This window comes from Actinoplanes sp. CA-252034, from assembly GCF_050956125.1.
Classification (GTDB): Bacteria; Actinomycetota; Actinomycetes; order Mycobacteriales; family Micromonosporaceae; genus Actinoplanes.
Map to the genome: position 1 here is coordinate 8,438,049 of NZ_CP191846.1, position 57,671 is coordinate 8,495,719.

Below are 57,671 nucleotides of genomic sequence, written 5' to 3' on the forward strand. Positions count from 1 at the left end.
TCGCGACCGTCACCGCCACCTCCGGCGAAGTGACCAGACTGCAGCGCCTGGGGTTCACCGTCGAGCCCGTGGTACGCACCCTCGACTTCCCGCCCGCCGACTCGGCCTACCACAACTACGCCGAGACGGTCGCCGAGATCAACGCGGCGGTGGCCGCCTACCCGGCGATCGCCAGCAAGCGCGTGATCGGCAAGTCGTACGAGGGCCGCGACATCGTGGCCGTCAAGATCTCCGACAACGTCGGCACCGACGAGTCCGAGCCGGAGGTCCTCTACGACGCCAACCACCACGCTCGCGAGCACCTGACCGTCGAGCAGGCGCTCTACCTGCTCGGGCAGTTCACCAAGACGTACGCGACCGACACCCGGGTCAAGAACGTGGTCGACACCCGCGAGATCTGGATCATCCCGATGGTGAACCCGGACGGCGTCGAGTACGACATCGCGTCCGGCAGCTACCGGTCGTGGCGTAAGAACCGGCAGCCCAACAGCGGCTCCAGCAACGTCGGCACCGACCTGAACCGTAACTACAGCTACAACTGGGGCTGCTGCGGCGGCTCGTCCGGCAGCACGTCCTCGGCCACCTACCGTGGCCCGTCGGCGTTCTCCGCCCCGGAGACCCGGGTCATCCGGGACTTCGTGAACAGCCGGGTGGTCGGCGGCGTCCAGCAGATCAAGGCGGCGATCGACTTCCACTCGTACTCGAAGCTGGTGCTGTGGCCGTACGGGCACACCACCGCGAACACCGCGACCGGCATGAACGCCGACCAGGCCAACACGTTCGCCACCCTGGGCCGGCAGCTCGCGGCGACCAACGGCTACACCCCGCAACAGTCCAGCGACCTCTACATCACCGACGGCGACTCACTCGACTGGCTGTGGGGCGTGCACAAGATCTTCGCCTTCACCTTCGAGCTCTACCCGGGCAGCTCGGGCGGCGGCGGCTTCTACCCGCCGGCCAGCGTGATCCCGACCGAGACGGCCCGCAACCGGACGGCGGCACTGATGGTGGCCGAGGCCGCGGACTGCCCCTACAAGATCATCGGCAAGCAGGCCACGTACTGCTAGCCGGCACTCCAGATAGGCGCTCTTCCAGGCGGTGAACCTCTCACCGCACTCGGCCTGCGCGGCGCCGACGATCCGCTCCGGATCGTCGGTGGCCGCCAGGCCGAAGTGCGTCTCCGGCCACCTCACGAGATCGTCGTCGGCGAAGCGGTGGCAGGTCACCCGCCCACGATATAAGCGACACGGGATGTTTATATCCATTAACGTCAATGGCATGCTCGGTGCACCCCCAGACAGAGGAGTACCGAGATGCGCAGATGGCGAACCCTTCTGGCGATGCTGGCCGCGGTCGTCACCGCCGCCACGATGTCCCCCAACCCGGCACAGGCCGCGGCTGACGACCCGGTCGTGCCGTACGTCGTCGGAGGCAGCCGGGCCGCGCTCGGCGAGTTCCCGTTCATGGTGCGGCTCTCGATGGGATGCGGCGGCGCGCTCTACAGCCCCACCCTCGTGCTGACCGCCGCGCACTGCGTCAGCCGGACCGGCGCCAACACCTCGATCACCGCCACCTTCGGCGCCATCGACCTGCAGTCGAGCAGCCGCGTGACCCGCAAGTCGAACTACGTCTACCGGGCGCCCGGCTACAACGGCAACGGCGACGACTGGGCGTTCATCCGCCTGGCCAGCCCGGTCAGCGGCGCCAACATCGCCACCCTGCCGATCACGACGTCCACGGCGTACGACACCGGCACCTTCACCATCGCGGGCTGGGGCGCCGCCAGCGAGGGCGGCTCGCAGCAGCGCTACCTGCTGAAGGCCACCGTGCCGTTCGTCAGCGACTCCACCTGCAACTCCAGCAGCATGTACGCCGGCCAGGTGATCGCCGCCGAGGAGATCTGCGCCGGTTACACCGCCGGCGGCGTCGACACCTGCCAGGGTGACTCCGGCGGCCCGATGTTCCGCCAGGGCGCGTCCGGCTGGGTCCAGGTCGGCATCGTCAGCTGGGGCGACGGCTGCGCCCGCCCGAACAAGCCGGGCGTCTACACCCAGGTCAGCTACTTCTCCTCGGCCATCCGCTCCGCCGCCACCTCCCTCGGCGGCTGACCCTCTCCTCTGATCCTCGGGTTCTCCGGGACACCGGGCGTCCTCCACGCGGAGGGCGCCCGGTGTCTCCATTCCGGAGGCGGAGGGCGCCCGGTGCCCCCTGTCCCGGCACGGAGGACGCCCGGTGTCTCATATCCCGATGACGACCAACCCGTGGCTCGCCGGCCCGTCCCCCACCCGTCGCCTGGAGCGAGACCGCCTCGAAGAGCGCATCCTCAACCTGCTCTCCTCGCAGAACATGTGCGTCATCGCCACCACGGCCCGCGACGGCAGCCCGCACGCCACCCCGGTCCGCTACTTCCACCTCGGGTTCGAGCTCGTCTTCACCGCTCTCGGCGCCTCGCCGAAGATCCGCAACCTGCGCGCCGACCACCGCGTCTCGGCCGGTGTCTTCGCCCCGCTCGTCGGCCAGGCCAGCAGCCGCGGCGCCCAGCTCTTCGGCACGGCCCGCGTCCTCGAACCCGGCGACCCGGATTTCGGCGACTACTGGCCGGTGGTGCGCTGGCAGTCCGACCACGTCGAGCGCTCGCGCTCCCTGGACGAGCCGCCGCTGGGCACGATCGCCGTCATCACCGCGGACCGTATCGTCTACACCGAGCACTGGCTGCGCCGGGACGGCTACGCCCCACGACAGACGCTCCACCTCTGAGCTCAGGCATCCGCCAGCTGCTCGCGGACCCGCATCAGGGCGAAACCCAGGAGATTCAAACCCCTCCAGCGGTACGGGTCACCCGCGCGCGGGTCGTCGGCGGCCAGCCCGATCCCCCAGATCCGGTCGAGTGGGCTCGCCTCCACGAGAACCCGCCGCCCGGTGGTGACCAGATAATCGCGCAGCGCCGGGTCCTGCCCGAACTTGGCGAGGTTGCCGGCCACCACGATCGGGCTGCGGTGCTCGTTCCACACGGCCTGATCGAACCCGGACACCAGCCCGCCGAGCCGCTTCGCCTGATGAGGGTGCGGCGCGGCCAGGATCCGCTCGGCCGACGCGGTGTCGCCGAAGAGCACCGCCTTGCGCCACATCATGTAGTGCTCGGCCGTGGCGAAGGTCCGCCCGTCCACCTCGAACGTTCCCGGCCACCACTGACTCAGGCAGCCGGCGCCGACCGTGCCGTCCCGCTCGGGCTCGTGCTTCCAGAAATAGAGAAACTTGATCTTCTGCCCCGTCGCCCAGGCGGACGCGAGGCCTGTGACGTCGTCGAAAGGCATGTCCGGCAGTCTGCCCGCCCGGACCGTCCCGGCGCCTGTCATTTTCAGCCGTTGAAGTGCGGGTCCCGGGCCATCGCGCGGTAGGCGGCCAGCGACGACGGATCGGTGTCGAAGCGGAAGTCGTGGTCGGTGCCCTCCTGGATGTCGGTGTCGAACCAGACGACCGCGCCGACGGCCGGATTGTCCTCGACCCAGGTGTGCAGCCGTTTGATGTAACCCGCCTTGTCCCGCACCGCGGCGGTCTCGCTCAGGATGATCGGCTTGCGGTCGCCGTAGCGGCGGGTGACCGGCCCGAACAGGGTGGCCGGTGACTCGCCGTAGAAGTTGTAGCCGGAGACCCCCACCCAGTCGACGTGGTCGTCACCCGGGTAGTAGCGCTCCATCCGGTTCCAGGAGACGTCCGGCGAGGAGTTCCAGTTGGGGCTCCAGACCCAGGACACGTTGGTGGCGCCCTGCTCGGCGAAGATCCGGTGCAGGCGGCGCCACACCCGTACGTAGCCGGCCGGGTCCCGGCCGTTGCCCGCTCCGGACCAGCCGAACCAGTCGCCGTTCATCTCCCAGCCCCAGCGCAGCAGGATCGGGCGGTCCATGCCCTTGAGCTTGCGTGCCACCGAGCGGATCGTGGCGTCCGAGCCGCCGTCGAGGATCCCGGCCCACGGCGCGCCGTGCCAGGAGACCATCAGCAGGCTGTGGTCGGCGACGTCCGGCTCGGCGGTGGGCACGTAGCCGTCCCACGGGTAGAAGCGGTGGACGATCCGCTGCTCCCGGCCCAGTTGCTCACGGCGCAGGGCGAGGCTCTGACGCAGCGTCCGCCCGCCCAGCGCCAGGTAGGAGCCGAGCATGACGCCGGGTTCGGCCGACACGGACGGGGACGCGGAGACGGACGGCGAGGAGGACGGGGTCGGCGCGGTCGTGGTGAGCGCGGACCCGAGCCGCTGGGTGGCGGCCGGGCTCGGGGCGGCCGGAGGCGGCTGCGACGACGTGCCACAGCCCGCCGTGCCGGTCAGGGCCAGCAGGGTCAACAGCTGACGGCGTTTCAAGGCGGCACCCGCTTTCCGGTTCGTGACCGCAGCGATCTTGCCGCAATCGCGCCGGAACGAAGTCAGCCGAACGGCCGGTGACCAGGAAGAACATGACCGAGCACACAGCGAATAACCGGCACTTAGCCCATGTCCGTCATGGTCGGCTGAACGGTGCGAACCAGTGGGCCGAATGGGCTACCGGCTTCGGTTCTCCTCCCCCGCCACCGCCCGGCGCGTAGGTTTTCCGTTGCCGGGACGCCATGCCGGCGCCCCGGAACCTACGGGGAAGGACAGAACGATGAACCTTCGCAAGAGCTGTGCCATGGCCGCCGGAACGCTCTTTCTGGCCAGTGCCGGAATCATCGGCGTGACCGCACCGGCCGCCGCGACGCCGGCGCCCGCCACGCAGACCGTCCAGCCGAGTGACCCCTGGCCGAGCAAGGCCTTCCGCAAGGGCTACCGGGACGGCCGCAAAGACGGCTGGCGTGAGGCTCGGGACGAGTGTGATAGCCCGGCCAAGGCGATGCTGAAGATGCGCAGCTACGGCGAGTCGGAGTACATGCGTGGCTACGAGGAAGGCTGGGAGCGCGGCTACGCCGAGGGCTTCGAGGAGTTCTGCTACTGAGGTTGTCCGGGCCGGCCGGAACCCCACGGGGTTCCGGCCGGATCCCATGTCAGCCGTAGAGGGCGCCGATCTCGTCGGCGTAGCGGTCCTGGATGATGCGGCGCCGCAGCTTCAGCGTCGGCGTGAGCTCACCGGACTCGGGACTCCAGCCCCGCGCCAGCACCCGATAGGTCTTGACCTGCTCGGGACGGGACAACCGGCTGTTGGCGGCGGCCACCGCGGCGTCGATCTCGGCACGCAGCACCGGTTCGTCGGCGAGCTCGGCGACCGTCGTGGCGGGCAGGCCCCTGGAGCGGGCCCAGAGCGGTGCGATCTCCTCGTCGAGGACGATCAGGGCGGTGACGTACGGCCTCCGGTCGCCCACCGCCACCGCCTGCGCGATCAGGGGGTGCGCCCGCAGCAGGCTCTCGATCCGGGCGGGTGAGATGTTCTTCCCGCTCGAGTTGATGATCAGCTCCTTCTTGCGGTCGGTGATGGTCAGGAAGCCGTCGTCGTCGAGCACCCCGACGTCCCCGGTGGCCAGCCACCCGTCGGCGTCGGTTATCGGCTCGACGCCTCCGTCGGCGCGCAGGTAGCCGGCGCTGACCAGCGGTCCGCGCACCAGGATCTCGCCGTCGGCGGCCAGCCGGATCTCCATCCCGCCGTTGGGCCGCCCGACCGACCCGGTACGGAAGCTCTCCGGTGTGTTGATCGTGGCCGTGCCGGTGGTCTCGGTCATGCCCCACACCTCGAGCACCTCGATCCCGATGCTCGCCAGGTATCGCAGGATCGCGACCGGGATCGGCGCGGCCCCGCTGCCCGCCCACCGCATGGCGTCCAGGCCGAGCTTGGCGCGCAGCGGCTTGAGAATCCGCGCGTCGAGGGCGGCGTGCTCGGCTGCCAGCCCGGCCGGGATCGGCTGCCCGGCCTCGCGCAGCCGGTGGACCTCGGTGGCCACGGCCCGGGCGGAATCGACCGCGGCCCGCACCGGCGGGTCGGCGGCGGCCAGCTGTCCCTGCACGCCGGCGACCATCTTCTCCCAGATCCGGGGCACGCCGAAGAACGACACCGGCCGCACCGTCACCAGGCCGGCGAGCAGGCGCGTCGGGTCGGGGCAGATGGTGACGTGCCCGGCCCGGTAGACCGGGTTGTAGACGCCGAGGATCCGTTCGGCGATGTGCGCGAGCGGAAGGTACGCCAGGGAGCCGGCGTGGTCCGGGGTGTCGATCGTGTTCTGCATGACGACGCACTGGTAGAGCACGTTGTGGTGGGTGAGCACGACACCTTTCGGATCACCGGTGGTGCCGGAGGTGTAGAGGAGCGTCACGGGCTGCTCCGGGCGTACCTCCCGCCAGGTCTTCTCGAAGGCGCCCGGGTCGGCCTGGTGTGCGGCGGCGCCCCGGATGCTGACGTGCCGCAGCGAGAGGATCCGGCCGTCCGGGTCGTCGGCGGCCCGGTCGACCACGACAACCCGGCGGATCTCCGGGACCTCGTCGAGGATCGACTGCCACCGCTCCAGCGCGGCGTCGTCCTCCAGCACGACGATCCCGGCCCGCGAGTGGCGGGCCAGGTAACGCAGCTGGTCGGTGGCGAGGGTCGCGTAGACGGTGGAGGGGATCGCCCCGAGTGACGTCGCGGCCAGGTCGATCAGCCAGTGCTCGGGACGGCCGGACATCATGATCAGCAGGCGGTCGCCGGAGCCGAGGCCGAGGTCGGCCAGGCCGCGGGACAGCACGGCCACCTCGTCACGCACCTGGCGCCAGGTCAGCGTGCCGGCCGAGCCGAGCAGGCTGAGGGCGGGCAGATCGGGGAACTCGGTGGCGTTGCGGTGCAGCAGAGCGGGAATCGTGAGGTCGCGGGCCATGTCGGCGCACCGCTGCTCGAGGGCGGGATCCATGAGCTGCCTCCTGGGAGAGCCGAGGACGGACGGCTATGGCGCGACTGTAAACGCGCACTAACTTCCCGGGAAGACCTGATGCGAATCCAGCTTAACTTCTTCAGGTGTTGATCAGGCTTTGAGCACCGTCAGCATCAGGCGGATGAGGTGCCTGTCCATGCCCGAGCGCCGATCGAAGCGGACGAGCCGGCTCAGATCGGTGACCAGGTTGAGCCCGGCGTGCACCAGGACCCGGGCCTCCGGCACGGCCAGCCCGGGACGCAGCCGGCCGAGCAGGCGCACCCACTCCTCGACGTGCAGCCGCTGCATCTTGCGCAGCTCATGCCGGTCGGCCCGGGGCAGGTTGTTGTTCTCCGCGAGGTAGACCGAGACGAGGGCGCTGCGCTCGAAGGTCAACTCCACGTAGGACTCGGCCATCCGGCGCAGCGCGTCCTCGTCGCCGGTGGCGCCGGCCAGAGCGGCCGTGGTGGACTCGGTGACCCGCTCGGAGGCGCGGTAGAAGGCGGCGGCCAGGATGTCCGCCTTGCCGGGAAAGTAACGATAGACGCTTGACGCGTTGATCCCCGCGGCCCGGCCGATGTCCTCCACCCCGACCGCGTGGTATCCGTGCCGGTGAAACAGCTTGATCGACTCGGTCAGGAGGATCTCCCGCCGCGCGGTCACCCCCATCGTCGGCTCGGGCGGCGGGTACGCCGAGTCCGGCGACACCGGGGTGGCCGGCTCGTCGCGCAGCACCGCCCACGCCACCCGGCGCAGCACCGCCTCGGCCCGGCCACGCGCGATCGACGCCCGGTGCGTGCCCAGGCTGCCGAAGACACTGAGCGCGGCCCGGACCAGTGCGTACGTGTCCCGGGCGGTCAGCTCCGGCCGCACCTCGCGCAGCGGGCCGGCCAGTCGCGCCGCCAGCGTGCTCAGCCGGGCCAGGAACTCCTCACGGTGCTCCGGCTCCAGATAGCGCCACTCCCACTGATAGAGCCCGGCCACCCGGCGGTGATCGACGGCGAGCCGGGCCAGCACCGCGAGCAGGCGGTCGAGTCGCTGCTCCGGATCGCCGTCGTCGGGCAGGCCGGTGGCGGTCAGCACGGTCTCGACCAACTGGCGGGTGGCGTCCACCAGCATCGCGTACTTGTTGGGGAAATGCCGGTAGATGGCCGGGCCGCTGATGCCGACCGCCGTGGCGATCTCGTCGAGGCTCACGCCGTGGTAACCGCGCTCGCAGAACATCTCGGCCGCGGCCAGGGCCAGCTGCGACTTGCGGTTCTTGGGGCGTTTGCGAACCTCTGTCGGTGCCGGTTCGCCGGCCGCGGCGACGCTCATGCGAGACAGCCTAACGGTGATCTGTGGTTCGCCCGACCTTTGACTTCGTATCCTTGACACCTAGCGGAAACATCGGCAAAAGTTAGTCGCAATTCGCATGCAGGGGAGCTGTCGATGACGACCGAGGCCTATCTGTACGACGCCGTGCGCACACCGCGCGGCCGGGGTAAGAAGAACGGAGCCCTGCACGGGGTCAAACCCATCTCGCTGGTGGTCGGGCTGATCGACGAGCTCCGCCGCCGTCTCCCGTCGGTCGACCCGGCCGACATCGAGGACGTCGTGCTCGGCGTGGTGTCCCCGCTCGGCGACCAGGGCTCCGACATCGCCAAGACCGCGGCGCTCGCGGCGGGCCTGCCCTACCAGACGGCCGGCGTCCAGCTCAACCGCTTCTGCGGCTCGGGTCTGGAGGCGGTCAACATCGCCGCACAGAAGGTGCGCTCCGGCTGGGAGGACCTGGTCCTCGCCGGCGGCGTCGAGTCGATGTCGCGGGTGCCGATGGGATCCGACGGCGGCGCCTGGGCACTGGACCCGGAGACCGCGCTGGCCACCGACTTCATCCCGCAGGGCATCAGCGCCGACCTGATCGCCACGATGGACGGGTTCAGCCGGGAGGACGTCGACGCGTTCGCCGTCGGCTCCCAGCAGAAGGCGGCACGCGCCTGGGAGAACGGCTGGTTCGACCGCTCGGTCGTCCCGGTCCGCGACCGCAACGGCCTGCTCGTCCTCGACCGCGACGAGCACATCCGCGCCGACAGCACGGTGGAGAGCCTGGGCAGGCTGCCGGCCTCCTTCGCCACCATCGGCGACCAGGGCGGCTTCGACGCCGTGGCCCTGCAGAAATACCACTGGGTCGAGAAGATCCACCACGTGCACAGCGCGGGCAACTCGTCCGGCATCGTGGACGGCGCGGCCCTCGTCATGATCGGCTCGGAGCGGGCCGGGCAGCGCGCCGGCCTCACCCCGCGCGCCCGGATCGTGTCGGCGGCGCTCAGCGGCGCCGACCCGACGATCATGCTGACCGGCCCGGCGCCGGCCGCCCGCAAGGCGCTCGACAAGGCCGGTCTCACCGTCGACGACCTCGACCTGGTCGAGATCAACGAGGCGTTCGCAGCGGTCGTGCTGCACTTCATCGACGACCTCAAACTCGACCCGGAGAGGGTCAACGTCAACGGCGGCGCGATCGCCATGGGCCACCCGCTGGGCGCCACCGGCGCCATGATCCTCGGCACCCTCGTCGACGAGCTGGAGCGGCGCGGCGGCCGGTATGGCCTGGCCACGCTCTGCATCGGCGGCGGCATGGGCATCGCCACCATCGTCGAACGGCTCTGAGGGGAATCACGTCCATGACCGACACCATCCGCTACGACCGCGGTGACGACGGCGTCGTCGTGCTCACCCTCGACGACCCGAGCCGCGGCGCCAACACCATGAACGACGCGTATGTGGCCAGCATGGAGGCGACCGTCTCCCGGCTGGAGGCCGAGCGCGAGCAGATCACCGGCGTCATCATCACCTCGGCGAAGAGCTCGTGGTTCGCCGGCGGCGACCTGGACCAGCTCGGCTCGGTCCCGGCCGACCGCGGCCAGGACGTGTTCGACCTGTCCACCAAGGTCAAAGGTCAGCTGCGGCGGCTGGAGACCCTGGGTCGGCCGGTCGTCGCCGCGATCAACGGGTCGGCCCTGGGCGGCGGCCTGGAGCTGGCGCTGGCCACCCACCGGCGGATCGCGCTGAACAACCCGAAGACCGAGATCGGCCTGCCCGAGGTCACCCTCGGTCTGCTGCCGGCCGGGGGCGGCGTGGTCCGTACCGTCCGGTTGCTCGGCATCGCCACCGCCCTGCTGGAGGTGCTGCTCAAGGGCACCCGACACCGCCTCGCCAAGGCGAGGCAGCTGGGCCTGGTCGACGAGATCGTGGACACCCCGGAGCAGCTGATCACCGCGGCTCGTGAGTGGATCGCGGCCAACCCGGAGGCGGCCCAGCCCTGGGACACCAAGGGGTACAAGATCCCCGGCGGCACCCCGTCCACGCCGGCGCTCGCCGCGATGCTCCCGGCCTTCCCGGCCAACCTGCGCAAGCAGCTCAAGGGGGCGAACTACCCGGCGCCGCGCAACATCCTGGCCGCCGCCGTCGAGGGCGCCCAGGTCGACGTCGACACCGCGTTCGTCATCGAGACACGCTACTTCGTCGAGCTGGTCACCGGGCCGGTCGCGAAGAACATGATCAAGGCGTTCTTCTTCGATCTCAACGAGGTGGGCCGGCGCGACATCGGCGAGGTCCCGCCGATCACCAAGGTGGCCGTGCTCGGCGCCGGCATGATGGGCGCCGCCATCGCGTACGTCTCGGCCCGCTCCGGCCTGCCCGTCGTGCTGCGAGACGTGTCCCTCGACGGCGCACTGCGCGGCAAGGGCTACTCGGAGAAGCTGGTCGCCAAGGACGTCGCCCGCGGCCGGATCACCGAGGCCAAGGGGAAGGCCCTGCTCGACCTGATCACCGCCACCGACCAGATCGCCGACCTGGCCGGCGCCGACCTGGTGATCGAGGCCGTCTTCGAGGACCCCGCGCTCAAGCACAAGGTGTTCGCCGAGATCGAGGGCGTCGTCGCACCGGACGCGCTGCTCTGCTCCAACACGTCCACGCTGCCGATCACCCAACTCGCCGAGGGTGTCAGCCGCGAGGCCGACTTCATCGGCCTGCACTTCTTCTCCCCGGTCGACAAGATGCCCCTGGTCGAGGTGATCAAGGGCGAGAAGACGGGCGATCTGACGGTACGCCGTGCGCTCGACGTGGTCCGCAGACTGCGCAAGACGCCGATCGTGGTGAACGACAGCCGCGGCTTCTTCACCAGCCGGGTGATCGGCACCTTCACCAACGAGGGCATCGCGATGCTCGCCGAGGGTGTGGCGCCGGCCAGCATCGAGCAGGCCAGCAGCCAGGCCGGCTACCCGGCCCCGGTGCTGCAGCTGATGGACGAGCTGACCCTCACCCTGCCCCGCAAGATCCGTAACGAGTACCGTGCCGCGGCCGCCGCGGCCGGCCAGGATCTCGGGACCCACCCGGCTGACGAGGTGATCGACCGGATGATCGACGAGTTCGGGCGGCCCGGCCGCTCCGGCGGAGCCGGCTTCTACGAGTACACCGACGGCAGGCGCACCGGGCTGTGGCCGGGCCTCTCCGCCTTCGCCAAGCCGGACGTCACGATCCCGTTCGAGGACCTCAAGGAGCGGCTGCTCTTCATCGAGGCGATCGAGACCGTGAAATGCCTGGACGAGGGGGTGCTGCTGTCCGTGGCCGAGGCCAACATCGGCTCGATCTTCGGCATCGGCTACCCCGGCTGGACCGGCGGCGTCCTGCAGTACATCAACCAGTACGAGGGCGGTCTGCCCGGTTTCGTGGCCCGTGCCCGGGAGCTGGCCGACCGCTACGGCGACCGGTTCACCCCGCCGCCGCCGCTGGTGGCCAGGGCCGAGGCCGGGGAGACCTTCGTCTGACGCCGATCGCGTGATCCGTGTCTCGTGGCCGCCATCAGGGGCCACGAGACACGGACCTGCATGATTTCCTTCTTCCGGCAGCTTCCGGTCGGACAAGAAGCCGATGCATGATCGATGATCTCCGGACTACCGTCCACCCCGGAGGTTGATCATGAACATCGACGCGGAGTTACCCGGCGTCCCGATCGAGGAACCCTGGGCTCCCGCGGTACGGGCCCTGCTGCGACATCTGGAGAAATCGGACTTCGACGGCGCCCCACCCGTCGACGGCAACGCGACCGGCGCCGCCCTGCCCTGGCCCGAGTGGACCCGCGAGGACGACACCCTGTGGCAGGTCGCCCAGTGGCTACGCGAGTACCACGAGGCGGTCGCCGACTTCGTGCCTCCCGCCGACGCGCACTGGCGCAAAGGCGGCGCCTGGGAACCCGGCCTGATCATCGGGCACAACGACGCCGCGCCGTACAACGCGACCCGCGCCGGCCGCCGCCTCACCGGCTTCGTGGGCTGGGACTTCGCCGGCCCGGTCAGCCGCGACGCCGACCTCGCGTTCACCGCCTTCGCGTGGGTGCCGCTCACCGCCCACAGCGACGCCACGGCCGACGGCTGGACCGACCTCACCGACCGCCCCCGGCGCCTGCGGATGCTGCTCGACGCGTACGGCTGGCGAGGCACCGCCGCCGACATGATCCGCGAGGTCCGCGACCGGATCAGCGCCGCCATCCACGACATCCGCCGCCTGGCCACCGACGGCGACCACGACTGCCGCGAGCTCATCCACTCCGGTCACGACCTGCGCCTGGCCGCCGCCGTCAAGGAACTGGCCGCCTTCCCCGGCTGACGGCCCACCGGGGCTCCCACCCTGCCGACGGCAGCTGCCGGTGGGACCACCCCGAGGCACCGCGGAAGTACGGTCCACCCCTCCCCCGCCGCACCACCCACTTCCGTGGCTCCCGCGCGGGACGGCGTGGGCTGCGGTGGGGCGGCGGGGTCAGCCGTACCTCTGCAGGGTCTCGGTCTGCGCCGCCAGGCGTCGGTAGTAGGGGCTGGTGATCAGCAGCTCGCCGTGGGTGCCGGCGGCCGTGACCTCGCCGCCGTCGACGACCAGGATGCCGGTGGCGGAGCGGACGGTGGAGAAGCGGTGCGCGATGACCATGAGGGCGCACACCTCGGCGACCTCGTGCAGGGCGGTGGTGAGGGCGCGTTCGCTGTCCGGGTCGAGGTGGGCGGTCGGCTCGTCGAGCAGGATCAGGTCGGGGCGGGCGAGCAGGCAGCGGGCGATGGCGACGCGCTGGCGCTGACCGCCGGAGAGGCGGCGGCCGTGGTCACCGAGCGGGGTGTCGAGGCCGGCCGGGAGGTCGGCGGCGACCCGGGTCAGGCCGGTCATGGCCAGGACGCGGCGGATCTCACCATCGGTGACCGGGCCGGCGCCGTAGAGCAGATTGTCACGGAGCGTTCCGGCGAGCAGGGGGCTGTCCTGCTCGACCAGGCCGACCGAGGCGCGATGCCGGGCGTACGGGGTGAACCGTGCATCCCGACCGTGCAGCAGCACCGACCCGCGATCCGGCTCGTAGAACCGCTCCGCCAGCGCGAAGATCGTCGACTTGCCGGCGCCGGACGGCCCGACCAGGGCCACCTGCCCGCGGGCCGGCACCGCGAACCCGACACCGCGCAGCACCGGACGGCCGGGCCGGTAGCCGAACCAGACGTCGCGGAACTCCAGCACCGGCCGGGCCCGCCGGGCGCTGCCGCCGACCACGGCGACCGCGACCGGCCGGTCCCGTTCCACCGGCAGGGCCAGCACCTCGTTGATCCGCTGCAACGCCCCGGAGCCCTGCTGGACCGCGCTGACCGCCTGGAAGATCTCGAAGACGGGCGCGGCGAGATAGGTCATGGCGAGCGTGAACGCGACCAGATCACCGAGAGTCATCGCACCGGACGACACCCGGTCGGCGCCGAACAGCAGCACCGCCAGGAACGCGCCGCTGACCGCCAGGTCGTTGGCCGGGCCGCTGAGCGCCACCATGCCGGCCATCCGCAGGTTCGCCAAGTAGGCGCGGCCGGCCGAGGTGTCGAGGCGCTCGGCTTCGAGGGGCTCGGCCCGGCAGGCGCGGACCAGGCGGATGCCGCCGAGCGCCCGTTCCAGGTCGGCCAGGAGCGCGCCCTCGGCGTTCTGGGCGGTACGCGAGGCGATCCGCACCCGGCGCACCACGGCCAGCAGTGCCCCGAACGAGCTGCCGAACAGCACGATCACGGTGGCCAGCAGCCACGGGTCCAGCCAGCCGAGCAGGACGACGGCGGCGGCCAGCCCGACCACGCCGGCCAACCCGGTGCCGAGGCTCTGCGCGATCAACGTCTTCACCACGGTGGTGTCGCCACACGCGCGGGCGATCAGGTCACCGATGCGGCGGTCGTCGAACGCGGCGATCCGTACGCGCAGCAGATGCCCGGTCAGGGTGCGGCGCAGATCACGGATCATCGTCTCGCCGGTGTGCGCCTGCACGTACCGGGCCAGCGCGAGAGCCGACGCCTGCGCGGCGAACAGCGCGGTCAGCGCGCCGAGCACCGGCCACCGCAGATGCCCGGCGACGGCACCGTCGACCGCCTCGCGTGCCAGCAGCGGCTGGGTGAGCGCCAGCAGGGTGCCCAGGAGGCTGAGGGCGGCGGCGCCGGCGATCGGGCCGCGATAGCCGCGTGCCAGCCGGCCCAGGTCCCGCCATCCGGCCATCACGTCCCCTCTCACCAGGAGATCCGACGGTAGGCAGGCGCCCTGGAGAGCGACAACGGCCGGGACCGCGATGCCAGCGCGGCAAGAGGGCGGGCGGTCGCCCTTTCGTAGGATCCGGTCATGCGCCTGCTCGCCTCGCTGCACGAGTCCGCCGATCTGCCGGATGCGGTGGTCACCCCGTCGGGCTCGCTGTCCCGTCACGACCTACTGGAACAGGCCTCCCACCTCGCCGGCCGGATCCAGGGCGCGCCGATCGTGGCCGTGGAGGCGACACCCGACGTGTCCACTGTCGTCGCGGTGACCGGGGCGCTGCTGGCGGGCGTCCCCATCGTGCCGATCCCACCGGACGCCGGCGACCTGGAACGGCGGCACATCCTGCGGGACTCCGGCGCGGCCGTGATGATCACCAGGTCCGGCATGACCGAGTTGTCGCCCGGCCGGGATCGCGTCGACGGCGCACTCGTGCTCTACACCAGCGGCACCACCGGCGCGCCCAAGGGTGTGGTCGTCTCCGCCGAGGCCATCGCCGCCGACCTCGACGCCTTGGCGGAGGCCTGGCAGTGGACGGCCGGCGACACCCTCGTCCACGGCCTGCCGCTCTACCACGTGCACGGCCTGGTCCTCGGCGTCCTCGGCCCGCTGCGCCTGGGATGCCGGCTGATCCACACCGGGCGTCCCACCCCGCAGGCGTACGCCACGAATCCCGGCACCCTGTACTTCGGCGTACCCACCGTCTGGTCGCGGATCGCCGCCGACCCGTCCGCCGCCCGCGCCCTCACCCCGGCCCGTCTGCTCGTCTCCGGCAGCGCTCCGCTCCCGGTTCCGGTCTTCGACGCCCTGGCCACCCTGACCGGCCGGTCCCCGGTCGAGCGCTACGGCATGACCGAGACCCTGATCACGGTGAGCGCCCGCGCCGACGGGGAACGCCGCCCCGGTCACGTCGGGCTGCCCCTGCCCGGCGTCAGCACCCGCCTGGTCGACGAGTCCGGCGCGCCCCTGCCGTCGGACGGCGCGACCATCGGCCATCTGCAGGTCCGGAGCCCGACCCTGCTCGACGGCTACCTGAGCCCCGACGGGGTGCGCCCACCCGACCTCACCGACGGCTGGTTCCCGACCGGCGACGTCGCGACCGTGGCACCGGACGGCTGGCACCGGATCGTCGGCCGGGCCTCCACCGACCTGATCAAGACGGGCGGTTACCGCGTCGGCGCCGGCGAGGTGGAGGACGCCCTGCTGCTGCACCCGGCCGTCCGGGAGGCCGCCGTCGTCGGTGTCGCGCACCCCGATCTGGGCGAGCAGATCACCGCGTTCGTGGTCGCGGCCCCGGTCACACCGGCCGAGCTGATCGACTTCGTGGCCGGGCGGCTGGCCGCGCACAAACGCCCGCGGGTCGTGCACCTCGTCGGCAGCCTGCCCCGCAACGCCATGGGAAAGGTGCAGAAGAGTTTGCTCCTCGCGGATTGACTCAACCGGTGGCGGTCCCTTGCCGATCTCTCGGCTCGTGACGAGACCATCGATTCGCCCGGCCTCCGCCGTGCTCGCCGTCGCGACGCTCTGGCTGCTGGCCGCGGTCGCGGTCGGCGCCGCCGGAACGCTGTGGCCGGTCCCGCCGTGGGTGCTCTGGCCGGCCGCGATCGGCGCGACCGCCACCGCGGCGGTGTCCTGCGGGATCGCGGCGGCCACCGGGCAGCCGGTGGTCCAGGCCTTCTGGCGGCGGATCGGCCGGACGTGGGTGTGGCTCACCGTGGGTGGCGCCCTGCAACTGGGCAACCGGCTGTTCCTCGATCACTCCGAGGCGCTGAACCCGGTGGCCGGCGCCTGTTTCGCGGTCGCGGCCGGGTACGCGATGGTGGCCGTCATACGCCTGCCGCATCCCCGCCGCACGTGGCGGGCGGCCCTGGCCACCTTCCTCGACATGGCGATCGTGGCGACGGCCGCGGCCATAGTCTTCAGCCACTTCCTGTGGCATGCCGAGAACCCGGCGGTCGGCGACACGGCCACCGCCACGTTCCTGCTCATCGTGATGATCACCGGGTCGGCCGCGGTGGCCGCGGTCATCAAGGCCGGTGTCACCGGCGCCGGTCCCGCGCTGGCGCCCGCGCTGTGGACGCTCGCTCCGATCGGGCTGCTCTCCCCGGTCACCTGGATGCTCGCGCCGGTGCTGGCCCCGTGGCCGCACCTCGACCCGGCCGTCGCGTCGCTGCCGGTGTCCAGCATGATCGTCACGGTCGCCGCCTGGGTGCAGGCACGGGTCAACTCCGGCCGGACCGTCGGCCGGCGGCCCCGCGGCGCGCGGCAGTGCCGGGCGTGGCGCCGGATCAGCCTGGTGCCGTACGTCGCGGTGGCCTCGGTCGCCACGCTCCTGATCGTGGTGACCCTCCGGGAGGGCTTCCTGACGCCCGGCCTGGCCGGCGGCTCCGTGGTGCTGACCGTGCTCGTGGTGACCCGTCAGCTCACCGCCCTGCTGGACAACGCGGTGCTGCTGGACCGGCTGGAGGACCAGGCGCACCACGACGACCTGACCGGACTGCCGAACCGGCGCCTGTTCACCGCGACGCTCGCCCGCCGCGCCACGCCGACCACGGTCGCGGTCTGTGACCTGGACGGGTTCGCGGCTCTCAACGACCGGCTCGGCGACGAGACCGGGGACGCCCTGCTGCGCGCCGCGGCCGAGCGGGTCACCGCGGTCACCGGCACGGACGCGGTGGTGGCCCGGCTGCTCGGCGACGAGTTCGGCGTGCTGGCCCCGGGCGGCGACACCGGACTGGCGGAGGCGCTGGTGGACGCGTTCCGTACGCCGCTGCGGGTGGACACCCGTGACCTGCTGGTGACGGTGACCGCCGGGGTCGCGACCGGCGACGGCGACGAGGTGCCGGATCTGCTGCGCCGTGCCGAGCTGGCGTTGCAGGCTGCCAAGTACACCGGCGCCGACCGGGCCCGGGAGCACACCAGCGCCCTGGACGCCACCGCCCAGCACCACGCCGAGCTGGCCGCCGCTCTGCGCCGTGGCCTGGAGGCGGGCGAGTTCCGTCTGCTCTACCAGCCGATCGTGGAGCTGCCGAGCGGCGAGGTGACCGGCGTCGAGGCGCTGATCCGCTGGCATCCGGTGGACCAGCCGGTGATCTCGCCGGCCGAGTTCATCCCGGTAGCCGAGCACAGCGGCCTGATCATCGATCTGGGCGCGTGGATCCTCGACCAGGCCTGCGCCGACGCGGCGATCTGGCAGCGGGAGCACGGCGCCGCCGGGCCCCGGGTCAACATCAACGTGTCGGCACGGCAGCTGCTCGACCCGGACCTGCCCGGCCTGGTGGCCGCCACCCTGCACCGGCACGGGCTCGCCCCGGACCGGATCACCATCGAGATCACCGAGACCGCGGTCTTCGCCGGTGGCGCGGCCCTCGAGACGGTACGCGAGCTGCGCGAGCTCGGTGTCGGTCTGGCCCTCGACGACTTCGGGACCGGGCACAGCTCGCTGACCCTGCTGCGCACCTGCCCGGTCACCACGCTCAAGGTGGACAAGTCGTTCATCGACGATCTGAACGGCACCGCCGAGCAGGAGGCGATCGCGTCGTCGCTGAGCACGATCGCCAGCACGCTCGGGCTGCGGGCGGTCGCCGAGGGGGTGGAGACCCGCGATCAGGCCGACCGTCTGCACGCGCTCGGCTACCGCTACGCGCAGGGCTTCTACTTCGCCCGTCCGGTGCCGGCCGCCGACATCGCCGCGCTGCTCACCGCACCGGCGCTCACCCCGTGACCCTCAACACCATCGACACATCGAAGGGCTATAGTCCCGGGCCGTGCGCCCCCTTTTCGCCGCCAGCGACATGCACGGCCATCGTGCCGAGTTCCGGGCCGCCCTGCGTGACTCCGGGCTGATCGACAGCTCCGGGGACTGGTGCGGCGCCGACGCCCGTCTGTGGCTGCTCGGCGACTACTTCGACCGTGGCCCGGACGGTGTCGGGGTCGTCGACGACATCCGCCGGATCACCGGGCAGGCCGCCGCGGCGGGCGGCGAGGTGGGCGCGCTGCTCGGCAACCACGAGGCGCATCTGCTGGCCGCGCACCGGTTCGGGGTGGCGCCGGTGCCGGGCTGGGCGGCCCGTGCCGACGGCTACTGGGGCGCCTGGATGACCCTCGGCGGCCGCGAGGACGACATGCGGCGACTGACCGGGGATCATCTGGCCTGGATGCGGGCGCTGCCGGCGATGGCGCTGGTGGACGGTCACCTGCTGATGCACTGCGACAGCACGCGCTACCTGGAGTTCGGCGACACCGTGGAGACGGTCAACAAGGCGGTCGCCGGGCATCTGGCCGGGACCGATCCGCGCGAGTGGCTGACGTTCTGCTTCCTGGTGAGCGGTCGCGGCGAGCTGCATTCGCCGGAGGCCGCCGACTTCCTTCTCGCCGCCTTCGGCGGTTCGCTCATCGTCCACGGTCACAGCACGTTGATCAGCAGCTTCGGCCTCAGCCGGGCGGAGGCGAGACGACCTCTCCGGTACGGCGGAGGCCGTGTCCTGGCCATCGACGGCGGCGTGTTCGAGGGCGGCGACCTGCTCGTCACGCGCCTGATCTGATCGCACGGTGTGGACGCCCCGGACAGGGGTACGGTGCGGAAGTGATCTGTTCGTGTCCGGAGTGCGGGGCGGCCGGCGTGCCACTGATCTTCGGGTTGCCGGTGGCCGAGGCGCAGGCCGCCGCCCGCCACGGGGAGCTGGCCCTGGGTGGCTGCACGATGCCCGTGCGGCCACCGAACTGGGAATGCCCCCGCGGTCACCGGTGGCGTGACGCCGACGAGATCGGCTGGGACGAGCGGTTGCTGGCGGTGCTCGTCGCGCACGGCTATCCGGAGGACTGAGCCCCGGCGCACCACGGCGACTTCCCGGCCGGCCGCTCGTCCACGGTGGCGACCATACGGTACCGTTCTGCCGCGCCGGCTCACAGGCACCACCTTCGATGCCGGGCATGTCCGCCAATCGAAGCTGAACGGGGTACCGGGTGAAGAGACGTGTGGGTGTGGTGGCCGCTTCGGCCGTCACGCTGGTCCTCAGTGGCTGTACGTCCGACGACGCGACGTCGCAGACACCGGAGCTGGAGGGCCGGGGCACCGTGCTCACCACCGTGCAGCCGGCCCGCCAGGATCTGACCAACCAGATCAGCCTCAACGGCAAGGTGTCCATCAACCCGGTCTTCGGCATCGTTGCTCCGGGCGAGGGCGAGCTCCGGTTCACCGAGCGCCAGCCGACCACCGTGGCGGTCAGCCGGGACACCTGGGTGGCGACCGTCTGGGACGGTGACACCCCGCGCAAGGTGTACGTGCCGGAGGGCACGATCATGGCAGGCCGCCTGATGGACGACCGGAGCCCGGTGTCGAAGGGCATGCCGGTGGTGTCCGCCCGGCACGTCGGGTACGGCATCACGGCCGACATCGACAGCGCTCAGGCGTACCGGATCTCGGGCGCGGTCAAGCAGATCAAGGCACAGATCAAGAACGGTCCCGGCCCGTTCGACTGCGCTCCGGTGGGCACCATCGCGGCGCTGCCGGCCGGCACGTTCCCGGAGCCGGAGCCGGTCGCGACCACCCCGCCGAAGGTGAATCCGTCGGCCGCGCCACCGGTGGTCACCGAGACCAGGCCGCCGGCCGCCGCGCCGGAGGGCTCCGAGGCGACCGGTCTGCGGCTGGTCTGCACGGCCCCGGCCAAGGTACGGCTGATCAACGGCTCCGACGTCACCCTGGACGTGATCACCGGCCGGGCCACGGACGTCATGGTGCTGCCGGTCGAGGCGGTCGCCGGGCTCCAGGGCAAGGGCAAGGTCGACATCGTCGGCGAGGACAGGCAACGTCGGACCGTCGACGTCGAGCTGGGCATCTCGGACGGCAAGGTCGTCGAGATCAAGAAAGGCCTGACCGGCAAGGAGACCATCGCTGTCCCGGGGCCGAACCTGCCCGTCCCGGAGGCCGGCGAGGTGACCGGGTGACCGCGCTGATCCAGCTCACCGGGATCACCAAGGTCCTCAAGGGACAGGAGCAGCCCCGGACCATCCTGGATGGGGTGAGCCTCGACGTGCATCCCGGGGAGAGCCTCGCCATCGTCGGCCGCTCCGGCTCCGGCAAGAGCACCCTGCTCAGCGTGCTCGGCCTCTTCGACCGCCCGGACCAGGGCACCTATCTGCTGTCCGGGCAGGACATCAGCCGGCTGCCGGAGCGCAAGGCCGCGAAGCTGCGCAGCTCCCACTTCGGCTTCGTGTTCCAGCGGTTCTTCCTGCTCAAGCACCTGACCGCCGCGCAGAACGTGGCGATGGCGCTGGTCAACGGCCAGGGCTGGCTGCCCCGCCGGCAGCGCAGGGCCAGGGTGATGCAGGCGCTCGACCAGGTCGGCATCGCCCATCTGGCGAAGAACCGTCCGGCCCGGATGTCCGGCGGCGAGCAGCAGCGGGTCGCGATCGCCCGTGCCCTGGTCCGCGAGCCGCGGATCCTGCTGGCCGACGAGCCGACCGGCGCCCTCGACACCGAGACCGGCGCGCTGGTGATCGACGCCCTGCAATCGGTGACGGCCCGCGGCTGCGCGCTGATCCTGGTCACCCACGACCGCGACCACGCCGCCCGGATGGGCCGCATCCTGCACCTCGACGCCGGGGTCCTGACCGAGCAGCTGGTCACCCGATGATGCGGCTCTCCGGGCGGGCCCGGTCGGCGCTGGTCATCGGGCTGCAGGGCATCCGGTCGCGCAAGACCCGGACCCTGCTGTCGATGGTCAGCCTCTTCCTCGGCGTGCTCGCCGTCGTGGTGGTGCAGGCCGGCGCCAGCATCGCGGAACGGGCGCTTCTCGCCGACATGGAGCTGTTCGAGGGCCTGGACGGCACCGTCGTGATGGACATCGGTGGCACGTCGCCGCAGCTGAGCACGGTGGTCACCACCACGGTCGCGGGCCGGGCCGACGCGGTGGCGATGACCGGCATGCAGGCGATCATCGGCGAGCCCGGGGTCCGGCCGGTGAACGAGGGCGGCGTGCCGCTGGACGGCTCGTGGGGCGACCCCGGACCCCCGATGACCTGCGACGAGACGGGCTGCCGGGAGTTGCCGGCCACCGAGACCGCGCCGAAGGGCCAGGCCATCGAGGTACGGCTGACCGCGCTCACCGGCGACGTCCGGCAGTACCGGCCGTACCGTCCGCAGTCGGGCGAGTGGCTCGACTTCACCACGATGCCGTCGCTGGCCCCACGCCTGGTGCTGAACAAGGCGGCGGCGTACGGCTTCGAGCAGTACCGGGTGCCCGCCGAGATGCGGGTGCCGGGCGCGGCGGCGAACATGACCCCGCACTTCGTCGGTGTGGTCGACGACGGCGATCAGCAGCCGCGTGCCTACGCCCGACTGGACGAGCTGAGCCACTGGGTGCCGGCCGCCCGGCTGATCGACCCGAACATGAGCGAGGTGCGGGTGCTGATGACCGCGGGCACCCCGGTCGAGCAGGTGTTGTCGGCGAAGTTGAAGGCGATCGGTGTGGAGCCGATCGTGCGTACCGTGAACTCCCGCGAGGACCAGGAGAAGGAGTTGGCCCTGATGCGGCTGGTCTTCCTGGCGATGGCCGGTCTCGTGCTGCTGATCGGCGTGGCCGGGATCCTGAACGTCGGCCTGGCCACGGTCGGTGAGCGGGTCGAGGAGTTCGCGCTGCGCCGGGCGGTCGGCACGCCGCGGGGTCTGCTGGCCGGGATCGTGCTGGCCGAGACCCTGATCACCGGCCTGCTCACCGCGGCCCTGGCGATCGGGGTGAGCGTGCTCGGGATGAAGGCGCTGGTGACGTTGGCCGGCGACTCGCAGCCGTTCCTGCAGGGCATGGAGTTCCCCTGGGACGCCGGCGTGGCCGGGGTGCTCGCCGGTCTGATCGCGGGGGTGCTCGGCGGGTTCGTCCCGGCCGTCCGCGCGGCCGGCATCCCGATCGCCACGGTGATGCGGGCCTGAGATCCCGGCGTCGGCGGATGCCCCCGATGCCGCCGATCACCTGAAAAATCAGCACTTAGCATTAGCCAAACAGTGAAGGCCGACAATTCAATAAGCGGGGTAGAACGACGAGAACGGCGTTGTTATCGTCAACATCCGTTCCGGGAATCGATCATCTTGATTCACCAACCCGACGGGGGCCCCGCCATGCACAGACGTTCTTTCGTGACCCTGTCCGCGGCGGGCCTGGGCTCGCTGCTGGCGGGCTGCGGCAAGGACGAGGAGCCGGGCGGCGTCGACCTGCGAAACCCACCGAAGGGCCCGATCGTCCTCGGTTTCTCGCAGGTCGGCGCCGAGGGCGGCTGGCGCCGGGCGAACACCGCCTCGATCAAGAAGGCGGCCGTGCGCAACCGCATCGACCTGAGCTTCAAGGACGCCGGGGGCGATCCGAAGAAGCAGATCGCCGACGTCCACTCGTTCATCGACGCGCGGGTCAACGTGATCGCGTTCGCCCCGGTGGTGGAGACCGGCTGGGGCGAGGTGCTGCGACGGGCCCGGGACGCCGGCATCCCGGTGGTGCTGACCGACCGCCTGATCGACGAGCCGGACACCTCGCTCTGGGCCAGCTCGATCGGCGCCGAGTTCGCCTCCGAGGGCAACCTGGCGGCCATCTACCTGGAGAACGACTACGCCGGCACGACCGGGACGGTCGACGTCGTGGAGATCCTCGGCGCGACCGGGGCGACCCCGACGAAACTGCGGGCCCAGGGTTTCGCCGCCACCGCCGCCAAGACCGGCCGCCTCAACATCGTCGACCAGGCGACCGGCGACTGGACCAAGGACGGCGGGCGGGCCGCCATGCGCAAGCTCCTGGACCGCAACAAGCGGATCGACGCCGTCTTCGCCCAGAACGACGACATGGGATTGGGCGCTGTGATCGCTCTCGAAGCGGCCGGAATGAAACCGGGAACAGAGCCGAAAATCGTCACCGTCGACGGCACGAAAGCGGCCCTTCAGGGACTCGCCGACGGCAAACTCACCTATGTCATCGAATGCAGCCCGGAAATCGGCGAGCCCCTCATGTCGGTGGTCGTCGACCTGTTCCACGGCGGGCGGGTGCCGAGACGGATCGAGTCCGAGAAGGCGGTCTTCGACGCGGAGAGCGCCGGCGAGGCCCTGCTCGACCGCACCTATTGAGGCCGGCAGGGCTCGCCACGACGACGGATCAGTCGCCGACAGCCTTGAACAGCGCCGCGACCTCGGCCGCCGACAGGTGACGGAAGCCGCCCGGCCGCAGGTCACCCAGACGGATCGGGCCCACCGCGGTACGGATCAGCCGGGTCACCGGGTGCCCGACGGCGTCCATCATCCGCCGCACGATGTGCTTGCGGCCCTCGTGCAGGACGATCTCCACCTGCGCGGTCTTGCCGATCGCGTCGACCAGGCGGAACGAGTCGACCTTGGCCGGGCCGTCCTCGAGCTCGATGCCCTTCTGCAGGGCGCGGCCGACGGTGCGCGGCAGCGGGCCGACCACCTCGGCCAGATACGTCTTGTTGATCTCGTACGACGGGTGCATCAGCTTGTGCGCCAGCCCGCCGTCGTTGGTGAACAGCAGCAGCCCCTCGGACTCGGCGTCGAGCCGGCCCACGTGGAACAGCCGCTGCTCGAAGTTGGCGCCGAGGAAGTCGGCCAGCTCGGTGCGGCCCTTCTCGTCGTCGAGGCTGGAGACGACGCCGCGCGGCTTGTTGAGCGCCACGTAGACGAGCTTGGTGTTGGTGATCACCCGCTGGCCGTCGACGTGGATCTCCGCGGTGGCGGGGTCGACCTTGTCGCCGAGTTTGGCGACCCGGCCGTTGACGGTGACGCGCCGCCGGAAGATCAGGTCTTCGCAGGCGCGCCGGGATCCAACACCGGCCGCAGCCAGGACTTTCTGGAGGCGTTCGGCGGTGTCAGCCTGAGGCATCGAGCACTTCTTCCACATCGTCGGGCAGGAACGGAGCGAGCGGCGGCAGCTGGTCGACCGAGTTGAGGCCCAGCTTCTCGAGGAACAACGGCGTCGTCCGGTACAGGTATGCCCCGGTTTCCGGCTCGGTGCCGACCTCCTCGATCAGGCCGCGAGTGACCAGCGTACGCATGACCCCGTCACAGTTCACACCGCGGATGGCCGAGATGCGGGATCTGGTCACCGGCTGCTTGTAGGCGACCACGGCGAGTGTCTCCAGGGCGGCCTGGGTGAGCCGCACGGACTGGCCGTCCAGCACGAACCGCTCGACGTACGCCGCGTACTCCGGACGGGTGTAGAGCCGCCAGCCGCCGGCCACCCGCCGCAGGTCGATGCCGTGCCCGGCCGCCGTGTAGCGCGCCGACACGTTCTCCAGCGTCCGCGCGATCCGCTCCACCGGCTGCTCCAGGACCTGCGCCAACTGCAACTCGCCTACCGGCTCGTCGACGACCAGCATGATCGATTCGAGCGCGGCGGCCAGCTCGGCGTCGTCCATCTCCACCACGACGGGGGTACGGGCCACGCTCTCGGCAACCGCGGGAACGTCGTCCCGGGGCCGCCGGGGCTGTGCCGGCACCGTCGCCACCGCCACCGGCCTGGGCTCCGGCTCCGTTCGTGTGATCTCCGGCTCGGCCTCGGGTTCGATCTCCGCGACCGGCTCCGCGTCGGGTTCCGGCTCGGGCTCGGGTTCGGGTTCGGCGTCGATCTCGGCGATCGGCTCGGGCTCGGCGTCGATCTCCGCGACCGGCTCGGGCTCGGCGTCGATCTCCGCGACCGGCTCGGGCTCGGCGTCGATCTCCGCGACCGGCTCAGGCTCGGGCTCGATCCCCGGCTCGGGCTCGGTGCCGGCCTCGGCCTCCATGGCCTCCGCCTGGTATTCGCGGTCCGGCTCCCGGTGCCGTTCCCACGGCGGCACCCACGCCGCCGCCTGGGCCGCAAGCGACTCCGCACGCTCCTCGCTGCTCATGATGTCTCCTCCACGGCCGCCGGGGCCTCGTCGTCACCCGTGCCAAGATCGCCATCCGGGGCGTCCGAGTCAAGCCGCGCGGCCGTGGGATCGTCCGAACCGGTATCGCCCTCTGCCGGTTTGCTGCCCTCGTAGTCGTCGACGTGCAGCTCGACGTCGCCGTCGCCACCGATCCACCGGACGGTCAGCTCGTCCAGCGAGACCGGCTGCTCGAAGTCGATCAGCCCTTCCCGGTAGAGCTCCAGCAGCGCCAGGAACCGGGCCACCACCTCGAGCGTGTTGTCACAGTCGGCGACGAGCAGGCCGAACGTGGCCACCCCGGCACGGCGCAGCCGGTCACGCAGCAGATTGGCATGCTCGCGGACACTGACCCGCACCTGGTGGATGTGGGCGATCGACACCTGCGGCGGCCCCGGTCTGGGCAGGAAGCTCTTCAGCGCCAACTTCAGCAGGCGTTGCGGCCCGATACCCAGCACCAGTTCGGGGAGCGCGTCCGCGTACCTCTGCTCGAGGGTGACCATCCGCGGCCAGCGACGCGCCCCGGTGGCCTCGAGCTCCGCGATGTGCGCGGCGGCCTCTTTGAAGGCCTTGTACTGCAGGAGCCGGGCGAAGAGCAGGTCGCGCGCCTCCAGCAGCGCCAGGTCCTCCTCGTCCTCGACCTCGGCGGCGGGCAGCAGCCGGGCCGCCTTGAGGTCCAGCAGGGTCGCTGCGACCAGCAGGAACTCACTGGTCTCGCCGAGGTCCCAGTCGTCGCCCATCGCGCGGATGTAGGTGATGAAGTCATCGGTCACCTGGTGCAGCGCGATCTCGGTGACATCCAGCTTGTGCTTGCCGATCAACTGCAGGAGCAGATCGAACGGGCCGGTGAAGTTGTCCAGCCGGACGGTGAATCCGCTGGTCTCCATCTCCACACCGGCGGGCGCGACGGCCGCGACGGCATCGCCGGAGTCCGGGGGCGGCAGCACGGGCTCTTCAAGCACGTGCCGACCGTAGACCATGCCTGTGACTAGTTCCTCCGGGTGCACGCTCTTCCAACGTCACAATCCCCGCGGGGTTGCTCCGCAGGGGGGTTACCGGCCGGTTACATTTCCTCGCGATCCCGGTTACGCTGCGGCGATGCGGTCACTGATCTCACCCCGGCTGCTTCTTCGCGAGTGGGAGGAGAAGGACGTCGACTTCCTTCTCGACATGTACTCGCGATGGGAGGTGGCACGGTTCCTCGGCTCGGCGCCACGGGTGCTCGCCGGGCACGACGACGCGGTTGCGACGCTCGCCCGCTGGCGATCGCGGCAGGACGACGTGCACACGATCTGGGCGATCCAGGACCGCGCGACCGGTCACCTGCTGGGGACCGCGCTGCTGGTCCCGCTCCTCGCCTCGGGCGAGACGCTGCAACCCTGCGACGAGTCCGAGATCGGCTGGCATCTGCATCCCAACGCCTGGGGCAAGGGGTACGCCACGGAGGCGGCCAACGCGGTGATGGCCTACGCGGCCCGTTCCGGAATCGATCCGGTGCTCGCCGTGACATGGCCGGAGAACACGGCCTCACAAGCGGTGTGCCGGCGACTCGGAATGCGTCACCTGGGCCAGACCGACAAGTACTACAACATGACCAGCGAACTGTTCACGAACGCGTCGTGAAACGGGCCGCCGAGCCGAAACGCGCGGCGGCCCGGCAGATCACTTCTTCTTGTCCTTCTTGGACTTCTTCTCGGCCTTGGCGGGGGCCTCGACAGCCACCGGCGCCTCGACGACGGGCTCGGCCACGACAGCCTTCTTGGCCTTCTTGACCTTCTCGGCCTTGGCGGGGGCCTCGACGACCGCCGGCGCCTCGACGACCTTCTTGGCCTTCTTGACCTTCTCGGCCTTCACCGGCTCAACCGGCGCAGCCTCGACCTTTTCCGCCTTCTTGGCCTTTTCCTTGGTCTTCGCCACGTCGGCCTCCTTTCGCAGATGTACCTCACGCGGGCCCAGCCGGCGCGCGCGTGTGCACGCGACTATAGACATCCCCGCGAAATCTTGGGTTCGTGAGACCGAAGTGAGATGTTCACCATTCCGTTTTCTGGCTGATCATGCTCAGCCTTCTACACATCGGGAAAGCCGGGAGTCGCACGCAATTGCGACTCCCGGTGACACACGTCGTCGCGCCGCCGCTGTGGACGGCGGCCCGGCACGGTCAGTCCTCGCGGCTGAACAGAACGGCGCAGTCGATCGCGCGGCGCCAGCGGGCGTACTCGCGCTCACGCCGGCCGGAGTCCAGTGTGGGCCGCCACCGGCCGGCGGAGTGCCGGTTGGCGCGCAGGTCCCGCAGGTCCGACCAGTAGCCGACGGCCAGCCCCGCCGCGTAGGCGGCGCCCAGCGACACCGTCTCGGCGACCATCGGGCGGACCACCGGCACCTGCAGGAAGTCGGCGACGATCTGCATCAGCAGGTTGTCGGCGGTCATCCCGCCGTCCACGTTGAGGGTGGTCAGCGCGAGCCCGGAGTCGGCGTTCATGGCGTCGACGACGTCGCGGGTCTGCCAGCCGGTCGCCTCCAGCACGGCCCGGGCCAGGTGACCCTTCGTGATGTACGAGGTGAGCCCGACGATCACGCCGCGGGCCTCGCTGTGCCAGTACGGCGCGTACAGACCGGAGAAGGCCGGCACGATGTAGCAGCCGCCGTTGTCGGCCACCGTGCCGGCCAGCGTCTCGATCTCGGAGGCGGTGCCGATGAGCCCGAGGCCGTCGCGCATCCACTGCACCAGCGACCCGGCGATCGCGATGGAGCCCTCCAGTGCGAAGACCGGCTTCTCGTCACCGATCCGGTAGCCGACCGTGGTGATCAGGCCGTGGCTGGAGCGGACGGGGGTGGTGCCGGTGTTCATGAGCAGGAACCCGCCGGTGCCGTAGGTGCACTTGGCCTCGCCCGGGTCGAAGCAGGTCTGCCCGAACAGTGCGGCCTGCTGGTCGCCGATGGCGGCGGCGATCGGCACTCCGGGCAGCACCGCCTCGGCGGTCCCGTAGACCTCCGCCGACGACCGGATCTCCGGCAGCATCGCCCGTGGGATCGCGAACAGCTCCAGCAGCTCCGGATCCCAGTCCAGAGATTCGAGGCTCATGAGCATGGTGCGGCTGGCGTTGGTGACGTCGGTGATGTGCAGGCCACCGGTGAGGTTCCAGATCAGCCAGCTGTCCATCGTCCCGAACAGCACCTCACCACGCTCGGCACGGCCCCTCAGACCGGGGATCTCGGCGAGCAGCCACTGGACCTTGGTGGCTGAGAAGTAGGTGGCCGGCGGCAGACCGGTCCGGCTGCTCACGAGCTCGGCGTCGAGCGTCGGGATCAGATAGTCGGTACGGGTGTCCTGCCACACGATCGCCGGAGCCACGGGCGCCCCGGTGACCCGGTCCCACAGCACCACGGTCTCACGCTGGTTCGCGATCCCGATCGCCGCCACCTCCGACGGATCGACGTCGGCCAGCGCCTTCCTGATCAGCCGTTGCAGGTCGCGCCAGATCCGGGCCGCGTCGTGCTCCACCCAGCCCGGCCGCGGATAGGACTGCGGATGCTCGGCCCGCACCGCCGACACCACGGTCGCCCGCCGGTCGAAAAGGATGCACCGCGTCGACGTCGTCCCCTGATCCACCGCCAGCACGTAGCTCATGACGCGCTCACGTCCCGCTCACGTCTCGGGAGATCGACCGGGCGGCCGCCACGACGTGCTCGACCAGTGCCGGGCGCGCCTGCCGCCGGGTGTCGGTGAGCCGTTCCACCGGCCCGGCGATCCCGACCGCGCCGACCACGAGACCGCCGGACGTGCGGACCGGCGCGGCGATCCCGGCCAGTCCGGGCCGCCACTCCTCCACCGACAGACCCCAGCCGCGGGCGCGGGTCTCGGCCAGCGTCCGGGCGAGATCGTGGCGGTCGGTCACGGTTCTTCGGGTGTACGGGTCGAGCCCACCCGCCACCGCCGAGGCCTCAGCGGCCGCCGAGTAGGCGAGCAGCACCTTGCCGAGCGCCGTGGCGTGCGGTGGGAGCCGGACCCCGGTGTCCAGCGACTGTGCCGAGTCGTCCGGCCGGAAGACGTGGTGCACCACGAGGACCCTGGCGTCGTCGAGCACTCCCAGTCGTACCTCCTCGCCGCTGCGCGAGGCCAGTGCGTCGGCCCAGTTGAGCGCCCGCCCGCGCAGCTCGTTGGCGTCGATGCCGGCCGAGCCGAGGTCGAGCAGGCCGCGGCCGAGCCGGTAGCGGGCGGTCCGGGCGTCCTGTTCCACGAAGCCGACGTGCTCCAGGGTCCGCAGGATGCTGTGCGCGGTGGATTTGGGCAGGTCGAGCGCGTCCGCGATCTCCTTGACGCGTAGCCGGCCGGGCCCGGCCGCGAGCAGGCGCAACACGGCCGACGACCGCTCGATCGACTGGATCAGACCGGGCACGTGCGACATTGTCGCACGCACCTCGTTGTGGCACTCCCGATCGCTCCATACCGTCGCCCCGACAGCCGGTGTGGCTCGGACGGGATTCGACAGGGAGGTCCAGTGGCGCGGTACGTCGGCGCGATCGATCAGGGCACCACCAGCACGCGGTTCATGATCTTCGACCGGGCCGGTCGCGAGATCGGCCGCCACCAGCTGGAACACCGGCAGATCCAGCCGCGGTCGGGCTGGGTGGAGCACGAACCCGCGGAGATCTGGGAGAACACCCTCAAGACCATCGCGGTGACGCTCGCCGACACCGGGCTCACCCCGGCCGACCTGGCCGCCGTCGGCATCACGAACCAGCGTGAGACCGTGGTGCTGTGGGACCGGGTCACCGGGGCGCCCGTGGCTCCGGCGATCGTGTGGCAGGACACCCGTACCGACTATCTGATCCCGACGCTCGACGCCGAGCTCGTGAGCAGCCGGACCGGTCTGCCGCCGGCCACCTACTTCTCAGCCACCAAGGTCCAGTGGCTGCTCGCCGAGATCCCCGGTCTGAGGGGCCGTGCCGAGCGTGGTGAGGTGCTGTTCGGGACGATGGACAGCTGGCTGATCTGGAACCTCACCGGTGGCCTGCACATCACCGACGTCACCAACGCCAGCCGCACCATGCTCATGAGCCTCGAATCTCTGGACTGGGATCCGGAGCTGCTGGAGCTGTTCGCGATCCCACGGGCGATGCTGCCGGAGATCCGGTCGTCGGCGGAGGTCTACGGGACCGCCGAGGCGGTGCTGCCCGGAGTGCCGATCGCCGCCGCCATCGGCGACCAGCAGGCCGCACTGTTCGGGCAGACCTGCTTCGACCCGGGCGAGGCCAAATGCACCTACGGCACCGGCGGGTTCCTGCTCATGAACACCGGCACCACCCCCGTCCGCTCCAGCCACGGCCTGATCACCACGGTCGGCTACCGCTTCGGTGACGAGAAGCCGGTCTTCGCACTGGAGGGCTCGATCGCCGCGTGCGGCGCCGCCATCCAGTGGCTGCGCGACCAGCTCGGCGTCCTGGAGACCGCCGAGGACAGCGAGACCCTGGCCGGGCAGGTCGACGACAGCGCCGGCGTCTGCTTCGTACCGGCGTTCTCCGGACTGTTCGCCCCCTACTGGCGGCCGGACGCCCGCGCCGCCATCGTCGGCCTCTCCCGCTTCCACACCGCCGCCCACATCACCCGGGCCGCCCTCGAAGCCATCTGCCACCAGACCCGCGACGTCGTCGAGGCGATGGCCCAGGACTCCGGGACCGCCCTTGACTGCCTCCAGGTCGACGGGGGTGTCACCGCCAACGCGCTCTGCATGCAGCTGCAGGCCGACATCCTCGGCGTGCCGGTCAGCCGGCCGGCCGTCGCCGAGACCACCGCGCTCGGCGCCGCCTACGCGGCCGGGCTGGCGGTCGGCTTCTGGGACTCCCTGGACGACCTGCGCGCCAACCGGCACGAGGACCGGCGCTGGCAGCCGTCCTGGTCGGCGGCCCGGCGCACCGAAGGCATCACCCGCTGGCGAGCGGCCATCGACCGCACCCTCGACTGGGTCAGCGTCGGCTGACCTTTTTTCCGGAAGGACCAGTATGAAAACCGGAGTGATCTCGCCCCAGGCCCGCACCAGGGCCCTCGAAGCCATGTCGTCCGGCCCCGAGCTGGACGTGCTCGTCGTGGGCGCCGGCGTGGTCGGCGCGGGGTCGGCCCTCGACGCCGCCACCCGCGGCCTCTCCGTCGGTCTGCTCGAAGCACGCGACTTCGCCAGCGGCACCTCCAGCCGGTCCAGCAAGCTCATCCACGGCGGCCTGCGCTACCTGGAGATGCTCGACTTCAGCCTGGTCCGGGAGGCGCTGCGCGAACGTGGGCTGCTGATCCAGAGACTGGCGCCGCACCTGGTCCGGCCCGTGCCGTTCCTCTACCCGTTGCAGAAGCGCGCGTGGGAGCGCCTGTACGTCGGCGCGGGCGTGGCCCTCTACGACATCCTCGCCCTCTCCGGCGGGGGTGCGGGCGTGCCCGTACACCGGCACCTGAGCCGGGTCGAGGCGCTCAAGGCGTTCCCGTCGCTGCGCCCGGAGAGCCTGGTCGGCGCGATCCGCTACTACGACGCGCAGGTCGACGACGCCCGGCACACCATGTTCCTGGTCCGCACCGCGGTCGCGAACGGCGCGCACGTCGCCTCCCGGACCGAGGTCATCGGGTTCCTGCGCGAGGGCCGCCGGGTCGTCGGCGTCACCGCCCGCGACCTGGAGACCGGCGCCGAGCTCGAGATCCGCGCCCGCACGGTGATCAACGCGACGGGGGTGTGGACCGGCGACAGCCAGGCCCTGCTGACCGGCGAGCGCGGCGAATTCAAGATCACCGCGAGCAAGGGGATCCACCTGGTCGTGCCGCGGGACCGGATCGCCGGCCGCACGGGCATGATCCTGCGTACGGCCACCAGCGTCCTGTTCGTGATCCCCTGGGACCAGCACTGGATCATCGGAACCACCGACACGGCGTGGGACCTCGACAAATCCGATCCGGCCGCGTCCGGCAAGGATGTCGACTACCTGCTCGACGAGGTCAACAAGGCTCTGGCCGTGCCGCTGACCCGCGACGACGTGCAGGGTGTCTACGCCGGACTGCGCCCGCTGCTGTCGGCCGAGGCGGCCAGCACCGCGAAGCTGTCCCGCGAGCACGCCGTCGGCAACCCGGTCCCCGGCATGATCGTGGTGGCCGGGGGCAAGTACACGACGTACCGGGTGATGGCCAAGGACGCCGTCGACGCGGCCGTCCGCGAACTGTCCGCCCGCGTGCCGGTGTCCTGCACCGACCAGGTCCCGCTGCTCGGCGCCGACGGCTACCGCGCCGCCTGGAACCGCCGCGCCGCCCTGGCCCGCGAGTCCGGTCTGACCGTCACGGCCGTCGAGCACCTGCTGCGCCGGTACGGCACGCTGGTCGACGAGGTGCTGTCGCTGATCGAGGCCGACCCGTCCCTCGGCCTGCCCCTGGACGGCGCCCCCGGGCACCTGCGCGCCGAGATCCTGTACGCGGCCAGCCACGAGGGCGCCCGGCACCTCGACGACGTGCTGTCCCGGCGTACCAGAATCGCTTTCGAGACCCCCGACCGCGGGGTCGCCGCGGCCCGCGCGGCGGCCGCCCTGATCGCCCCGGTCCTGGGCTGGTCCGCTGCCGACACCACCCGGGAGGCGGAAGCCTACGAGTCCCGGGTGATCGCCGAGCTGGCCGCCCAGCAGCAGCCCGACGACGCCACCGCCGACGCCGCCCTCCGCCGGACCGCCCTGGCCACCGCCGCCTGACCGCACGGTCTGCTCCGGCGTGCGAGAGGGCACGCTGGAGCACCGGGGCGGCCGTGGTCACCACGTCGCCGACCGCAGCCATGGAGGCCAGCGGGGCCCGTCAGTGGGCTTCCCGCCGCCGGAGAGCCGCCCGACATGCCGTCAACCTCGATCGGCCCGGGAGTGGGTCTCGCTTCCGGCGGGGCCGCGTGGCGGCGGAAGCGGGCGGCAGGCCGGGACCGGGGGCGGGCGGCCGTGGTGGGCCGAGGTGCCGACGGCGAAGGCGATGGTGGCGACCACCGTGACGGCGCCGCACAGCAGGAGGGTCCCGGTGTAGCCGAGCAGCGACACCGCGCCTCCGCCGACGATGCCGGCCAGGACCATGCCGGCGGTGGTGGCGTTGGCGAACAGGGTGGTGGCCCGGCCGGTGGCGGGGGCCATCGCGTCCTGGAACCAGCGGATGCCGGCGGCACCGACGACCGCTATCGCGATGCCGCGGACCACCTGGCCGGCCGCCAGCAGGATCAGGTCGTCGGCGAGGACGGTGAGGGCGAAGAAGAACACGAAACCGCCCATCCCGGTGAGGATGATCAGGCGCTGGCTGATGTGGGCGGGCATCGCGGCGAGCAGCAGGGCGGCCAGGACCTCGACGGCGGCGCAGACGCTGAACAGGACGCCCACGGCCGAGTCGTCCTGGGCCAGTTCGCCGGTGACGAAGAGCGGCATGACCACCGATGCGGCGAACATCGCGGTGAAGAAGAGGGTGATGCCCACGGTCGGCAGGATGGTGGTGCTCCTCGGCTGGCGCGAGCCGGTCCGGTCGTCCGGGGGCGGCTGCGGGTGGGGCGGGCCGGGACGGGGCACGGCGGTCAGCACCCAGACGGCGGCCACGACGAGGACCACGGCGGCCGAACGCAGGATGGCGGGAAAGCCGGCCACGGCCCGGACCGCGGCGCCGATCAGCGGGCCGGCCGCCCAGGCCAGCGACCACACCGAACGCAGCAGGGTCACCGATCGGCCGGCCGTCGAGCCGGCGCCCGGGAGGTGCCGGCCCAGGGCGAAGAGCTGAGGGAAGGCCGCGGCAAGCGCGCCGAGCAGGGTGACGGCGAGCAGGATGAACAGCGGGTACGACCGGATCGCCGGCATCAGCCACAGGGCGGCGCCGCCACACAGCATCGAGACGGCCGCGTACCAGCGGGAGGGCTGCCGGTCGAACCCGTGTCCGGCGAGCCACGCGATCATGATGCCGGCTGCGCCGTGCACGGACACGAAGACGCCGGTCTCCAGTGGGGTGAGACCGGCGTCCTCGGTCACGAACAGGACGAAATAGGAGCCGACCATCGAGTCGGCCACGCCGAGCAGCAGCACAGCGACAGCCAGTGACATCGACATCGCTCAAACTTTAACCGCGGTGGCCGAGAAAAACAGCAGGGCGACCCGCCGTGAGGCACGGAAACCGCGGCTACGGCGCCGGTTCAGGCCCAGATTCGCAGGAAGAGGACGCCCAGGACGTCGATGATCCTCAGCAGGATCGGATAGCCGGTGGGGAAGAACGCGCACACCAGCAGGACCAGCGCGCCGATGTTCTTGTCCTCGAACCACAGCCGCAGCCAGGCCATGCTCGGGCCCGGTTTACGCAACGCGAACCACAGGATGCCGAAGCCGTCCAGCGGCGGGATCGGGATGAGCGCCAGCAGGCCGAGCGTGAGCAACCCGACGCCCAGCGACAGCACCACCTGGCCGGCCATCGGCACCGGCTGGAAACCGCGCAGGATCTCGCCCGGCATCAGGGCCAGCGCCGCGGAGGGGTAGAACAGCGCGAACCCGGCGATGATCAGCTCACCGGCGAGGATGCAGGCGACCGGCCCGGCGGCGAAGACCGCGGCGGCCCGGCCCCGGCCACGCCAGTTGGGCACCTCGTCGACCGTCAACTGCCGGCCCCAGCCCATGCCGCCGATCGCGGCCGACACCGCGCCGAACGGGTCGATGTCGCGCCGGAGGCTGAAACGCGCCGGTGGGCGGCCGTCACCGAGCCCGACGACACGGGCCGTGAACCTCATGGCGACGGCACGCAGCGCCAGGCCGATCAGGAAGGCGACGACCAGGGCGACGAACGCCACCGGTTCGCCGAGAGCGAAGAGCACGGTGCGGGACCTAGCCTCGATCTGCCTGGGCGGCGATGACCTCGCGAGCGAGTTGACGGTAGTTGCGCGCGCCGGACGACGCAGGGTCCAGCGTAGTGATCGGGGCTCCCGCCACGGTCGACTCGGGGAACTTCACCGTCTTCGTGATGACCGTCTGGTACACCTTGTCGCCGAACGCCTCGACCACACGCTGCAGCACCTGGCGGCAATGCGTGGTCCGGGAGTCGTACATCGTGGCGAGGATGCCCTCGAGCTCCAGATCGAAGTTGAGCCGCTCGCGCACCTTGTCGATGGTGTCGAGGAGCAGCGCCACCCCGCGGAGGGAGAAGAACTCACACTCCAGGGGGATGAGCACGCCGTGCGCGATGGTCAGCGCGTTGATCGCCAGCAGGCCCAGCGAGGGCTGGCAGTCGATCAGGATGAAGTCGTACTCCTTACGCACCGAGCGCAGCGCCCGGGCCAGCGCCATCTCGCGCGCGACCTCGTTGACCAGCTGGATCTCGGCGGCCGACAGGTCGATGTTGGCAGGCAGCAGGTGCAGACCGGCCACGTCGGACTTGATGATGACGTCCTCGGTGGCGACGTCGTCCTGCATGAGCAGGTTGTAGACGCTCAGGTCGAGATTGTGCGGGTTGACTCCGAGGCCCACCGAGCAGGCGCCCTGCGGGTCGAAGTCGACGAGGAGGACCTTGCGCCCATACTCCGCCAGCGCCGCGCCCAGGTTGATGGTGGTCGTCGTCTTTCCGACACCACCCTTCTGGTTCGCCAGGGCGATGATGCGGGCCGGGCCGTGCCGGTCCTTCGGCATCGGCTCGGGGATGGGCCGGCGCATGGTGTAGGCGGTGGGGTCGGCGGGGCCCAGATCGGCGCCCAGGTCCAGCGAGTTCTGTTGCTCACGGAGAGCCGAGGTCCAGGCCTCTGCGCGCTGGCCGTTACCTGACATGTTCCTCGCCCCCCTTCGACTCGCAGCCGGAGCCGATGCCCGACTGTACGCCACCCGCCCCTCCTCGAAAGGGTTCAGCCGTTCGGCGTGTCGCGCCTACGCATCCATAGCCTCTAACGAGCCCGCGGGTGTGCGGTCGCGTACACCTCCCGGAGGCGTTCGACGGTCACCAGGGTATACACCTGCGTCGTGGTGACCGAGGCGTGTCCCAGCAGTTCCTGCACCACCCGGACGTCGGCCCCGCCGTCGAGCAGATGCGTCGCGTAGGAGTGACGCAACGTGTGCGGGCTCACCGCGTACGGCCCGTCCACCGGCAGGCCCACCGCGAGGGCGCAGCGGTGCAGGACCGTCCACGCGCTCTGCCTCGACAGCCGGCCCCCGCGAGCGTTCAGGAACACCGCGGGCGTGCCCCGGCCCGACTCGGCCAGCGAGGGTCTCGCCCGTACCAGATAGGCCTGCAACGAAGCCCGCGCGTAACCGCCGACCGGGACCAGCCGCGTGCGCCCGCCCTTGCCCCGCAGGATGACCGCGGGATCGGTCTCCAGCTCCAGGTCGTCGATGTCGGCGCCGACCGCCTCGGAGATCCGCGCCCCGGTGCCGTAGAGGAACTCCAGCAGCGCCCGGTCACGCAGGCCGAGAGGCGAGTCCGGGTCCGGGACCGCGAGCAGCCGGCCGATCTGGTCCACGTCCAGGGCCTTGGGCAGGCGTTTCGGCGGGGCGGGTGGCCGTACCTCCGCGGCGGGGTCGTGGGCCGCCAGCCGCTCGCGGACCGCGAACCGGTGCAGCCCGCGGACCGCGGAGATGGCCCGCGCCGCCGACGCCGACGCCAGGCCCTCCTCGCGCAGCCGGGCCAGATGACCGGCGACGTGCGCCGGCCGCACACCGGCGAGATCCTCGACACCCTCCGCGGTCAGCCCTTCGGCGTAGCGCTCCAGGTCCCGCCGGTAGGACGCGAGCGTGTTGCGCGACAGCCCGCGCTCCACGGTCAGGTGGTCCAGATAGCTCCTGATCGCCCGGTCGAGAGTCAGCGGAGCACCTCCGTCAGGGGTATCGAGGGCATCCCGTGCGCCTCCGCGACCGGCCCGTAGACCACGTTGCCGTCGAAGGTGTTGAGGCCCGCGGCGAGCGCGGGATCGGCGCGCAGGGCGCCGCGCCAGCCGCGGTTCGCCAACTCCAGAGCGTACGGCAGAGTGACGTTCGTGAGCGCGTAGGTGCTGGTGTGCGGCACCGCCCCGGGCATGTTGGCGACGCAGTAGAACATCGACTCGTGCACCCGGTAGGTCGGGTCGTCGTGGGTGGTCGGCCGCGAGTCCTCGAAGCAGCCGCCCTGGTCGATCGAGATGTCCACCAGCACACTGCCCGGCTTCATCCGCGACACCAGCTCGTTGGAGATCAACTTCGGCGCCTTCGCGCCCGGCACCAGCACCGCACCCACCACCAGGTCCGCGTCGAGGACGGCCTTCTCGATCTCGTACGCGTTCGACGCGATGGTCTGGATGTGCCCGCGGTAGTCGGCGTCCACCGCCCGCAGCCGGGCCACGTTCTTGTCCAGCAGCAGCACCTCGGCCTGCATGCCGAGGGCGATCGCGGCGGCGTTCAGCCCGGACACGCCCGCCCCGATCACGACGGCCTTCGCCGCATACACCCCGGGCACACCGCCCATCAGCACGCCGCGCCCACCGCCCTGCCGCATCAGGTGGTAGGCGCCGACCTGCGGAGCGAGCCGGCCGGCCACCTCGGACATCGGGGCGAGCAGCGGCAGCGAGCGGTCCGGCAGCTCGACCGTCTCGTACGCCACCCCGGTCACCCGGCGCTCCACCAGCGCGTCCGTGCACTCCTTCGACGCCGCCAGGTGCAGGTAGGTGAAGAGCACCTGCTCCGGGCGCATCCGGTGGTACTCCTCCGGCACCGGCTCCTTGACCTTGAGGATCAGGTCGCCGAAGCCCCACGTCTCGTCGGCGTCCGGCAGGATCACCGCGCCGGCCGCCCGGAAGTCGGCGTCGCTGATCGAGGAGCCCGCCCCGGCTCCGGACTGGACGGCCACCTCGTGACCGTTACGGACGAGCTCGTAGACGCCCGCCGGGGTGATGGCCACCCGGAACTCGTTGTTCTTGACCTCGGTGGGAATACCGACCCTCATCTGCCGGAGATTACCCCTGAGCTGCTGATCCATCCGGATTCGTGCACCGGTATCCCCCGGTCGGCGGTCCGGGCTGTACGGTTCCACCCGATGAGCGGCTTTCCCTGGCTTCTGGTGGACCAGAACACCGACGACGGTGAACTCGTGATCGCCGCCTGCTCCGACATCGACGGTCTGTTCGCCGAGGTCCCCGAGCCGCCGGTGGAGCAGTACCGGCTACTCGGCTGCGAGCCGGCCGGACGGCTGGCCGCGGCATGTGACGGCGCCGGCCCGGACTGGCTGGGCAACGTCGGCCTCGACGCCATCCACCCGCCGCAGTCCAAGCACCCCGCGCACTGCTGGCACTGCGCCGAGGAACTGCTCGACATCACGGTCCTCGACGCGCGCCCGTCCGCCCTCGACCGCGGGCTGCTCGACGTGACGCTGGAGGGCCGGCTGCGCGTCGAGGAGCTGGCCCGGTTCGCCCGCGGCGCCGACAAGGCCCCGGACGCCGACGGATATCTGCTGGTCGGGGTCACCGGCACCGGCGAGGAGGACTTCGGGCTGTGCCGGGAGGTCTCCGGCGTGTTCCGGCCCCGCCCCACGCCGGCGCCGCGCGGGGCCACCCTGATCGGCTGCCGCCCCGAGCCTCCGCTGCAGCGCGCCCTCGACGCGCTGAGCCGCGGCGCGGCCCCGCGACGGCGCTGGATCCAGGGTTCGATCTTCAGCGTCGACCGGGACGGCACGGCTGTCGGCATGGTCGGCGCCGGCCTGGGGGCCGAGGTCGCGGAGGTCCGGCCGTCGCGCCTCGGAGACGGCCTGGTCGACGTCACACTGCAGCCCACCTACGGCGACGCGATCGGCGGTCCCCGCCCGGCCGGGGCACGCACCGTCTGGCAGCGCTGGCGAGCCGGCCGCCCGGACGTGCACGGTGAATGGGCCGAGTACGACGCCGACCTGCGCCACGAGTGGGCCGGGGTGGCTCTCGCGCACCACGAGCAGCGCCCGGACCGGCCGGCCGGCACCCGCTATCACCTGGCCGGCCGCCACATCACCGACGTCGAGGGGTTCTTCTGCGCCATCGGTGAGGCGATCAACGGCCCGGGCGGCTACTTCGGGTGGAACCTGGGCGCCCTGCACGACTGCGCCAACGGCGGCTGGGGCGCGGCGCCCGGGTTCTCGCTGATCTGGCACGACTCCGAGGTCGCCCGTACGCATCTGGTGCCCGGCTACGACCGGCGCTGGTGGACACCGGCCGTGACGATGGACGACCTGCTCGGCTACCTGGCCGACTCCGGGGTCGACGTCGAGCTCCGCTGACCGTTCCCGCCCGGGCGTTCAGTCCGAAGGAACCGACGCCGGCCGCAAGGCCGCCGCGGAGATCGTCGAGCAATCCCCAGCCTGCCGATCTCGATGGGCGCCTCCTCGCCGCTGAGCTGGGCATTCGCCGGCTCCTGGACATCGGGACCGGGCTGCATACCTCACCTGACCTGCACGAGGTGGTGCAGGGCGTGGACCCGGCGTCACGGATGGTCTACGTCGGCGACGACCCGATCGTCCGAGTGCACGCCCGCGCCCTGCTCGCCTCGTCCCGTGCCGGCTCGGCCACCCATCCGGACGCCGACCCGCGTGACACCGACGCCTCGCCGGCCTCCCCGGAGGTCGCCGCACTCGACTGCGGCCGTCCGATTGCGATCAGTCTGGTGGCGATCCTGCGGTTCACCATCGACGAGGTCGAGGCGTACCGGATCATCGCTGCCCTCCGGGAGCACCTCGCCGCCGGCAGCGCCCTGGCCATCCCGGCCGTGACCGCCCACAACGAGCAGGCCGTCCGCGGCGCGAAGGCGCACACGGCCCGCGGCATCCCGGGGTGGCCGTCAAACGCTGACGTCGCGTTTGCTGACGGTGAGACGGTGCGGCTCGGTGTCGGTCTCCTCGATCCCGAAGGAGATCACGCGCCGCGGGTGGATCCGGATGATCGCCTCCGGGCCGTCGACGGCCTCGCCATGGCCTCGGATCTCCAGGCAGCGGACCCGCCACGGGTCGGTGGACGGCAGGTCGTCGACGACGAAGGCGACCCGGCCGTTGGCGGCCACGTTCCGGAACTTGCGGCTGGCCGCCATGGTGAAGCCACGGATGTCGATCGTCGCGGTCTCCGGGTTCCAGGCGAACCCGACCGGACTCACCTGAAGTGTCCCGTCGGGCTGCACGGTGGCCAGCCGCCCGAGGTGCTGCCCGGCCAGGTACTCCAACTCCGCTGCGGTGAAGGTCATCGGGTCACACTGCAACCTGCATCAAGGTTGAGGTCAAGAGCGGCCGGTCAGCCGACGAAGACGCAGACGATGTGGCCGTCGGGGTCGGCGTAGGCGCGCAGTGGCTCCTCCGGATCGTCGGAGCGGTCGAAGCGCAGGGTGGCGCCGAGGGCCAGGATCCGGTCGTGCTGCCGGTTCAGCTCGTCGAGTGAGCTCACCGACGTGTCCAGGTGCATCTGCTGGGGGATCTCGTCGCTCGGCCAGCTCGTCGGGCGTACGCCCGTGGTCTGCTGGAAGGACAGATGGAGATCGCCGTCGCGCGACCGCAGCTGCAACCACTCGCGGCCGCGCGGATCGTCCGAACCCGCCGGAGGTGGCTCGTCGCCCTCCCGATAGTCCAGGTCGAGCAGCTGCCGGTAGAACTCGGCGAGACGGCGGGCGTCGGTGGTGTCGAGCACGAGGGCCCGCAGCTTCGGCACGGTCATGCGCGTGACGTACCCGCCTAGAGTGTGTTGATGCGTGTTCTCGTGGTCGCGGCGCCACTGATCGGGCACGTCTTCCCGATGGTCCCGCTGGCCCGGGCGCTGCGCGAGGCGGGCCACGAGGTGCTGTTCGCGACCGCGGGCGACGGACTGCGGGTCACCGGTTTCGAGGTGCGCGACGTCGCTCCGGGGTTCCGGTTCGCGCCGGTGGCGGCGTGGACCATGCTGCGGCATCCGCTGCTGATCCGCCACGAGCTCGCCGGGACTGCGAGGCCGCGGGTCGTGGGCCACCTGTTCGGGGCGATCAACGACCGGATGCTCGACCGGTTCGAGCGGACGGCCCGGCAGTGGCGGCCGGACCGGATCGTCTACGAACCGCTGGCCGCTGCCGGCGCCGTGGTCGCCGCCCGGCTGGGTGTGCCGGGCATCCTGCAGGAGACCTCCCTGTTCGACGGGCCGGCGCTGCTCGCCGCCACCCGGATGCGGGGCCGTCCGCAGATGGCCGCACCGGCCGCGGTGATCCGGATCGCTCCGGCCAGCGTCGCCCGGCGCGGCACCCATCTGCCGATGCGGTTCGTGCCGTACGCGGGTGATCGCCGGCTGCCGGACTGGCTGGCCGAACCACCACGCCGCCCGCGCATCCTCGTCAGCCGCAGCACGGTCCCGGCGCCCGGCCCGGACCGGATGATGTCCCGGGTCGCCGCGGCCGCCGAGCACGTCGACGCCGACATCGTGCTGATCCGGCCGAATGTCCGCCGGCTGCCGCCACACGTGCGGGCCACCGATGAGGCACCGATCCCGGCGGCGCTCGCCGCCGGCGCGGCGATCGTCCATCACGGTGGCGCCGGGACCACGCTCAGCGCCCTGCAGGCCGGCGCCCCACAACTGATCGTGCGGGGCGCCGGGGACCGCCGGCACAACGCGGAGCTGGTCGCGGCCCGCGGCGCGGGGCTGGCCGTCGACGAGCGGGACATCACCCCGACGCTGCTGACCCGGCTGGTCACCGATCCCGTCGTGGCGTCGGCGGCGGTCGAGGTGAGCGCCGAGATCGCCGCGATGCCACCGCCGGAGCACCTGGTCGAGGCGATCCGGCAGGCCGGTTGAGACCTCCGGCCGACCGGTGGAGACCGCCAGCCCGCCCGGGGAGACCCCGGCGGCCCGGTCGAGGCCGCCGGTGGGTGGGTCGAGGCGATCCAGCGGGCCGGTTGCGACCGCGGGCCGGTCTTCAATGTGGTCGCGGCCGTGGGTCAGACGGGTAGTGCCACGTTGCGGGGTGTCCGCTCGATCCAGCGGATCACCGGCCCACAGGCCACCCCGCACAGCACGAAGACCCCGGCGATGACCCACCAGCCCCAGCCGCCGGTCTGGATGGCGAGGATGGTGAACCCGGCCGGCCCGATCATCTTGCCGAGGCCGCCGACCGACTTGCCGAGACCGGTGTAGGCGCCGCGCTGGCCGGCCGGCGGCACCTCGGTGTTGAGATACCACTGCGCCGAGGACAGCCACAGCTCGGTGCCGGTGAGCATGGCGACCGCGGCGGCCAGCACCGCGACGGTCACCCATCCGTGGGTCTGCCCGCTGAGCGCCACGACCGGGCAGGCGACAGCGGCGGCGATCGCCGACCAGCGCAGCAGACGGGTCGCGCCGTGCAGGGTGTCGGCGCCACGAGCGGCCCGCACCTGCAGCAGCACCGCCATCACGGTGTTGAGCGCGACGAGCGCCCCGAGCACCGGTTTCGGCGCGTCGGTCATGGTGATCGCCCACAGCGGCAGGACCTCGGCCCAGACGGTGCTGTGCAACCAGAGGACACCGATCAGCACGGCCGACGCAGTGTACGGATGGTCGCGCAGCACTCCCCAGGGGCTGGGCCGGGGCCCCTCGTCGTGGACGGGCCGGTCGACGGCCGGCATCCGGGCGACGAAGATCGCGTTGATCGCGATGCCCCCGGCCGCCGCGAACACCAGGATGAGCAGACCCGGCCGGCTGTCGAGGGCGAGCGCGGCGGCGCCGAGGCCGGAGCCGATGGTGAAGCCGACGTTGAGGTAGGCACGTGTGAACGCCATCACCCGGACCCGTCCCTCGCGGGGCACGGCGGCCGCCGTGTAGACGACCCGGCCCGCGTTGGCGAACGCCTCGGCTGCCGTCTGCGCGCAGATCACCAGCAGGAACAGCGTGAATCCGTCGGCCAGTGGATAGGCCGCGAACGCCGCCGCCTCGGCTGTCGCCCCGATCACCCAGGCCCGCTGCCCGCCGATCCGGTCGGCGAGGTGCCCGAACGGCATGGATCCGATGAGGCCGACGAACCCGGCGGCGGAGAGCCCGATGCCGATCTGCACCGGTGTCAGTCCGACATAGAGGCTGAAGAAGACGACGCTGCCGGTGAGAAAGGCGCCGTTGCCGATGGCGTAGACGAGGGACTGGACCGCGAGGGTGCGCGGCAGTCCGGGTGGTGGCAGGATTTTTCTGATTGTTCCCCGTGGATGTCTCATCGTCGTACATAAGATCATTTGAAGCTGTCAGAGAGGCGCCGGGAGCGGATCGGCCGGGTCCGGTGGGGCAGGCCGGGCAACGGTCGAGGAGCGCGGCCACCGCCGGCCGTCATCTGATGTCGGCGGGTGCGGCGGGTCGCAGCGCCGCCATCGCGAGATCGACGATCCCATCCGCATACTCCTCGGTGAGTGGCCCGGTGCGCATCATCCAGCGGTGATACATCGGCCCGATCAGCAGCTCGACGGCCTGGTCGAGGTCGACCTCGGCGCGCACCTGGCCGGCGGTGCGGGCGGATCGCAGCCGGTCCTTGACGGTGTCGAGTTGTGGTCGCAGCAGCCGGTCACGCATGCGGTCGGCGAAGTCGTCGCTGGACAGCGTCTCGATGGTGAGGGCGCGGGTGGTGGCCGACAGCCGGTGGTCGGCGAGCTCGGCGACGATCGCCCGGATGACGGGCCGCAGGTCGGCCTCGAGATCGCCGGTGTCGGGGAGCGCGGGTGGCCCGGCGGAACCACTGTGCTCGACAAGGGCGTCGAGGACGACCGGACCACGACCGCCCCACCAGCGGTAGATGGTCTGCTTGCCGACGCCGGCGCGAGCGGCGATGCCCTCGACGGTCAGGTCGGCATAGCCCTTCTCCTGGAGAAGGCCCATGGCGGCCCGCAGGATCGCGGATCGGGAGCGTTCGCTACGTCGTGAAGCGTCGGGCATGGCGCGACACTACACCACAACGAGACGCAACGTCTCGTCTTGACAAGCACTCCCGGAAACGAGACGCTACGTCTCGTCTTGTTGAACGACCTGTTGAGCGACCTGGAGGTCACCGTGCCGCATATCGCCATGGTCAGCATCCCGTTCCCCGGCCATGTCAACCCGAGCATCGAGGTCATCCGCGAGCTCGTCGCCCGCGGGCATCGGGTCACCTATGCCAACGACCCGTCGTACGCGGAGATCGTCGAGGCGGCGGGCGCCGAGTTCCGGCCCTACCGATCCACCCTCGTCGACGGCAACGACGGGTCCGACGGTGACGCGATCGACCAGCTCACCCTCTTCCTCGACGACGCGATCGCGATGCTGCCGCAGCTGCGGGAGGCCTATCAGGACGATCGCCCCGACCTGTTCCTCTACGACATCGCGGGCGCCCCGGCCCGGCTGCTCGCCGAGCAGTGGGGCATCCCCTCGATGCAGCTCTCCCCCACCTTCGTCGCGTGGGAGGGCTACGAGCAGGAGATGGCCCCGATGGTCGAGGCGATGCGGGCCGACCCGCGTGGGGCCGCCTATTACCACCGGTTCGAGCAGTGGCTGACCGACAACGGGTCCAGCGTCACCGACAGCATGGCCTTCCAGGGCCGGCCGGAGCGGTCCCTGGTGCTGATCCCCCGGGCCATGCAGCCGCACGCCGACCGGGTCGACGAGAAGGTCTACTCCTTCGCCGGCCCGATCTTCGGCGACCGCACCGACCAGGGCACCTGGGTCCGGCCCGCCGACGCGCGTGACGTGCTGCTCGTCTCCCTGGGCTCGGCGTTCACCGAGCATCCCGAGTTCTACCGGCGCTGCGTCGAGGCGTTCGGCGACCTTCCCGGCTGGCACGTCGTGCTGCAGATCGGCCGGCACGTCGACCCGGCCGTGCTCGGCGAGCTGCCCGGCAACATCGAGGTGCACTCCTGGGTGCCACAGCTGGAGGTCCTGCGCCAGGCCTCGGCCTTCCTCACCCACGCCGGCATGGGAGGCAGCGTCGAGGGCCTCTACTGCGGCACCCCGATGCTGGTCGCGCCGCAGGCGGTGGACCAGTTCGGCAACGCTGACCGCCTGGTCGAGCTGGGCGTGGCCCGTCGGATCGACACCACGGTCAGCGCCGAGCAGCTGCGGGAGACGTTCGAGGATCTGATCAACGACCCGGAGGTGCGCCGGGCGAGCGCCGCCATCAGCCGGGAGCTCCGTGACGGCAGCGGCGCGGAGTACGCCGCGACGCTCATCGAGAACGCCGCGGCGTGACGGTCACACGGCCGGGAGGATGGTCCAGCCGGTGTCCCGGGCACGCGCCGCCGCCAGGACACCGGCGACCGCGGCGGCGTTGGTGATCTCACCACGGAAGACCATGGCGACGCACTCGTCCAGGTCGACGCGGCGCACCTCCAGGTCGGCCTCCTCGGCGGTCCGCTCGTGCCGGTCCGCGTCGGCCACCTCGGCCAGGTCGCGGGCGAGGAACACCCGGACCGTCTCGTCGGCGAAGCCGGGTGAGGTGTGCAGGTCGATCAGCGGCTCCATCCGGCCCGCCGTGAGATCGACCTCCTCGGCGAGCTCGCGGGCCGCGGTGAGCGCCTCGTCCTCGCCGGCCACGTCGCGCAGCCCGGCCGGCAGCTCCCACAGGTGCCGGCCGACCGGGTGCCGGTATTGCTTGATCAGCACCACCCGGTCCTGCTCGTCCAGGGCGACCACGACGACGGCGCCGCGGTTCTCCACCACGTCGCGCGCCGCGGTGCTGCCGTCGGACATGGTCACCTCGTCGGTGTAAACCGAGAAGATCGCACCGTGGTAACGCTCGGCCCGGGACACCGTCTGGTGGGCGAAACCCATGTCAGGAGGCCTCGGTCACATCGATCTCGACCGGCAGCTCGTCCGCCGACGCATAGGTGATCGCCGCCTTGACGAGGCCGTCGAAGAGCGGGTGCGGCCGGGTCGGGCGGCTCTTCAGCTCCGGGTGCGCCTGGGTGGCCACGAAGTACGGGTGGACCTCCCGGTCCAGCTCGATGAACTCGACCAGCCGCCCGTCCGGGGAGGTACCGGAGAACACCAGGCCGGACTGCGACAGCTTGTCACGGAAGTCGTTGTTCACCTCGTAGCGGTGCCGGTGACGCTCGGAGATCGCCGTCGCGCCGTACACCTCGGCGACGATCGAGCCCTCCCTGAGTTTCGCCGGGTAGGCGCCGAGCCGCATGGTGCCGCCCAGGTCGCCCTTGCCCGCCACGATGTCCTCCTGGTCGGCCATCGTCGAGATCACCGGATAGGTGGCCTTCTCGTCGAACTCGACCGAGTTCGCGCCGGCCAGCCCGGCCAGGTTGCGGGCGGCGTCGATGGTCATGCACTGCAGACCGAGACACAGGCCCAGGATCGGGATCCTGTTCTCCCGGGCGTACCGCGAAGTGTTGACCTTGCCCTCGATGCCGCGGACGCCGAAGCCACCCGGTATGACGATGCCGTCGACGCCCTTCAGCGCGGCCGCGGCGCCCGCCGGGGTCACGCAGTCGTCGCTCGGCACCCACCGGAGCTTGATCTTCACGGTGTTGCCGAACCCGGCGGCCCGGATCGCCTCGCTCACCGACAGGTACGCGTCGGGCAGGTCCACGTACTTGCCGACCAGCGCGATCGTGATCGTCCGCTTCGGGTGGTGCACCCGCTCCAGCAGATCGTTCCAGGTCTTCCAGTTGACGTCACGGAAGGACAGCCCGAGACGGCGCACCACGTAGGCGTCGAGGCCCTCGTCGTGCAGCACCTTCGGGATGTCGTAGATGCTCGGCGCGTCCGGGCAGGCGATGACGGCCTCGACGTCGACGTCGCAGTAGAGCGCCAGCTTGTGCTTCATCTTCTCCGGGATCTCCCGGTCACTGCGGCAGATCAGGGCGTCCGGCTGGATACCGATGTTGCGCAGCGCGGCCACCGAGTGCTGGGTGGGCTTGGTCTTCAGCTCACCGGACGGCGCCAGGTAGGGCACCAGCGACACGTGCAGGTAGAAGACGTGATCGCGGCCGACCTCGTGGCGGACCTGACGGATCGCCTCCAGGAACGGCAGCGACTCCATGTCGCCGACCGTGCCGCCGACCTCGGTGATCACCACGTCCGGGACGTTGCCGTTCTCGTCCGGGTCGGCCATCGCGAAGATCCGCGACTTGATCTCGTTGGTGATGTGCGGGATGACCTGCACGGTGTCACCCAGGTACTCACCGCGCCGCTCCCGGGCGATGACCGCCGAGTAGACCTGGCCGGTCGTCACGTTCGCCTTGCCGGACAGGTCACGGTCGAGGAAGCGCTCGTAGTGCCCGACGTCGAGGTCGGTCTCCGCCCCGTCCTCGGTGACGAAGACCTCACCGTGCTGGAACGGGTTCATCGTCCCCGGGTCGACGTTCAGATACGGGTCGAGCTTCTGCATCACGACGCGGAGGCCGCGAGCGGTGAGCAGATTGCCGAGACTGGAGGCGGTGAGGCCCTTACCCAGCGAGGAGGCGACGCCCCCGGTGACGAAGATGTGCCGCGTGTCGCGCACTGTTGAGGCCAAGGCCCGCTCCCGTGGTCGCCGTTTCATCGGTTCTTGCGGCCGGGGCAGGACCCCATCCACGGGAGTTCACCGTAACACTGTTTGCCAGGACCTCCACGTTCGGGCTGGTGGGCGTGCGTGTCATGACACGGTTACCGGACCTTCGTCGGATTTACGCAGTAACGGCCCGCCCGGACCGTCCGTCTCGCCCGGCGGAGGCGTCCGGTCCGCGGCGTGCAGCAGCACCCGCAGCGCCGTCAGGACCGCCACCGGCACCGCCGCCGCCGCGGCTGCGCCGGCCGACCCGAGAGCCGTGCCACCCAGCACCCCGGCGACCACTGTCGCCACCGCGGTCCCGGCCACACCCGCCCGGACCGCCGGATGCAGGCCATAGACGCGGTTCAGCCCGCCCCACGGGGAGAACTGGCAGAACGCCAGCATCGCCGCGCCCAGCAGGGCCAGCAGGGTGAGTGGGCTGTCCACCAGCGCCTGCCCGTTCGCGGCGGCGGCCCGCTGCATCGCCGGACCGGCCGTGCCGTCGCCCAGCGAGGTCAGGAACCTGCCCAGCGTGCCCTGTTCCAGCGGCGCCCGGCGCAGATCGAGGACCGCGAACGTGATCGTCACCACCACCCCGGTCAGCGCCGCCCACGCGAACCGCGGGAACGTCAGCCAGCCACCGGTGCTGATCGCCGCCGCCACGCACGCGCCGGCGGTGACCGCGATCGCGCCGACCGGGTCCGAGCCCAGGTGCCCGCTGCCGACCATCACCACGCCGAGCCCGCCGAAGGTCACCATCACCAGCGGCCGCCAGCGCCGGGTCACCCACTGCGCCAGCGAACCGGCCAGCAGGAACAGCCCGGCCACGAACACGCCCAGGCCGACGCCGCCGAGCCCGGCGTAGCGGACGCCGTGCACCGCCGAGTAACCGGCCACCCCGTTGAGCTGCAGCCGCGCCCCGGTCGCCAGATCCACCGCCACCACCAGCACGCCGATCGCGGCGGCCGCGGCCATCGGCCACAGCGTCCGCGGATAGCGCGGCGCGAGCCGGATCAGCAGGGTGCCCAGGATCATCAGCGCGGCCGTCGCCGACCCGAACATCCACGCCGGGTGGGCGCTGCTCCACCACGGGACCACGTCGGCCAGCAGTGCGGCCGGGATCGCCAGCCCACCGGCCAGCAGCGCCGCCTCGGCCAGGTCGACCAGGCGGCGCGGCGGCAGCGGCGGGCCCAGCGGACCGGCGTGCCGGCGGGCCCGGACCAGCACCGGGATCACCGCCACGAACAGGACCGCCTGCAGGATCGCCAGCACCGTGAAGAAGATCTCGGCGACCCCCCGCTGGGCGATGGCCCGGCGGTCGGCGTCCTGCGGTCCCTGCATGGCCTGCGCCGGGTCGGCGGTGCGGCCCGGCGCGATCGACGCGGGGTACCCGGCGAACAGCTTCTGCGGGACCGGCTCGCCGAGCGCGGCCAGCACGGTCGGGGCCAGGTCGACGAGCTGCAGGTAGCCTTCCCGGCCGGTGCCCGCCGAGGTGAGCCAGCCGCCCTCCCACCCGGGCCCCTCGGCGATCGCCACGTGCAGGCGGGAGGCGGCCTCGGTGTCGGCGAGCCCGGCGATCAGCATCAGCGAGCGCGGGGGGCGGGCGGCGAGGACCCGGGCGAGGGTACGGTCGGCGGCCTCCACCGCCGCCCGGCGCGCCACCCCGTCCCCGGCGATCGTGCCGAGGTCGACGATGCTCAGGACACACTCGCCGAGCACGGTGGCCGGGTCGGCCGGAAGCTCCGGGACGTAGCGGTCGACGCGTCCGAACGGGCGGGCCGCCGCGATCGCCGCGCCCGGGCCGACGGCGACCGTGCAGCGCAACGACTCGGCCAGGGCGCCGGGCGTCGCGCCGTACGGCAGCCGGTCCTGATTGGTGCGGACCACCGTGGGCTGCTCGGGCACGTTGGCGCCGATCCCGTCCGGGCGGTCCAGGCGTGGCTCGACTGCCGGGCAGCGGCCCGTGACGGCCCGGGTGTCCCAGGCCGCGTAGTTGCCGGCGCCCAGGGTCAGCCAGCCGTCGGACGGGCAGGTCACCGAGTGCGCCGACCGTACCGACAGCCAGCCCAGCGAGCCTTGCGACGCCTCCCGCCAGAGCGCCGGGGTCCGCTGCGGGTCGAGGTCCTCCCAGCGCAGCCCGGCCGCGGCCGCGATCACCACGTAGTCGGCGTCGCCACCGTGCTGCGGCTCGGCCGGCCGGATCGCGAGCACGGCCAGGCTGGCCGCCGCGACCAGCGCCACCATCAGGTAGGGCACCCAGGCGGCGACGAGCGGGCGGCGCGGGGTGCCGGGCGGCCGCACCCGTCGCAGCCGGTCCAGCAGCGTCCGCCGCGTCTCCGTCCTGGCCACCGCGGCGAGCACGCTCCTCCCCTCACCCGGGACGGACGCCACCGCCTCGGACTTCACCGGAGCAGGCGTCACCTCACCCAACGCGATCGAAGCCGACGACGCCGAGTCCGGCTCCATCGAAGCCGACGACGCCGGATCCGGCTCGACCGAAGCGGAGGCCGCCGGGTCCCGCTCCATCGAAGCGGGCAGCGCCGGGTCCGGCCCGGTGGAAGCCGACGACGCCGGATCCGGCTCGACCGGCGGGGAATCCGACAAGTCCGGTTTAGTAGGAAGCTGGTCTGTGGCTTCCGGCCGTTCTGGCTCCGGTCTGCCCGGCTCCGGTCGCACGGTCACCGGTGGACCGCCGCGACCTCTGCGTAGGCCGACCGCACGTCAGCGACCACGTCGGCCTCGGTCGGCCAGGTGGCGGCCTGCCGGGGCCCGCGGGCGGCGTAGTCGGCACGCAGCGCCGGATCTCCCAGCAACCGGCGGACCGCCTCGTCCAGCGCGTCCAGATCGTTCGGCGGGATCTGCACCGCGGCGTCCCCGACCAGGCCGGGCAGCCCGCCGACGGCGGTCGTGACCAGCGGCACCCCGGCGTGTAGCGCCTCCTGCGCGAACAGCTGCCGCGCCTCCCAGTCACTGGTGATCACCGCGAGGTCGGCGCCGAGCAGCAGGTCGGGCACGTCGGTACGGTGACCGAGCAGGTGCACCGGCGCATGCTGCATCGACGCCCGCTGCGCCAGCGGCATGTAGCTGGGCCCGGAGCCGGCGATCACGATGACCGGGGCGGGCCGCAGCTCACGCCACCGGGCCGCGGCGTCGATCAGCAGGTCGTGGTGTTTCTGCGGGTGCAGCCGCCCGACCGACAGGATCAGCGGGGTGTCGCCGCGCAACCCGAACTCGGCACGCACCGCCGACCGGGTCCGCTTGGGCGCCGCCAGCTGGGGCGTCGCGACCGGGCCCAGCCGGGCCTTGCGCGCGCCGAGCGCCAGCGCCCGCTGCACCAGGTCGTCGGAGGCGCCGAGGGTCAGCATCGCGTTGCGGGCGACGATCCGCTCCAGCAGCGCGCCCGCCTGGCCTTTGAGACCGCGCGCGAGAATCGCGTTGTGCCAGGTGACGACCAGGGGCACACCGGTCCGCGCGACCGAGGCGACGAAGGCGGCCCGCAGCCCGTGCGCGTGGATCACCTCGGCGTCACGCCCGGCGATCGCCCGCCGCAGTTGCCGGATCGCGCCGGAGTCCTGCGGGCCGGGGTCGGCCGGGATCTCCACCGGGGTGAAGTCGATGCCACTCGCCGAGAACCCGAAGTGCTGGTTCACCGCGGACGGCCCGCACACCAGCACCTTGCAGCCGCCGGCGACCAGCCCGCGGGCCAGGGAGGCGACGTGCTGGCCGATCCCACCGGTACTGGACGCCACCACGAGCACGACCGAGCCGCGCCACTCCCCGTCGCTGCTCACGACCCGTTGACCCCTCACTCTTCTCCGGCCAGCCGTCCCCGGCAGCCGCCGAACCACTTCACGCGGCCCCGAGTCACCTGCGGAGACGCCTCACGACCGCGCCGATCGGCGGACCGAGGTCACGCCGGTCCAGCACGAAGGCGACCGCGAGGAACACCGCGGCGACCGCCACACCGCCCAGCATGCCTTCAACGAGGCTGCCCAGCACGCCCGGGGTCGGCCAGACGGACGACCTCAGACCGGTCACCACGCCCCATCCGGCGAGCCCGGCCACGGCGGCCGCGGTCACCGCGGCGCCCAGGGCACGGCTCAGGCCGGCCAGCGCGCCCGGGCCGGCATGCCGCCGCACCGCGACGACCAGCAGGAGCCCGGTCACCGTCATGCCGACGGCATTGGCCAGGCCGAGCCCGAGGACCTCACCACCCGGATCCGGTACGGTCGTGACGACGATCACGGCCACGGCGGCGGTGAGCCATCCCACGGCGGAGGCGACCGCGGCCGCGACCGTGGCCCCGCGCGCGTAGAGAGCCCGGGACAGTAGCGCGAACAGCGCGTAGCCGAGCAGGCCGGGCGCGAACCCGACCACGCCCGGAACCGCGCCCGGCACGTTCATCAGCTCGGTCATCGGGATCGCCAGCCCGGCCAGGGCCGCCGTGCCGAGACCGGCGAGCAGCACCACCGAGCGGGCGGTCCCGGAGAGCGCGGCGGCATACCCCGGCTCGTCGCCGCCCGACGCCGCGGCCGACAACCGTGGGTAGACCGCCGTGGCGAGTGGCACCGCCAGCACCGCCCACGGCAGCAGGAAGAGGGTCTGCGCGCCGCTGTACGGCGCCATCTGCCGCGCCGCCAGCACCACGATCAGGGCGGCCACCACCTGCTGGGCGCCGACGGTGACCGCACCGGCCCAGCCGAGCCGCACCGCCTGCCGGCCCTCGTCACCGGGGAACCGCCACGACGGCCGCAACCGGAGTCCGAGCCGGGCCACCGGGACGACCAGGCAGAGGCTGAGCGCCACGACGCCGAGGGTGGTGCCCACCGACAGGGTCAGCTCGCCGGCCCGGCTCAACCCGGCGAAGTCCGTCCCGGCGCCGTCGATCCCGGCATACGTCAGGTACGCGGTCATCACGGTCACGCTGGAGAGCAGCGGCGCGATCACCGGCCAGGCGAACCGGTGATGTGCCTGGAGCACACCGGTCAGCACGATCCCGACCCCGTACAGCGGCAGTTGCGGGGCGAAGATCCGCAGCATCCTCGCCGCGACCTCCCGGTGCTCGGCCGGGACGCCGTCGAACAGGCCGGTGACCGGGCCGGCGAACAGGAACACCAGCACGGCCAGCGGAACGGTCAGCGCCAGCACCCAGGAGAGCAGCGCGGACGCCACCCGGTCGACCCGCTCCCGGTCACCGGCCGCCACCGCCCCGGCCAGCAGCGGCACCACCAGACTGGCCAGCGCGCCACCGGCGGCCAGCTCGAAGACGATGTTCGGGATGAGGTTGGTGGCCAGGTACACGTCGGCGAGCCCGTCGTCGCCGACCGTGTAGAAGAACACCGTGGTCCGGCCGAACCCGGCCAGCCTGGCCAGGATCGTGAGGACCGAGATCAGCGCGGCGGCTCCGGCGAGCTTGCCCGCCGTACCCCTGGAGGGTTTTGAAGAAGCGGTGGAGGGGGTCACGCGTGAGGTGGCCGGCGGCCGAGGTCGTCGAGGGCGCGCAGCCACGGGGTGTCCTTGATGACCTTGGTGAAGCTGACCTTCTCGCTGGCCGCGGTCAGCGCGGCCAGCCCGGCCAGCGCCACCGCCCGCCCGGCCGTCCCGCTGCGGGCCACGAACGCCACCCCGAGCAGGGCTCCGAGAGCGTTCGCCCCGGCATCGCCGAGCATGATGTCCTCGCCCAGGTCGTCGGGGAGCAGGGCGGCGCCCGCACCGAGGGCGCCGGCGGTCATCGACGCGTTGCGGCCGACCGCGAGCGGCGCCCCGAGGATCGCGCCGGCCTTGAGCGCGCGACCGGGACGCAGGTCGAGCAGGTTGATCAGATTGGCCGTGCCGGCGATCACCCCGGCGCCGAGCAGCAGGTCGGCGCCGCGGCCGAACCGGGAGCCGCGGCTGCTGCCGATCAGCGCGGACGCCGCGAGGCCCGCCGCGCCCACCCCGACGATCTTGACGAGGCCGCTGGTGACGAACCCCTCGCGCAGCGCGCCCAGATGGCCGGCGAAGCCCTTGGCCGATTTCTGCTCGGGCCGGTTGCCTGCGACGTCGTCGTAGAAGCCGACCGCGCCGCTCACCGCTCCGGCCACCACCGCCGCGGCGCCGAGACGGCCGGTGGCCGCGCCCGAGGCGGCGCCGACGGTGGCGCCGATCGCGAGGGCCGGACCACCGGCGAGCGTCACCGTCCGGCCCCGGAAGTTCGTCCGGTCCAGCTCACGGGCCTGCGGATCGCGGCGGACCCAGCCGAGCACGCTGCGTGCGACGAGAGCGCCGAGGGCGGTGGAACGGAGGTAGGCCATGGCCGGAAAGTCTAGACCGGACCGGCTAGGGGGCGGCCGAAGGCACGATCGAGGTGGCGCCGGCGGCAAGGCCGTACTGGCCGACCTTGTTCTGCGTCACCCGCTCGACGGTGACCAGGGCGGTGGTGACCTGACCCTGCACGGTGCTGACATTGTCCACGGTGGAGATCCGGGTCAGCAGGGTCGGGTCGTTGCGGATGCCGGAGACCAGGTTGCCGTCGCCCGCGTTGTCACCGGCGACGACGAGCATCCGGGGGACCCGGCTGAGCTCGCCGGCCATGGTCAGCGCGAACCGGCTCTTCTTCTCCGCGTCCTTGTCGGTCGCGGGCACTCCGGCGACCAGGACGATCGCCTCGGCGCCGCCGGTCGCGCCCTCCTCGGCGGTGAGGTATCCCGGCTGGGTGAAGGCGGACAGCACCGCGGTCACGTCCTCCGCCGTGGGCGTGGACACGGGTGGGGAGGTGGACGTGGACGGCGTGCCCTGCAGCAGCGCGAGGGCGAGCAGCGCGCTGGCCGTCTCGACGCCGTCGCTGTTACGCGGCAGCCCGGTCACCGAGATGCTCGGCTGGGACAGCTCGTCGACGAGGAACAGCAGGTCGTTGACCGTGCCCGGGTCGAAGAACTTGTCCTCCATCCGCACCCGCGCGGTGATCGTCGCCCCGGCCACGGTGAGCATCTTGACGACGCCCTCGGTGTGGTCCTCGGTGCCGGGCAGCGCCACCACGGCGATCTTGCGGCCGGACAGCTTGCCGCTGAGCAGCCCCGGCGCGATCTGGCTCGCGAACTCCTGGCTGCGGTTGACCGACTCGTTGAGCTGGTTGACCTGCTCCCGGCGGACGTTGTTGTCCTTGTTGAGCGCCTCCAGGTTGTTACGGAGGTTCTCCGAGACCGGGCCGTTGAGCGCGGCGGTGCCGACCACCAGGCCGATCGCCAGCGCGAGGAAGACCGCGGTGAGCGACACCACGTGGTACCGGAAGTTGATCACAACGCCCTCAGAAAAGGTTGCCTAGCTGGAAGAGCAGATTGTCCCACCACTCGGACACGACGGAGAGGTACGCCTTCCCCACCGTGGAGACCGCCACCGCCGACGCCATCGCCGCGATCGCGGACAGCACCAGCAGCAGCACCGCCGACCCGGAGATGTTCTGCCGGTAGAGCCGGCTCACACCTTTCGCGTCGACCAGCTTGCCGCCGACCTTGAGCCGGGTCAGGAACGTCGACGCCATGCCGCCGCGGCCCTTGTCGAGGAACTCGACGAGGTTGGCATGGGTGCCGACGGCCACGATCAGGGACGCGCCCTTCTCGTCGGCGAGCAGCATCGCCAGGTCCTCACTGGTGGCCGCGGCCGGGAAGGTCAGCGCGTCGACGCCCAGATTCTCCACCCGCTTGAGCCCGGGAGCCCGGCCGTCGGGATAGGCGTGCACCACGATCTCCGCGCCGCAGCGCAGCACGTCGTCGGTGACCGAGTCCATGTCGCCGATGATCATGTCGGGGGTGTAGCCGTTCTCCACCAGCGCGTCGGCACCGCCGTCGACACCGATCAGGACCGGCTTGTACTCCCGGATGTACGGCCGGAGAACCTCCAGGTCCTCCTTGTAGTCGTAGCCGCGCACCACGATCAGCACGTGCCGCCCGCCGATCCGGGTCTGCACGTCCGGCACACCGACACCGTCGAGCAGGAGGTCACGTTCCTGCTTCAGATAGTCCATCGTGTTCGCGGCGAACGCCTCGAGCTGCACCGACAGACCCTCGCGGGCGTCGGCCATCGCCTTGGCGACCGACTCCGCGTCCTGCCGGACACCGGTGGCGACCGGCTCGCCGTCGAGCAGCACCACGCCGCCCTCGATACTGACGGTCTGGCCCTCGCGCAGGCCCGCGAACACGTCCTCGCCGAGCTCGTCGACCAGGATCACCCCGCCCTGGATCAGCACCTCGGGACCCAGGTTGGGATAGCGCCCGGAGATCGACGGCTTCGCGTTGAGCACCGCCATCACCCCGGACGCGACCAGCGAGTCGGCGGCGACCCGGTCCAGGTCGACGTGGTCGATCACGGCGATCTCGCCGGGCCGCAGGCGGCCGGTCAGACGCTTGGTGCGCCGGTCCAGCCGGGCGACGCCGGAGACCGGCCCGGGGTCGGCGCTCCTGGTCCGGCGGAGGGTGGGAATGGGAAGTCGCATCCCGGCCATCCTGACATGCCCCCGCACCCGGGGGCCCCACGACATGCGCCAGCTCACTGGTGAGGCTCATTCAGGACGGCGGAGACCACGCCGCGGGGGTACATCCCGGGCGAAACTGAGGGTGAGTCCTGAACATTGCTCATCTATGCGGTGCGTTTCTCCCGTGCGGCCACGGAGAGCAGCTCCTCGGCATGCGCGATGCCGAGGTCGGAATCGGGCAGACCCGCCAGCATCCGGGACAACTCCCTGGCTCGCTCGGTCTCTTCCACGATGCGCACGCCACTCGTGGTGATCGCTCCACCGGTGTCCTTCGCGACCACCAGGTGACGATCGGCGAACGCGGCGACCTGCGGCAGGTGCGTCACGACCAACACCTGATGCGTACGGGCGAGGCGCGCCAGCCGCCGCCCGATCTCCACCGCCGCCGTCCCGCCGACACCCGAGTCCACCTCGTCGAACACCAGGGTCGGCGGCCCACCGGCCCCGGCGAAGACCACCTCGATGGCCAGCATCACCCGGGACAGCTCACCACCGGAGGCGCCCTTCTGCAGGGGCAGCGCCGGCGCCCCGGGGTGGGCGTGCAGCCGCAGCTCCACCTCGTCGGCCCCGTCCGGCCCGGCAGCCAGGGTCTCCCCGTCGACCGTCACAGCCGGCTCGTCCCGCGACGGCGCCCGGGTGAGGACCGCCACCTCGACCCGCGAGTGCGGCATCGCCAGCCCGGCAAGCTCCACGCTGACCGCCTCGGAGAACCGCCCGGCCGCCTCCCGACGAGCCGCGGTCAGCCGCCCCGCCAGCTCGCCGACGGTCGCCTCGAGGCGCTGCCGCTCCTTGTCGAGTTCCTCGAGCAGCTCGTCGGAGGAGTCGAGCTGGCTCAGCTTGGCCCGTGCGTTCTCCGCCCAGGCGATCACACCGTCGACGTCGTCGGCATATTTGCGGGTCAGGGCACGCAGCGCCGCCCGCCGCTCGTAGATCGCCTCCAGCCGGGCCGGGTCGGCGTCGAGCGAGCTCAGGTAGGCCGACAGCTCCGAGGCCACGTCACCGACCAGGGTGGCGGCCTCCTCGAGCCGGGCGGCCAGGTCACCGAGCGACGAGTCGACCGCCGACTGGCCCTCCAGGGTGCGCCGGGCCAGGCCGAGCAGCTGGGTCGCGTCGGGGGTGTCGTCGGCCGCCTCCACGCCGCCGGCCAGCGCCTGCGACGCCAGGATGGCCGCGACCCGCAGGCCCTCGGCGTGCTCCAGCCGCTGCACCTCGTTACGCAGATCATCGTCCTCGCCGGGCTGCGGATCGACCCGGGTGATCTCGTCGAGGCCGAGCTTGAGCAGGTCGGCCTCCTGCGAGCGCTGCCGCGCGTTGCGCCGCCGGTCGGCCAGGTCCTCGACCACGGCCCGCCACCGGCCGAACGCCTCCTTGTAGGAGTCGATCAGCTTCTCGTGCGGCGGCCCGGCGAACCGGTCGAGCGCCGAGCGCTGCTCCGACGGGCGCAGCAGACGCAGCTGGTCGGACTGGC

General features: G+C 71.7%; 49 protein-coding genes and 2 pseudogenes (2 of these 51 cut by a window edge). 22 read left to right on the forward strand and 29 right to left on the reverse strand.

From position 1 onward, the window contains the following. From ACQPZW_RS38220 to ACQPZW_RS38230, 3 genes and pseudogenes are all read left to right on the forward strand, one after another. Positions 1-1,064 (forward strand): annotated as a pseudogene (locus tag ACQPZW_RS38220) (M14 family metallopeptidase) (its annotated part extends 202 nt beyond the left edge of the window); the annotation flags it as partial. Positions 1,065-1,313: 249 nt separating this feature from the next. Then, on the forward strand, positions 1,314-2,108 hold the full coding sequence (locus ACQPZW_RS38225) for a S1 family peptidase (protein WP_433790893.1): 795 nt from the start codon (positions 1,314-1,316) through the stop codon (positions 2,106-2,108). A gap of 133 nt (positions 2,109-2,241) precedes the next feature. Beyond that, positions 2,242-2,757, forward strand: coding sequence for a pyridoxamine 5'-phosphate oxidase family protein (locus ACQPZW_RS38230; protein WP_433797737.1), 516 nt, complete (start codon positions 2,242-2,244; stop codon positions 2,755-2,757). Positions 2,758-2,759: 2 nt separating this feature from the next. Here ACQPZW_RS38230 and ACQPZW_RS38235 read toward each other — a convergent pair whose 3' ends face one another. Then, a complete protein-coding gene (locus ACQPZW_RS38235) occupies positions 2,760-3,314 on the reverse strand; it encodes an NADAR family protein (protein WP_433790894.1) in 555 nt (184 codons plus the stop codon). Between the two features lie 44 nt (positions 3,315-3,358). Next, positions 3,359-4,354 carry a glycoside hydrolase family 26 protein gene (locus tag ACQPZW_RS38240; protein WP_433790895.1) on the reverse strand — a complete coding sequence of 332 codons (996 nt, stop codon included), beginning with the start codon at positions 4,352-4,354 and terminating at the stop codon, positions 3,359-3,361. Positions 4,355-4,634: 280 nt separating this feature from the next. On the opposite strand from ACQPZW_RS38240, the gene ACQPZW_RS38245 reads away from it, so the two are divergent. Next, positions 4,635-4,961, forward strand: coding sequence for a hypothetical protein (locus ACQPZW_RS38245; protein WP_433790896.1), 327 nt, complete (start codon positions 4,635-4,637; stop codon positions 4,959-4,961). A 49-nt stretch (positions 4,962-5,010) separates the two neighbouring features. Here the strand turns inward: ACQPZW_RS38245 and ACQPZW_RS38250 are convergent, their stop codons facing one another. After that, positions 5,011-6,837, reverse strand: coding sequence for an AMP-dependent synthetase/ligase (locus ACQPZW_RS38250; protein ID WP_433790897.1), 1,827 nt, complete (start codon positions 6,835-6,837; stop codon positions 5,011-5,013). A 111-nt stretch (positions 6,838-6,948) separates the two neighbouring features. After that, a complete protein-coding gene (locus tag ACQPZW_RS38255) occupies positions 6,949-8,154 on the reverse strand; it encodes a TetR/AcrR family transcriptional regulator (RefSeq protein ID WP_433790898.1) in 1,206 nt (401 codons plus the stop codon). 114 nt (positions 8,155-8,268) lie between these two features. Between ACQPZW_RS38255 and ACQPZW_RS38260 the strand changes: the two genes are divergently transcribed. From ACQPZW_RS38260 to ACQPZW_RS38270, 3 genes are all read left to right on the forward strand, one after another. Continuing rightward, positions 8,269-9,483 carry an acetyl-CoA C-acetyltransferase gene (locus tag ACQPZW_RS38260; RefSeq protein ID WP_433790899.1) on the forward strand — a complete coding sequence of 405 codons (1,215 nt, stop codon included), beginning with the start codon at positions 8,269-8,271 and terminating at the stop codon, positions 9,481-9,483. A gap of 14 nt (positions 9,484-9,497) precedes the next feature. Then, positions 9,498-11,642: a 3-hydroxyacyl-CoA dehydrogenase NAD-binding domain-containing protein gene (locus tag ACQPZW_RS38265; protein ID WP_433790900.1), complete on the forward strand. Its 2,145-nt coding sequence runs from the start codon at positions 9,498-9,500 to the stop codon at positions 11,640-11,642. A gap of 151 nt (positions 11,643-11,793) precedes the next feature. Further along, positions 11,794-12,480 (forward strand): aminoglycoside phosphotransferase family protein, encoded by a 687-nt coding sequence (locus ACQPZW_RS38270; RefSeq protein ID WP_433790901.1) that lies wholly within the window; start codon positions 11,794-11,796, stop codon positions 12,478-12,480. Between the two features lie 150 nt (positions 12,481-12,630). Here ACQPZW_RS38270 and ACQPZW_RS38275 read toward each other — a convergent pair whose 3' ends face one another. Continuing rightward, on the reverse strand, positions 12,631-14,382 hold the full coding sequence (locus tag ACQPZW_RS38275; protein ID WP_433790902.1) for an ABC transporter ATP-binding protein: 1,752 nt from the start codon (positions 14,380-14,382) through the stop codon (positions 12,631-12,633). A 105-nt stretch (positions 14,383-14,487) separates the two neighbouring features. Between ACQPZW_RS38275 and ACQPZW_RS38280 the strand changes: the two genes are divergently transcribed. From ACQPZW_RS38280 to ACQPZW_RS38315, 8 genes are all read left to right on the forward strand, one after another. Continuing rightward, positions 14,488-15,831: an AMP-binding protein gene (locus ACQPZW_RS38280; protein WP_433790903.1), complete on the forward strand. Its 1,344-nt coding sequence runs from the start codon at positions 14,488-14,490 to the stop codon at positions 15,829-15,831. A 37-nt stretch (positions 15,832-15,868) separates the two neighbouring features. Further along, complete coding sequence (locus tag ACQPZW_RS38285) at positions 15,869-18,121, forward strand: putative bifunctional diguanylate cyclase/phosphodiesterase (protein ID WP_433790904.1); 2,253 nt, start codon at positions 15,869-15,871, stop codon at positions 18,119-18,121. Positions 18,122-18,164: 43 nt separating this feature from the next. Beyond that, positions 18,165-18,941, forward strand: coding sequence for a metallophosphoesterase (locus ACQPZW_RS38290; RefSeq protein WP_433790905.1), 777 nt, complete (start codon positions 18,165-18,167; stop codon positions 18,939-18,941). A 41-nt stretch (positions 18,942-18,982) separates the two neighbouring features. Continuing rightward, complete coding sequence (locus tag ACQPZW_RS38295; protein WP_433790906.1) at positions 18,983-19,222, forward strand: hypothetical protein; 240 nt, start codon at positions 18,983-18,985, stop codon at positions 19,220-19,222. A gap of 140 nt (positions 19,223-19,362) precedes the next feature. Beyond that, positions 19,363-20,343 (forward strand): efflux RND transporter periplasmic adaptor subunit, encoded by a 981-nt coding sequence (locus ACQPZW_RS38300; RefSeq protein WP_433790907.1) that lies wholly within the window; start codon positions 19,363-19,365, stop codon positions 20,341-20,343. Then, positions 20,340-21,032 carry an ABC transporter ATP-binding protein gene (locus ACQPZW_RS38305; protein WP_433790908.1) on the forward strand — a complete coding sequence of 231 codons (693 nt, stop codon included), beginning with the start codon at positions 20,340-20,342 and terminating at the stop codon, positions 21,030-21,032. Before ACQPZW_RS38300 ends, ACQPZW_RS38305 begins: the two co-directional genes overlap by 4 nt. Beyond that, positions 21,029-22,324 (forward strand): ABC transporter permease, encoded by a 1,296-nt coding sequence (locus tag ACQPZW_RS38310; protein ID WP_433790909.1) that lies wholly within the window; start codon positions 21,029-21,031, stop codon positions 22,322-22,324. Before ACQPZW_RS38305 ends, ACQPZW_RS38310 begins: the two co-directional genes overlap by 4 nt. Positions 22,325-22,510: 186 nt before the next feature. Further along, entirely contained in the window at positions 22,511-23,500 is a 990-nt protein-coding gene (locus tag ACQPZW_RS38315; protein WP_433790910.1) for an ABC transporter substrate-binding protein, read from the forward strand. Positions 23,501-23,528: 28 nt separating this feature from the next. On the opposite strand, the gene ACQPZW_RS38320 is transcribed toward ACQPZW_RS38315, so the two are convergent. The 3 genes from ACQPZW_RS38320 to ACQPZW_RS38330 are packed head-to-tail and all read right to left on the reverse strand — an operon-like array spanning position 23,529 to position 26,270. Continuing rightward, positions 23,529-24,284, reverse strand: a complete 756-nt coding sequence (locus ACQPZW_RS38320) for a pseudouridine synthase (RefSeq protein WP_433790911.1) — start codon at positions 24,282-24,284, stop codon at positions 23,529-23,531. Then, positions 24,253-25,272 (reverse strand): SMC-Scp complex subunit ScpB, encoded by a 1,020-nt coding sequence (scpB, locus tag ACQPZW_RS38325; protein WP_433790912.1) that lies wholly within the window; start codon positions 25,270-25,272, stop codon positions 24,253-24,255. The genes ACQPZW_RS38320 and scpB overlap by 32 nt, the downstream gene beginning before the upstream one ends. Further along, complete coding sequence (locus tag ACQPZW_RS38330; RefSeq protein WP_433790913.1) at positions 25,269-26,270, reverse strand: segregation and condensation protein A; 1,002 nt, start codon at positions 26,268-26,270, stop codon at positions 25,269-25,271. Before ACQPZW_RS38330 ends, scpB begins: the two co-directional genes overlap by 4 nt. Positions 26,271-26,388: 118 nt before the next feature. Between ACQPZW_RS38330 and ACQPZW_RS38335 the strand changes: the two genes are divergently transcribed. Next, a complete protein-coding gene (locus ACQPZW_RS38335) occupies positions 26,389-26,913 on the forward strand; it encodes a GNAT family N-acetyltransferase (protein WP_433790914.1) in 525 nt (174 codons plus the stop codon). 39 nt (positions 26,914-26,952) lie between these two features. On the opposite strand, the gene ACQPZW_RS38340 is transcribed toward ACQPZW_RS38335, so the two are convergent. From ACQPZW_RS38340 to ACQPZW_RS38350, 3 genes are all read right to left on the reverse strand, one after another. Beyond that, positions 26,953-27,207: a hypothetical protein gene (locus ACQPZW_RS38340; protein WP_433790915.1), complete on the reverse strand. Its 255-nt coding sequence runs from the start codon at positions 27,205-27,207 to the stop codon at positions 26,953-26,955. A 241-nt stretch (positions 27,208-27,448) separates the two neighbouring features. Next, positions 27,449-28,918 (reverse strand): glycerol kinase GlpK, encoded by a 1,470-nt coding sequence (gene glpK / locus ACQPZW_RS38345; RefSeq protein ID WP_433790917.1) that lies wholly within the window; start codon positions 28,916-28,918, stop codon positions 27,449-27,451. Positions 28,919-28,925: 7 nt separating this feature from the next. Next, positions 28,926-29,687 carry an IclR family transcriptional regulator gene (locus tag ACQPZW_RS38350; RefSeq protein WP_433790918.1) on the reverse strand — a complete coding sequence of 254 codons (762 nt, stop codon included), beginning with the start codon at positions 29,685-29,687 and terminating at the stop codon, positions 28,926-28,928. Positions 29,688-29,789: 102 nt separating this feature from the next. On the opposite strand from ACQPZW_RS38350, the gene glpK (ACQPZW_RS38355) reads away from it, so the two are divergent. Both glpK (ACQPZW_RS38355) and ACQPZW_RS38360 read left to right on the forward strand, forming a co-directional pair. Beyond that, positions 29,790-31,268 (forward strand): glycerol kinase GlpK, encoded by a 1,479-nt coding sequence (gene glpK, locus ACQPZW_RS38355; protein WP_433790919.1) that lies wholly within the window; start codon positions 29,790-29,792, stop codon positions 31,266-31,268. 22 nt (positions 31,269-31,290) lie between these two features. After that, the gene (locus ACQPZW_RS38360; RefSeq protein ID WP_433790920.1) at positions 31,291-33,000 is read left to right on the forward strand and encodes a glycerol-3-phosphate dehydrogenase/oxidase; all 1,710 of its coding nucleotides are present in this window, start codon (positions 31,291-31,293) and stop codon (positions 32,998-33,000) included. A gap of 141 nt (positions 33,001-33,141) precedes the next feature. Here ACQPZW_RS38360 and ACQPZW_RS38365 read toward each other — a convergent pair whose 3' ends face one another. From ACQPZW_RS38365 to ald, 5 genes are all read right to left on the reverse strand, one after another. Next, positions 33,142-34,371 carry an MFS transporter gene (locus ACQPZW_RS38365; RefSeq protein ID WP_433790921.1) on the reverse strand — a complete coding sequence of 410 codons (1,230 nt, stop codon included), beginning with the start codon at positions 34,369-34,371 and terminating at the stop codon, positions 33,142-33,144. An 83-nt stretch (positions 34,372-34,454) separates the two neighbouring features. Beyond that, positions 34,455-35,123, reverse strand: coding sequence for a hypothetical protein (locus ACQPZW_RS38370; RefSeq protein WP_433790922.1), 669 nt, complete (start codon positions 35,121-35,123; stop codon positions 34,455-34,457). Positions 35,124-35,133: 10 nt separating this feature from the next. Further along, positions 35,134-36,066, reverse strand: coding sequence for a ParA family protein (locus ACQPZW_RS38375; RefSeq protein ID WP_109602751.1), 933 nt, complete (start codon positions 36,064-36,066; stop codon positions 35,134-35,136). A 113-nt stretch (positions 36,067-36,179) separates the two neighbouring features. Continuing rightward, positions 36,180-37,094 (reverse strand): site-specific tyrosine recombinase XerD, encoded by a 915-nt coding sequence (locus ACQPZW_RS38380; RefSeq protein ID WP_433797738.1) that lies wholly within the window; start codon positions 37,092-37,094, stop codon positions 36,180-36,182. Beyond that, on the reverse strand, positions 37,091-38,206 hold the full coding sequence (gene ald, locus ACQPZW_RS38385; RefSeq protein ID WP_433790923.1) for an alanine dehydrogenase: 1,116 nt from the start codon (positions 38,204-38,206) through the stop codon (positions 37,091-37,093). The genes ACQPZW_RS38380 and ald overlap by 4 nt, the downstream gene beginning before the upstream one ends. Before the next feature lie 90 nt (positions 38,207-38,296). Here ald and ACQPZW_RS38390 point away from each other — a divergent pair, with 90 nt between their 5' ends. Together ACQPZW_RS38390 and ACQPZW_RS38395 are read left to right on the forward strand one after the other, a co-directional pair. Next, positions 38,297-39,505: a barstar family protein gene (locus tag ACQPZW_RS38390; RefSeq protein WP_433790924.1), complete on the forward strand. Its 1,209-nt coding sequence runs from the start codon at positions 38,297-38,299 to the stop codon at positions 39,503-39,505. Next, a pseudogene (locus ACQPZW_RS38395) lies at positions 39,430-39,969 on the forward strand (SAM-dependent methyltransferase); the annotation flags it as partial. The gene ACQPZW_RS38390 and the pseudogene ACQPZW_RS38395, both read left to right, overlap by 76 nt. A 93-nt stretch (positions 39,970-40,062) precedes the next feature. On the opposite strand, the gene ACQPZW_RS38400 reads toward ACQPZW_RS38395, so the two are convergent. Beyond that, a complete protein-coding gene (locus ACQPZW_RS38400) occupies positions 40,063-40,458 on the reverse strand; it encodes a PPOX class F420-dependent oxidoreductase (RefSeq protein WP_433790925.1) in 396 nt (131 codons plus the stop codon). A gap of 47 nt (positions 40,459-40,505) precedes the next feature. After that, positions 40,506-40,922 carry a VOC family protein gene (locus tag ACQPZW_RS38405; protein WP_433790926.1) on the reverse strand — a complete coding sequence of 139 codons (417 nt, stop codon included), beginning with the start codon at positions 40,920-40,922 and terminating at the stop codon, positions 40,506-40,508. A gap of 30 nt (positions 40,923-40,952) precedes the next feature. On the opposite strand from ACQPZW_RS38405, the gene ACQPZW_RS38410 reads away from it, so the two are divergent. Next, a complete protein-coding gene (locus ACQPZW_RS38410) occupies positions 40,953-42,023 on the forward strand; it encodes a nucleotide disphospho-sugar-binding domain-containing protein (RefSeq protein WP_433790927.1) in 1,071 nt (356 codons plus the stop codon). Between the two features lie 143 nt (positions 42,024-42,166). Here ACQPZW_RS38410 and ACQPZW_RS38415 read toward each other — a convergent pair whose 3' ends face one another. Further along, complete coding sequence (locus ACQPZW_RS38415) at positions 42,167-43,408, reverse strand: MFS transporter (protein ID WP_433790928.1); 1,242 nt, start codon at positions 43,406-43,408, stop codon at positions 42,167-42,169. Between the two features lie 109 nt (positions 43,409-43,517). Next, complete coding sequence (locus ACQPZW_RS38420) at positions 43,518-44,117, reverse strand: TetR/AcrR family transcriptional regulator (protein ID WP_433790929.1); 600 nt, start codon at positions 44,115-44,117, stop codon at positions 43,518-43,520. Between the two features lie 39 nt (positions 44,118-44,156). On the opposite strand from ACQPZW_RS38420, the gene ACQPZW_RS38425 reads away from it, so the two are divergent. Next, positions 44,157-45,401 (forward strand): macrolide family glycosyltransferase, encoded by a 1,245-nt coding sequence (locus ACQPZW_RS38425; protein WP_433790930.1) that lies wholly within the window; start codon positions 44,157-44,159, stop codon positions 45,399-45,401. Between the two features lie 3 nt (positions 45,402-45,404). On the opposite strand, the gene ACQPZW_RS38430 is transcribed toward ACQPZW_RS38425, so the two are convergent. The 9 genes from ACQPZW_RS38430 to recN form a co-directional block, all read right to left on the reverse strand. Beyond that, positions 45,405-45,983: an NUDIX domain-containing protein gene (locus ACQPZW_RS38430; protein WP_433790931.1), complete on the reverse strand. Its 579-nt coding sequence runs from the start codon at positions 45,981-45,983 to the stop codon at positions 45,405-45,407. A gap of 1 nt (position 45,984) precedes the next feature. Beyond that, complete coding sequence (locus ACQPZW_RS38435) at positions 45,985-47,706, reverse strand: CTP synthase (RefSeq protein ID WP_433790932.1); 1,722 nt, start codon at positions 47,704-47,706, stop codon at positions 45,985-45,987. Positions 47,707-47,799: 93 nt separating this feature from the next. Further along, the gene (locus ACQPZW_RS38440) at positions 47,800-50,298 is read right to left on the reverse strand and encodes a hypothetical protein (protein WP_433790933.1); all 2,499 of its coding nucleotides are present in this window, start codon (positions 50,296-50,298) and stop codon (positions 47,800-47,802) included. Between the two features lie 74 nt (positions 50,299-50,372). Further along, entirely contained in the window at positions 50,373-51,485 is a 1,113-nt protein-coding gene (locus ACQPZW_RS38445) for a glycosyltransferase family 4 protein (protein WP_433790934.1), read from the reverse strand. Between the two features lie 73 nt (positions 51,486-51,558). Beyond that, positions 51,559-53,157 carry a murein biosynthesis integral membrane protein MurJ gene (gene murJ / locus ACQPZW_RS38450; RefSeq protein ID WP_433790935.1) on the reverse strand — a complete coding sequence of 533 codons (1,599 nt, stop codon included), beginning with the start codon at positions 53,155-53,157 and terminating at the stop codon, positions 51,559-51,561. After that, the gene (locus ACQPZW_RS38455) at positions 53,154-53,987 is read right to left on the reverse strand and encodes a hypothetical protein (protein WP_433790936.1); all 834 of its coding nucleotides are present in this window, start codon (positions 53,985-53,987) and stop codon (positions 53,154-53,156) included. Before ACQPZW_RS38455 ends, murJ begins: the two co-directional genes overlap by 4 nt. A gap of 25 nt (positions 53,988-54,012) precedes the next feature. Next, the gene (locus ACQPZW_RS38460) at positions 54,013-54,972 is read right to left on the reverse strand and encodes a copper transporter (protein ID WP_433790937.1); all 960 of its coding nucleotides are present in this window, start codon (positions 54,970-54,972) and stop codon (positions 54,013-54,015) included. A gap of 7 nt (positions 54,973-54,979) precedes the next feature. Further along, positions 54,980-56,173 (reverse strand): putative cytokinetic ring protein SteA, encoded by a 1,194-nt coding sequence (steA, locus tag ACQPZW_RS38465; RefSeq protein WP_433790938.1) that lies wholly within the window; start codon positions 56,171-56,173, stop codon positions 54,980-54,982. Between the two features lie 134 nt (positions 56,174-56,307). Continuing rightward, positions 56,308-57,671 carry the 3' portion of a DNA repair protein RecN gene (gene recN, locus ACQPZW_RS38470; protein ID WP_433790939.1) on the reverse strand. It continues 397 nt past the right edge of the window, so 1,364 of the gene's 1,761 nt are visible here — the last part of the coding sequence; the start codon falls outside the window, past its right edge; the stop codon is at positions 56,308-56,310.

What these genes read in the sequence shown, in the direction of transcription:
- ACQPZW_RS38225 (WP_433790893.1), top strand. Translation starts at nt 1,314, where the DNA reads ATGCGCAGATGGCGAACCCTTCTGGCGATGCTGGCCGCGGTCGTCACC.
- ACQPZW_RS38235 (WP_433790894.1), bottom strand. Translation starts at nt 3,314, where the DNA reads ATGCCTTTCGACGACGTCACAGGCCTCGCGTCCGCCTGGGCGACGGGG.
- ACQPZW_RS38245 (WP_433790896.1), top strand. Translation starts at nt 4,635, where the DNA reads ATGAACCTTCGCAAGAGCTGTGCCATGGCCGCCGGAACGCTCTTTCTG.
- ACQPZW_RS38250 (WP_433790897.1), bottom strand. Translation starts at nt 6,837, where the DNA reads ATGGATCCCGCCCTCGAGCAGCGGTGCGCCGACATGGCCCGCGACCTC.
- ACQPZW_RS38255 (WP_433790898.1), bottom strand. Translation starts at nt 8,154, where the DNA reads ATGAGCGTCGCCGCGGCCGGCGAACCGGCACCGACAGAGGTTCGCAAA.
- ACQPZW_RS38260 (WP_433790899.1), top strand. Translation starts at nt 8,269, where the DNA reads ATGACGACCGAGGCCTATCTGTACGACGCCGTGCGCACACCGCGCGGC.
- ACQPZW_RS38265 (WP_433790900.1), top strand. Translation starts at nt 9,498, where the DNA reads ATGACCGACACCATCCGCTACGACCGCGGTGACGACGGCGTCGTCGTG.
- ACQPZW_RS38270 (WP_433790901.1), top strand. Translation starts at nt 11,794, where the DNA reads ATGAACATCGACGCGGAGTTACCCGGCGTCCCGATCGAGGAACCCTGG.
- ACQPZW_RS38280 (WP_433790903.1), top strand. Translation starts at nt 14,488, where the DNA reads ATGCGCCTGCTCGCCTCGCTGCACGAGTCCGCCGATCTGCCGGATGCG.
- ACQPZW_RS38310 (WP_433790909.1), top strand. Translation starts at nt 21,029, where the DNA reads ATGATGCGGCTCTCCGGGCGGGCCCGGTCGGCGCTGGTCATCGGGCTG.
- ACQPZW_RS38315 (WP_433790910.1), top strand. Translation starts at nt 22,511, where the DNA reads ATGCACAGACGTTCTTTCGTGACCCTGTCCGCGGCGGGCCTGGGCTCG.
- ACQPZW_RS38320 (WP_433790911.1), bottom strand. Translation starts at nt 24,284, where the DNA reads ATGTGGAAGAAGTGCTCGATGCCTCAGGCTGACACCGCCGAACGCCTC.
- scpB (WP_433790912.1), bottom strand. Translation starts at nt 25,272, where the DNA reads ATGAGCAGCGAGGAGCGTGCGGAGTCGCTTGCGGCCCAGGCGGCGGCG.
- ACQPZW_RS38330 (WP_433790913.1), bottom strand. Translation starts at nt 26,270, where the DNA reads ATGGTCTACGGTCGGCACGTGCTTGAAGAGCCCGTGCTGCCGCCCCCG.
- ACQPZW_RS38335 (WP_433790914.1), top strand. Translation starts at nt 26,389, where the DNA reads ATGCGGTCACTGATCTCACCCCGGCTGCTTCTTCGCGAGTGGGAGGAG.
- glpK (WP_433790917.1), bottom strand. Translation starts at nt 28,918, where the DNA reads ATGAGCTACGTGCTGGCGGTGGATCAGGGGACGACGTCGACGCGGTGC.
- ACQPZW_RS38360 (WP_433790920.1), top strand. Translation starts at nt 31,291, where the DNA reads ATGAAAACCGGAGTGATCTCGCCCCAGGCCCGCACCAGGGCCCTCGAA.
- ACQPZW_RS38365 (WP_433790921.1), bottom strand. Translation starts at nt 34,371, where the DNA reads ATGTCGATGTCACTGGCTGTCGCTGTGCTGCTGCTCGGCGTGGCCGAC.
- ACQPZW_RS38375 (WP_109602751.1), bottom strand. Translation starts at nt 36,066, where the DNA reads ATGTCAGGTAACGGCCAGCGCGCAGAGGCCTGGACCTCGGCTCTCCGT.
- ald (WP_433790923.1), bottom strand. Translation starts at nt 38,206, where the DNA reads ATGAGGGTCGGTATTCCCACCGAGGTCAAGAACAACGAGTTCCGGGTG.
- ACQPZW_RS38390 (WP_433790924.1), top strand. Translation starts at nt 38,297, where the DNA reads ATGAGCGGCTTTCCCTGGCTTCTGGTGGACCAGAACACCGACGACGGT.
- ACQPZW_RS38400 (WP_433790925.1), bottom strand. Translation starts at nt 40,458, where the DNA reads ATGACCTTCACCGCAGCGGAGTTGGAGTACCTGGCCGGGCAGCACCTC.
- ACQPZW_RS38405 (WP_433790926.1), bottom strand. Translation starts at nt 40,922, where the DNA reads ATGACCGTGCCGAAGCTGCGGGCCCTCGTGCTCGACACCACCGACGCC.
- ACQPZW_RS38410 (WP_433790927.1), top strand. Translation starts at nt 40,953, where the DNA reads ATGCGTGTTCTCGTGGTCGCGGCGCCACTGATCGGGCACGTCTTCCCG.
- ACQPZW_RS38415 (WP_433790928.1), bottom strand. Translation starts at nt 43,408, where the DNA reads ATGAGACATCCACGGGGAACAATCAGAAAAATCCTGCCACCACCCGGA.
- ACQPZW_RS38420 (WP_433790929.1), bottom strand. Translation starts at nt 44,117, where the DNA reads ATGCCCGACGCTTCACGACGTAGCGAACGCTCCCGATCCGCGATCCTG.
- ACQPZW_RS38430 (WP_433790931.1), bottom strand. Translation starts at nt 45,983, where the DNA reads ATGGGTTTCGCCCACCAGACGGTGTCCCGGGCCGAGCGTTACCACGGT.
- ACQPZW_RS38435 (WP_433790932.1), bottom strand. Translation starts at nt 47,706, where the DNA reads ATGAAACGGCGACCACGGGAGCGGGCCTTGGCCTCAACAGTGCGCGAC.
- ACQPZW_RS38455 (WP_433790936.1), bottom strand. Translation starts at nt 53,987, where the DNA reads ATGGCCTACCTCCGTTCCACCGCCCTCGGCGCTCTCGTCGCACGCAGC.
- steA (WP_433790938.1), bottom strand. Translation starts at nt 56,173, where the DNA reads ATGGCCGGGATGCGACTTCCCATTCCCACCCTCCGCCGGACCAGGAGC.